We start from the raw sequence: 49,240 nt of genomic DNA on the forward strand, positions 1-49,240 counted from the left end.
TGTGACCGCTTATCCGGGCGATGTACTGGGCTATCTTGACAATGTCGTACGTAATCTGGATGCAGTGGAAAAGATCGCAAGGGTTTATTCTAAAAAAGATATAGCGAATGCTGCCAGGGAAATGAAAAAGCAGGTAGAGGGCTAACCTGCATCAGATGATCTGCAAATGCAGCAGCAGGGCAAGAAGTATCAGTATGACACCTGTGAAAAGCCTGATCTCTACACGCTTGTTTTCCTTGAGCTCTGTAATGGTCTCCGGTTTCATGCCATAGCCAAGTAGTATGCCCAGAACGATGATCGGAAAGATCACGCCGAAATTATAAACCGCAAGGTAAAAAGCTCCGCGAGCAAGGTCGGTTCTGCCTACCAACATATCAAGGATAGAAAAATATATAGCCCCCACACAAGGCGCTTTTACAAGAGAGAAAAGCCCTCCTGAAGCAAAGGATAAGAACAGAATATTGCTCTTAGCTGTTCTTTCAAGCAGCCTGACCATGGCTTTTGGAGTGTGGAAAGTTGATCTGGCATATTTCCTCAGGTGATATGCATCATAAATGTGCCAACAGCCCAGTATGAAGATGAGAACGACCATTGCGCTTGTGATCGTACTTTTAAGGGAAGGCAATATGTGCACTGTTCCCAGGATGCTCAGGCCTACTACCATATACGTAATGAAAATACCGCTGCAAAAACCAACTATCATCTTCAGTATATCTTTTTTGTTTCCGCTGGATGACAGTATCAGCGTGGCCAGAAAGGCCATGACTGCCAGGATGCAGGGGTTGAAACCTGCAAGGAGGCCTGCAACGAACACTAAATAAAATGAAAGTCCTCTGCCAGCTTCGTCCTCTTCTATAATGGATATATTTCTCTTTTCTTCCGACCCGGTAACAATAGCTTGTGTGAGCAGGTCTTTAAGAAGTGTGACATTCGCCTGGTAGTCGTTGTACGTTATCACTATTCTCTTGTCCACCACCACGGCAGGAACTACAGATATGCCATATCCGCGGGCAAGGTCATAGGAGGAAATGATCTCGTGGGACGTGAGATTGCATCCGTAACTATTTGTGACTTCCTCGATCACGGGTAATGCCTGCTGGCATTTCAGGCAGCCTTCCTCGTAAAAATAGTCAACTTCAATAGCAGATGTAGCATTTTGAGCACAGAGGACTACATGCACAGCTGATATTAATAAAAAAAATGTAAAAGCTGCCAGTAATGCCTGCCTAATGACATGCTGTGGACGCGCAGGTAGATGCATCATATGAGGTTTCCAGGACTTTCATGGTCGAAATGTTGAAGACTTCACCGGAATCTGTGGAAACATAACCTTCTATGACATATATAGGCTTTATACCGGCACATGCACAGGTCCTTTCCATGACCTGCACCTTCCATACATCTTCTTCAGGCGTTATGGGCATACCGTACATATCCGGTATACTTCCGTTTACTATGGTCGTTCTGTTGACCCTCCAGTCCTGCACATGGAAATAAGTCCTATAGTATGTGGAAACATTACTGTCGTTCATAACTATCCTGTGGGCTTGTAATGAACTTATATCGTATTCCTTTTCAGTTTGTGGCGGGTACTGCATAACCAGTATGCTGACCCCGACGAGCGTAATGATGAATACCGCCACAGCGATCATGGCAGGTATTTGTGAGCTTTTCATAGTTCTAACCTGGGTGCATTCTTTAATAACTTTTTGTTCTGTAAAGGATGTGTTTATGTTCCCACTACTTATTTAACTGATGTTAGCACAATACGTGCCAGTAACTGGAGAAGTGAAAATGAGCACGGATGTTATGACAGGGAAACACCATAAAAAACTTAGGGTAGAGTTCTATAAACCGGAAGATTGCAGGCAGGTGTATTCCATAGGTGCCGTGGGGGGTCACAGCCCGTACGATTTCAGAATAGGTTTTTATAATGACAATCCCAGGCCCGGAACTGATGAGGATGGGGTACAGGTTATCCAGCGCAAGCTTGAGACCGAGGTGATCCTTTCACCGCTTGCTGCTCTTGAGCTGTCCAGATGGCTGAACCATCATCTGAAGGAATATGAAGCTATGTTCGGCCCTATACCGCAGCCTAACAGAAGTGAGAACAAGTCCGAACCCCCGGCTGACAACAGCAGAGAGAACAGCGAGATTCAGGGGTACATCTAACTTCATAGGGTAATCGCTATAATTAAATAGGATACAATACACTTTTAATAACCTATGTCCTGCCTTTATTATAGGTGGGCCTATAGTATCAATTAATAAGCGAGGATTCCATTTGTTCCCGAATAAAAGAGTTCACAAACTTGTTGGATCGAGGGTCCAGGTTGAAATGAAAGGAGACCTGCATCTCCTGGAAGGTTTGCTCAAAAGTGCGGATGACTATCTTAACCTTCATCTGGTAGATACTGTGGAGATATCTAACGGACAAAAGCTCAGGTCGCTTGGTTCAGTGGTGCTTCGAGGCAATAACATAATTCTGATCACACCTGCAGAAGAGTAATGTTATAAGCCAGTGTTCTAATAGTAAGCGTAGGTTACCATGGGAATAGAAGAAACGGCACTAGAGGTAATCAGCAAGCATGAAGAGGGAGTGTTCCAGAACAAATTATGGAAGGAGCTTGACATAGACAGCCGCAAATGTTCGAGGGTCATCGCAAAACTTCTGAAGGATGGCCTGATCACTCGCGAGTCTGCAGTGGACAATGGTGCAAGGACCTTCCTCCTCAAAGTTGCCCACAAGGAAGAACCCTGTTTTGAGCTCTTGCTCTCAGGAGAGATGTTCTCTCCCTGTGCGGGCTGCAGGGATGCATGTCAGCCTGAGTCTTGTGAAAGGCTGACCGCATGGGTATTGAACCTGTCTAAGGACAAAGCTGAAGATCTGGAAGCCAGCGCAACTGAGTGATGCTGGCCGAAAGGTTTAATAAGGTTATGTACTATTTTGGAGTCGCTCAACCAGCGCTATTCTATGTGCTCCGGTAGTGTAGTTCGGCCAATCATTCCGGCCTTTCGAGCCGAAGACTCGGGTTCGAATCCCGACCGGAGCACCATAAACTTTTTTACACTCTCAAGGTTTTCATTCTCCCAATGAAAAACGATGTTTTCGGTTCATTTCTTGACATATCTGCCAATTGTATGCAGTAATGCTGAAAATATACAAGTTCAGATCACAGCATACAAACCAGCAAATTTAAAATCAAGATATTACTTAGTAGTGCATTCTAGCAAAGAACTACAGGTGAAAAAATGTATAAATCAAATGAAACTCATGTTCACAGATGTTGTTGTGCTGCCGATCAGGCAGAAACTGAAAATTGCTGCGGCGAAGTAGATATCGATACCCAATTATTGGCAGCATTTGAACTGAAAGCTGATATTGAGGCAGTCTTAGATCAGAGCGAATGTGACGATGAACAAAAACTGATCGCCATAGCACAACTTGCAGCTGAGGTCATATCTGTTCGTCCTGATTCCCGCGAATGTGCATTCCAGTTAATGGAACTCATCATCGATCTGATCCGGATGGAAGAAGAAGATGATGCTGAAGAGTACGAGTCGGACTAAATTTTCTTCCTTTTTTCGATGAAATTAACTTCAACCTGTTACATGACCTTAAATAAGGAATAACCGGATCCTCGCATAGGATCACTCCATGACCCGGTTTCCAGGGAAGGATACTTGCTTTTCTATCGTGGGCCGCAGCGGGAGGCTGTATCCTTCGCTACAGTCGCGGACTTAGAGGTGGTGTGCTTACTTTTAGATCTCGGAAGAAGGGAAGGAGTTTTGTAGAGGGGGTCGATGATGAGCTGGTCAAACAGATACATACTCATAAGATGTTTACATACAATTAAATTTACATGAAAGTTGCTGAGTCAATGGATAGATTTGACTTTTCTATCCTTATATATGCATAAAATCCTTCTGAAACAGTGAGATTTTTAGAAATTGGTGTATTTGAGTCAAGTGTAACTCTATACTCTAATATGTTTTTAGGTGCTTGACGAATTTTTATGAAGGTTGATAATTCTCTCTCTATACGCAACTGTTCACGAGCTTTTAAGTTAAGAGTTTCATTATAAAGTGTTTCATTTGATAGAGTAATCACTTCCACTTTTAGAGAGTGGGGTTCGTAATCTTCATTTGTAATGTAATATAATGGAAGTCCTTTATCCAAGACATATGGTAACAGAATAATTGCTATTATTAACAATATAACAAATAATACCGGAATCCATCTAGTTATTTTTCTTGAACTCATTATAATCACCGACTATATATATCCTCAATATTCAGTTTTATGGTTGGTATTAAAAATAGAATATAATGATTAACAGAGTAACCATTATATTCTTGTGTGTTTTTAAGAATTCTTTAGGTAAAATGCTAATCCATTAACATATTTTGATGTCTCTTTAACGAGAACCCGTGTCATATACTCAATATTAGCGTTCTGGTACAGTGTATCTTGATGCATACCTTTAGTAACCTCGTTCCATAGTGTATCATAATATGGATTACTAAATTTAGCCAAGTTTTGAGTGGCAACTCCAGGATCCGTTACAACTATATACTGTGTATTGGAACTTACAACATCATTATAACGATGGCCAGATGACCAACTCACATTAACATGTTGTTCATAGGCATAATGGGCAGCTTGATTCTGATATTGATCTATTACACCATCTGTATGCATTGGATTTCCAACGTCTGCTAGATAATGTGATGCAAGCGCAAAATCTACGTAGGCTTGGTTTTTATTAGTATCATATTCATTCACTGCATTGTTGATATTGAGAAGGCACTTTCCTGGAGCTGCTCCATTGATTGGGGGAAAAGGATGATAATAATGGCCATAATACCTATCATAATATCCAGTATCCGTAATATCTGGATTAAGAGCATAAGTCCACGCAATATCACCCCATAGCTGATTATTCACACTTAACATAACTGCATAATAAGCGAAAAACCCATGAGCTTTTCCACCCCATGTACCTCCCCACTTTGGTGTAATTGTCGTATCATCTTTAGAAGACTCAATATCACTTTCATAAATCTTCATAAAATATGTATTCATTTCTTTCCCTATTTTTTCTAAAGCTGGGTAGTCATTTTCAGTAATTTTGTTAGGTGCTCTACTCCAAATATCAAATAGAGAGTTAATCATATCTTTTTTCTCGGTTTCAGAAACCGAGAAATTTTCAATATGTCGAATAAAAGCTTCTTTTTCGTCAGAATCTGCCAATATTAATGGGCGATATGGAGCATCTTTTATAACCTGTGACATTTTTTTGTTTATTGCAACTTTTGATTCTACATCTAAAATCACTTCAGGAGAAATTCCATATCCTGCATAATAGTCAATATCTTTCTGTGTTATATTGTATTTCAACAATTCCTTTGTTATACTCTGTTCACTCATTTTTGCAGTATCAAGATATACAATATCTGCACTCACAGGAGTCATTAAAGCTAGCAAGATCGTAAAAACCAAAAATGGAGCTATTTTCTTTTGTCTTATCATTATTTCACCTAATTCTCTAATATGGAAGCAAATAGCAACATAAATGAATCAAACAAGTCTATTATTTATTTGCCTTCGCTAATGGACTATAGACAAATTCCTTACTGTGTCTATATTCCGTTTAAATTGCAAAAAGTCACATAGTCTCATGCTATATAAAACTATTTAAAATGTGAATTATAATGTTACTTAGTACAATTTTATTTACGTGTGATTTAGAACATGCTCTATAAAGCACAATTATATTAATATTAGCAAGAGCGAAACTATAGTTAAACACTCATGGTTTATAACTTATGCATGTAAAGAATCGTATTCAATAGATAGCGATGGCAAAATATAAGTTTCAAACAAATGGTTCACAACTATAATTTCAAGACTTACCAAATATTACACAATACGTCTTCAAAAATTTACAAAATAGTGAAATTAGATGGACAGTTTGCAAGTTTGAAGGATTTAACATGGCTAGCAAAAGAGGATGTGACCCCGGTTCTTCGAAATTGACATCTAATACGACTGATTTATCACAAATCTGGATACACTCCACCCTTTATAAAATGCTCATTACCTTTTGGCTTGTACATATTCAGGAAATCCCTAATCATCGGATTACACCCTTTTGCTGGGATCCGTCAGTCACTGACCCATGTGGAGAATATCCCGAAAAAAGCTAAGAGCTGATCTGATCAGCTCTTTAACCCAGGTTTATTTTTCCATTGACGGCTTCATACTTTTTCACGGCGTTCGGAGTATTGAGCAGTATCTTCCTGATCCTGTTGTACACGCTCGGGGTGCGGTCCGGATCGAGCCGGTCCAGGAAGCCAACCATCATCTCCACCAGGGGCATGTGATATTCGTCTTCCATTCTGTCAATGTTGGCAAGGACGTTGAGTATGTTCACCGTACTGTACTCATTGACCTCTGCCAGCTTCAGAACTATGTCTGTGAGCAGCTTCCGTCCTTTTTCGGTCTGCAGGGATCTCTTGCGGTTCGCTGCAAAACTTCCGTAAAGAGCCCTCTGGTCATTCGCCTGTTCTATCCTGAAAGCCCCGGAGCTCTCGACCTGTCTTACCAGATCGAACACATCATCGCGGCTGATGCTTCCTATCACCCTCAGGAAAGCCTCCCAGCTTACCGGATGTTCTTCCGCCTGCTTCTGGAAAGCCTTCATAAGCTGCATCCTGTCAGGTGCAGAACTATCAAGGTAATAACTGAAAGCGCTCAACTTATCCGTGGCGTTCTGGGCTGTCTTGAACTGCTCCCTAACCATGTCGTGCACCCTGGGCGTGTCAAGGGTCGCAAGGACAGCAAGGCATCTGTTCTTTACCTGGCGGTCTTTGATGGCATGGACCTGCCCGCTCACGTAATCATTGTTGTTGTATTCTTTCCTGTCATTGTAGAGCCGATAGATAGATATAAGTGAGTCTTCATGCCTGTTTGCCACCGCTTTGAGGAGCTTTTGCTTTATTTCATATAGCAGCTGATACCTGTGTGCAAGCTTCTCATCCTCCACGGATTCAAAGATCGTCAGGAACTGAGCCCCGGCCTCGCCCATCAGGTCATGGTCCCGGATAAGCTCATGGTAGAGGTCTGTGAACTCTTTGGAGGGGACACTATCGGTATCCCCGATCATTTTCATTTTTTCCATATCTACGATCTTGTAGAATGCAATGAACCTGTTTATCAGGTCCCTGTCCTTTCTGACCTGCAGGACCAGTTCATCAATACCCGCATCATGAACCACTTTTCCAAAAAAGGAATAGCCCCGGTTCAGGGACAGAAAAGCAGGTTTTTCCACATCGGTGAAAACTATCTTCTTCTCCCTGCCCTTCACCAGCTCCATAACTTCGGAAAGCTCATTTCCTTCCTTGTCAGCAAGGGCTGCACGGAATGGGAACTCCCAGAACTTTGCGCCCTCCGGGACTTCCTGTTCCAGGGATAATGTGCACGTCCTGTCTTTTTCATCATAGGCAGACCTCACATGGACCACCGGGAACTGAGTCTGTTTTAACCATGTCCTTGTCATTTCTTTTAGATCCTTCCCGGAAACCTCTTCCATCACTTCTATCCATTGCCAGCTCGAGGCATTTGAGTGTTTATATCGCGAAAAATAGACGTTCAGAGCCCGTGCAAATGTTTCTTTCCCGATCAGGGTCTCTATCATGCTTACAAATTCCGGGGCTTTCACATAGGTCACTGAAGTGATCAGATCGTCAGGATCATTGAACCCGTCAGGAATAATGGGCATGGAAGCTGCTCCCCTGTCAAGGGCAAAGGTTCCTGAACCGGGAGCCAGCAGCTCCAGGACTTCCTCAAGACGACTGTACCCTTCTCCGAAATGATATGCATGATACATCCTCTCTATGTGCACAGTGACAGCCTCGTTAAGCCACAGCTCAAAAGGACTTTTCCCTGTTACCTCGGAGCCGTTCAGGTTGTGATAGAACTCATGTACCTTTACCCTTATCATATACTCAAAAGCACCGTCGGTCATCTGGGGGAAGGGCATTATACGGTTGGTGGTGATGGTCGTATTCCCTACGTTTTCCATACCGCCAAAATTGGAATTCTGCATACCTATTTCCCTGTACACGGTACCAGTGTACCTGTATCCGGTCTGAATAGATCCTGCTGCCTTCTTCAGGTCCGCTCGTATCTTTTTGAGCTGTTCGTGAGCCACATCCGGCTCACCCTTAAGACGGTCCCTTTCCTTTACCATAGCCATGATCTTCCGGCGCTCTTGAGACCGACCGTATATCTCGGGGCTGCCTGTGAAAAGATGGACCCACATAATGGAATCGTAGAGAACATCAAGAGCTCTTTTGGCTATCAGCGGATCAGAGCCCGGAGGCACCAGCAGTTCCAGATCGAAGGTATGTCCATCCGGATATTCGAATTCCCTTTTAAAAGTGTCATAGGTGCCCACGCCCAGGAAAAAAAGATATGGAGCCATGGGGGTGATCGAGTTGTCATAAACGATCCGATCCCTTCCGTTCCCGACCGGCTGCCTTGTTTCTTTAGTGTCGCCGTTGGTTATGAGGTTGGTATATCTCTCATCGGCAATGATGGTAGTAGTGTAAGTGCATTTGGCCGTCATATCATCGATGCACGGCACGATCCTCTGGAATCCCCATTGCTGGCATTGGGTTATCTGCTGCGGGGGCGCACCTGCAGGAGTTTCGTCATAATAGAGCCCTTCCAGTATGTTCCTCGTAGGTCTGCAGATGGTCCGGGTAGTGATCAGGATCTCAGTGTCCTGAGGTACTGTCTGCGCGAACCTGATCAGCAGGATACTATCCTTTTTCCTGTACTCATGATCAATATCATGATTCCGGCAGCTTACCGATAGGACCTCAAGGTTCTTGCAATTCAGCTCGATTTCATCGATGGGTTTGTCCAGGGTCCGCAATTTGAGATCAGATGTCACCTTTGTATGATCATCGAACATATCGAAAAGAAGGTCCATGTGTACAACTTTTACACTTAGCTCCCCAAAATCTTCCGGATAGTATCTGTATATTTTCTGCATCCTATAGCCTCTGATAATAAAATAATCGTATGATCGTGTTTCATATATTCATTTTTAAAAGTTATAAAATATCCTCAAGCTCTATGCAAAAAGCCCTTCTCTTGCCAGATTCTCACTGTTCTCTATCTGCGTGGCAGCTATTCCCACTTTGATATACATTGTTTATTTGGTATCCGTGAACCGGGAGAATAAGAGGTTTGAATATGAAACACTGCAGAGGATATTACAAAGCATAAATGATAGGTGACCACAAAACTTCTGAGAACTTGTGGTCACTCAGTACTCGGCCATGCTATTGGCCCAGACATTCCCTGTACCGGCCGAACAGAAATTGATGCGTGCTTTCCAGTTAGTTTTCATCTGACCAATGCCTGCAGCAGGATAAAATCCAACAGGAACTAGTTGATCACTGAACCGGTTCAAAGGATCTTTGCACCTGCATGCGGGCCAGGCAGGGAGTCGTAGACCTCTTCCACGTGCACCACAACGGCTGCCTTCTTGGGCATGTTGGGCTTGGCTGAGTCCACCCAATGTTTCATCTCGTCATAGATCTTACCATCAGTGATCATTTTCACACTGCCCTTTATCTGGAAACATTTCCTGGTATAGCTGTCATATACCACAAAGGCAATCTTTGGGTTGTGTTTGAGGTTGTCCTCTGTCTTGAGGAAGAAATTATCCGATATCATAATGGTTTCCGGGTCCATCACTTTTAGGAAGCCCACCAGTGCAACGTTCGGGATCCCATTTGCGCTTGAGGTGGCTACTGGCACCGGGTTCTGCTTTGCTATAGTGTCCATGATCTCTTGGGTCATCTTTACCATTGTCTATCACTCCTGTGTGATCCTCAATATCACGTTTTTCTTTGGAACAATTTAGATTTGCATACATATCTTAATTGTGGTAGCAGTTAGCAGAAGTCTTTATACGGGGTATGTTTCTAATCCCTATATCTATTCCTTATTCTTATTGGAGGGTCATTAAATGCGTTTGACCAAGTTGTCTGAGGCCGAAGGGCAGATAAGGATGGAATTTGCAGGATGCAACATGAAATGTCCCTACTGTGTACACATTCATCAGCCCTTCACTGAAATTCCACTGGAAAAAGCCCTGGAGTTCGCGAGGTCTTCCGCTATGAAGACCGTTTATCTGGGAGGCGCGGAGCCGACCTTGCAGAAGGAACTGCTGCCCCTGCTTGAGGGATTGCATGCAGCCGGAAAGCAGGTGCTGCTCAAGTCCAATGGTATGAAACCGGATGTTATTGAGCAGGCTCTGCCTTTCATACATGGTCTTGTGCTGGAGATCAAAGCGCCCCTTGACGATGTGGATGGGATAATGGAGCTTACAGGCATGTCCAGGGAGCGCACTGTGCAATACATAGACCTGCTTGAGAAATCCCTTGATATTGCAAAGCAGAAGTGGCTGCGTGTCTGGGTGAGGGTGATCCCGGAGTTCGTGAATAAAGAGACCATTCACAGGATCCTGCCGGACGTGGAGGGTGCGGATGAGATGATGCTGTACCAGTTCATGAGCAAGACGGATTTTGACAGGCCGTTTTTTGGGCACGAGGAGCCTACGCCTTCCTGGGAAGAACTGGAGGAGCTTGGAAAAATAGCCCTTGAAAAGATCCCGAAGGTGATACTGCTGGGTGAGAAAGGCAGAAGGGTGCTTGAAAAATAGACTCTCCCGGAAAAAAGTGAGGTAAAAGAACAACTGATATAAAAACCTCTATAAAGAGCTTTTATATCTTCTTCAAGGTGAGCATACGTTTCAGAAATACACAAAACTTGCACTTATACCCGGCAATTGCCTGTATCCTTTTCATGAAAGGCTGGGACCGGACAAACATACTCTTTTTTTCATGGCCGAAGACTTTGGTCTGTGCTCCCGGTACAGGTATCATAAACACAAGCTTGTGTTGATACTGTCCTCCATGCGCTCGTACAGGGACAGACTCCTGCAGGAACATGCAGTGAAATATTTTGATATTACTGATGTCAGGTCATACGAAGAGAAACTGCTTGAAATGCTGGAAGAACACGGGATCAGACATGTTGTTACCTATGAGCTCGATGACGATCTTTTTGCTTCGAGGATCATTCAACTCTGCACCCGGCATGAGATAAGGCTGGAATTTGTGGACAGTCCCGGTTTTCTGACAAATGTTCGGGAGTTCGAAGAATACAGGGATGGGAAAACAAAGCTTCTCATGAATAATTTCTACATCTGGCAGCGCAAACGTCTCCATATCCTTGTGGATGCAGAAATGGTCCCTGTGGGCGGGATATGGAACTTGGATGCGGATAACAGAAAAAAATTACCAAAGGAGATACAGATACCTCCAATACGGTTAGTGGACCGGACAGTTCATACACAGGAAGTGGCAGAACTTGTGGAGCAGTTATTCCCCGAGGATCCAGGAGATGTTTCTGATTTTTACCTGCCGACCACGCGGGAGACTTCTCTGGACTGGCTGGAGGATTTCCTGGTGCGCAGGTTCAGGTCTTTCGGACCCTATGAAGATGCCATTGCCGGAAATGAACATTTCCTGTTCCACTCGTTGCTATCACCGTTACTCAATCTGGGACTGCTGACCCCTGATGAAGTGGTGCAGCGGGCTATTGCATATTCGAAGGATAGCGGGGATGTACCACTATCCAGCCTTGAAGGATTCGTGCGACAGATAATTGGCTGGAGGGAATTCATGCGGGGCATGTACCATACCTCGGACCTGAGAGGCAATTTCTTTGAGAACAAGGGGCTGCTGGACGAGCGATGGTATAACGGGACCTTGGGGATCGGACCTGTGGACATCACCATCTGGAAAGTAATGCAGAAGGGTTATTGCCATCATATCGAGCGGCTGATGGTCCTGGGGAATTTCATGCTTCTGTGCGGTATTCATCCAGATGAGGTGTACAGGTGGTTCATGGAGCTGTTCGTGGATGCTGCGGACTGGGTGATGGTTCCTAACGTCTACGGTATGAGCCAGTTCGCTGACGGGGGGAGCCTGGCTACGAAGCCCTATGTCTCCGGTTCGGCCTACATCCTGAAAATGAGCGATCACAGGAAAGGTGGGTGGTGTGAGATATGGGATGGTCTGTACTGGAGGTTCATTGACCGGCACAGGGATGTGCTTAGCAGGAACTTCAGGATGGGGATGATGGTGGCTGCCTATGACAGGATGTCGCAGCAAAGGAAAGATGAGCTGCTGCAGGCTGCGGAAAGCTTTCTTAGCACCATCCCTCAAAAGCAACGGGTATAGGGTCAATGCTGAAAATACCGGAACGTTTATGCTTTTTACCGGCAATTAAGAAGATGATAGCAATGCAGGAATACACTTTGAAACGTGGATATAAGCTTGATCTTGAAAGGATCCATGAATGCCTGGCCGAGAGCTTTCCCGCCGAGATAAAGAAGAACGGTGATAAGCTTGTGATGTCCTATGGCATCTTCAAGACGCTTACAGTATGGATACAGAACAAGAAAATGGCAGTGGATACTGAATCCGATACTACGGTCAAAGATGATGAAACGATTCTGGAAACGAACAAGAGATACAGGGATTTCCTTTACAAGGCTACCGGATACACTGCCAAAGAGCGCCTGAAGAAGGCTAAAGAGGAAGTATCAAAGTAAATTTGGTGGAAATACCAACAATATCATTCCTATGGACAGCGAATTCCTCGAAAAACTGAAGGGTTTCCGCATCCCTACCTGCCTGCGGGTGTGTGCCGGTACTGACGGGTCTGTGACGTTCCTGCTGGAGATAATGACCGGCCATCCAACGGCAGTGGTGACGGAATACCAGCACATAATTCCTGCGGACGAGTGGATGGCACGGATGTTCCAGGTGGAAGTGGGTGCAGATATTAACGATCGTGTGGTCACTCTTACTGCCGGGGATATACCTTACGTGTACGCCCGTTCCCTCTCGGCTATTGAGAATATGCCGTCGGGTGTGAAATGCGATATGATGAAGGCTGATATCCCTATTGGACGAATACTGCGTGACCATAACATCGAGACCCGCCGGGACTTCGAGGATATAGAGCTCCACGACCAGGAATCTCTTTTCGGTGCAGGGTCCGTGCTCTCCCGCTCTTACAAAATAGTACACCATAATGGTGTGCTCATGTGGATCAACGAACGGTTCCCCATCGATGACCGCTGGCTTTTATAACCGCTCTGCGCCGATGCTGTCAGCCAGCCGGAAAAAGCCGCATTCAACCGAAACCTTATTAACAGATTCTGCATATTACAGGGATGCCCCACTGATTCTGTGTGCCTCGGTGGCTTAGGGGTATAGCGCGTCCTTGGTAAGGACGAGGCCGCGGGTTCAAATCCCGTCCGAGGCTTTGTATTTTCAGTTCGATTCCCAAATGCAGATCTCTATGTGGTATTTGGACTGACATCTGATCTCAGATGATGTTCGGCTGGATTTTTGTGCATTGGTTATTTCTGCCTCAAATGCTCGAACCTCAACTTCTAATGACGCCGAACGATACGCTCGGCAGAGCTCATCTTTACCAGAATATAAAGGATCACTGCTTTAGCGTATCGATAAACGCTTCTGAAACAAATGTATATCGTAGCCATCTGAAAAAAATATAGCCGAATAGTCATTTTTTCGATATAAAAATCATACTATTTTATATAACACCGCATCATTCTCTTATATAATGATCCTTATATTGAAAAATAATGGTGCAACTATATTTATAATACTCACTTTATTTATATAAGATATTTGGGCTGGTCGGATAAAGAATGAATTATAATTCGAGAATATCATTCCTCTTTGTATTAGTTCTTGCAATTAGCTCGTTAGGAAGTAATATTGCTGAAGCAGGTTCCGGTGATGAATGTTTAAGAGCGGTGGTAGAGGACATAAGTCCCAGTTCAGTAGGGATCAATAAAGAGTTCACTGTGGGCATAGGTCTTGAGAACTGCGGTACCCAGATCCCTGAAAATATCACTTTTGAAATAATAAGCATCCCCCCGGATATCATAGTTACGGAAAGTCTGGTTGCCCATTTTCCCAGATTCGTTTACAGTAACAGTGAAAGGCAGTTGCGATACCATATGAGAACAACGCCTGATGCCAAACCCGGTCCTCATATCATAAAAATGAGATTGACATATGGAAATAAGGATGTAAGAAGAACAGCATATTACGAAGTTGAAGTGATAGTGATAGGTGAACATGCAGAACCCAGGATATCTTCTGTCACGACCAAACCTGAGTATATATACGAGGGAGATACGGTCGATCTAAGGTTAGGCATAGAGAACTTCGGTAAAGCGATAGCAAAATCTGTAGACGTTAGTCTGGATCACGGGTTCAAAGGAATAAAGAACACTACACTTGGAACTCTTGGCCTGAATAGCAGTCAGACCGCATTGTTCAAATTAAAAGCGAACAGGTCAGGAACCTTTGAGATCCCGGTTATCATAAACTATGAGGACGATTATGGTATCCAGAAGGATAACTATAGCATTATGATAAACGTGCTTGAGAAAAAAGGGAGTCTGAATCTCGCATCTGTAAAGGTCGATCCTGTCCTTCCTAACACAGGCGATACTGTAGAGCTGACCATGAGAATTGAGAACTCCGGTGAGAGGACAATAAATTCAATAAGGGTCTATGCTGACCATCCGTTCAAAGGATTGAAAGAATCTTTCATAGGGACCCTTGATACAAACGAGGACGGGCCGGCAGTGATCACATTTGTGGCCGACAAAGCGGGAGAATACCAGATCCCTGTGACAATAACATATATCGATGATTTTGGCGAAGAACAAACTGAAACGCAGATCAATCTGATCGTCATGAAAAAGGACAGTGGAGCAGGCACAGCCCTGCTTATATTTCTGATCCTGGCGATCATTGGCGGGCTTATCTATTATAATTACAGGACAATAAGATCAAAAGATGCGGTGATTAGACAGTTGATGGAAGGTGGAGGTAATTCCGCTAATAATAAGAAACAATGAGGGTAAAAAATGATCAATGATGTCCGGGTGGGTGCCCTCATTGCATACTGCAGTGTAAAAAGAGGCAACAAGAAAACACTGATGTTCATTGTTTTTGTCCTCTCCCTCATTTTTTTGAACTTAGTATTTCTTCCGTCAATGATAGGAGGACTTTTGGGCATGTTCACCGGGTTCATGCAGGACTATCCGTACGGAGATATTGTCATTGAACCAACTGGCGATAATACCTACATCAACAATGCAGATAACGTGTTGAAGAAGGTCCGGGCTGTAGAAGGTGTGAGAGCCGCAACAAAAAGACTGGACGTGGGAGCATCCATTGACCATAAGCAGAAAGTCGTAGGTGTAACGATAACCGGAATGCTTCCCACAGAAGAGTACGATATTTCCCGCTATCCGTACATTATCACTGAAGGAGATTTTCTAAGTGATCTGTCCCGGAACGAGATCATCATCGGGGCTATGATAGCAGGCACGGGGTTCGGGTCAGAGATATATGACAACCTGGGTGAAGTAAGGCCGGGGTCCTTTGTTGACGTAACATACAGTAATGGAGTAAAGAGGACCTATAAGGTCAAAGGCATCATGGAAGGGACATTCGAGGTTGTCGACCTGAATGCTCTGGTCCATTACAAGGAGATCGAGGATGTGTACGGCCTTGAAGGCAAAGAAGCCACCCGTGTAATTGTAAGGGTCACTGATCAAGGGACGGAAGCGCAGATCCAGGACAAGATCAGGGAGGCTGGAGTGAATGAGCAGATATTTACATGGGCTGATAAGTCGGAGTCTCTCATAAGGCAGGCCATGCAAAGCATGGGCGCTATAGATGTCATGTCCAAGATCGTAAGTCTGATCGTAGGTGCAGCGCTGGTCCTTATTATTATCTATATCAATGTGCTGAACAGGAAAAAAGAGATAGGTGTCCTAAAAGCGGTAGGTATCACCCCAAGATCAATTGTGTTATCCTATGCATTCCTTAGCACTTTCTATGTTGCACTCGGAATTTTTGCAGGATTGATACTCTACTTTACACTTATGTTCTATTTCCAGGCAAATCCAGTGATCTTCTATGAAACCATAGAAATAAGTCCGGTCATTGATCCTGTACTGCTCGTTCAAAGCATAGTTACCATGCTGACGCTGTCAGTGATAGCCGGGGTCCTGCCTGCCTGGAGCGTATCCAGGGAAAGCATACTCAAAGCCATATGGGGACGGTGAACATGATCTTAGTAAAGGATCTGAAAAGATATTATGGGACCGGAGAAACTGCTGTCAAGGCTCTTAATGGTGTTTCTTTTGAAATAAATAAAGGGGAGTTTGTGGCCATTATGGGTGCTTCCGGTAGTGGAAAAACCACTCTGCTGAGGATACTGGCTTTGCTGGACGATGCAACAGACGGGATGTATACTATCCGGGGGCTAGAGGTTTCAAGCCTGCCTGAGGCAGAAAGGAGTTATTACAGGCTGACACAGGTCGGCTATGTCTTTCAGGATTATGCGCTCATCAATGAGATGAGTGCTGCAGAGAATGTATATGTGCTCTCTATGATGGAAGGCAAGTCAAAGAAGGAATCTTATAGCACCGCTCTTGAAGCATTGGATAAGGTTGGCCTGAAAGGGAAACATGACAAAGTTCCTGGTGAATTGTCCGGTGGAGAAAAGCAAAGAGTTGCCATTGCAAGAGCAATTGCAAAAAAACCTGATATCATGTTCGCTGATGAGCCATGCGCGAATCTGGACACGAATAACTCAAAACAGGTGCTGGATGTATTCAAAGAGCTCAATGAAAAATATGGACAGACGATCATTATGGTCACACATGAACCGTGGCATGTTGAGTACGTTAACAGGGTGATCACACTTGAAGATGGTACTATGATCAGCGATGAGAATAAACAAAACAGTACCGTTAGCCCTAAATGAACATTATGGATAAGTACAGCTGAAAAAGCCTGCTTCAGGCTTTTGTTCTTCGAGAATCATTCTTCAAAAGAGAACTCAGATAATTTTAAAAGCTTATTTAGAAGTGTGGATATCAAGTATTCATGTTAACTTATGAGGTAAATTCTTATCGGATCTCCACAAAACCGTATTTGGCATCATCTGATGACCTGCAGAAAAATACATATATTGATTAAAGAGTTTCTTATAGGTTTTATTTCACGCCTGAATGCATCGCAGAGGTAATGAACAGGTGAATAGGATGGATTATGATGTCATAATTGTGGGTGGAGGACCAGGCGGTGCAATGGCCGCACGGACATGTGCTGAAAAGGGGCTGAAGGTGCTCCTTCTGGAAAAGGAGGATGTGCCACGCTACAAGGCCTGTGGTGGCGCAGTTTCCTGGAAAGCATTACAGATCATTGGCCCTATCGACGAAGTCCAGCCCCAATACAGGTGTTACGGAGCAACGGTGTATTCTCCAGCAATGCGCCAGGTTTCACACAAGCTCAAAGAACCGGCATCAATACTTGTTTTTCGCAGCTCTTTTGATCATTTTCTATTAAAACAGGCACAGAACAAAGGTGCCAATATAAATGTCGGTGAGAAAGCTATCTCAGTGAATATAACAGATGAACAGGTCCATGTTATAACTACAAAAGGCGAATATACTGCAAAGCTCATGATCGGAGCGGATGGAGTTAACAGCACTGTTGCCAGAGAAACAGGACTGAGAAAAAAATGGGAAGCCGAAGGATATGGAATATGCATTGAAACCGAAATCGAACTAACCCCGGAAGATGCAGAGAAGTGTGTAGTCGATAAAGAACTGATAGAAGCGTATTTCCTCAAAAGCAGGGGATATGGCTGGATATTCCCAAAAGGGAATATAATGTCCATTGGTCTGGGCCTGTGGAAACCAATAACCATCAAACCGGCACAGGCCTTTGAGGATTTCATCTCCTTCCTTTCAAGGGAAAAGGGGGTTGATCTCGCTGCACATATCACTAAGAAGTTCATACACAGAGTACCTGTGGGAGGTATGAACAGAAAGATCAGCGGAGATAAGGTGCTTCTTGTAGGAGATGCTGCGGGTTTTGTGGACCCTTTTCTGGGAGAGGGCATATACTATGCGGTTGCAAGCGGTTTAGCGGCAGGTGAAGTGGCTGCTGAGGCGATCTATCATGGCACCGACCTTTCAGCTTACCGGGAGAACTGCAATGCAATGTTCAACAACGATCTGCGTATAGCTTTCAAGTTCGGAAATACATTTCATAGACATATAGAGAAGATATTCTATTTGTTTGACAAGGACCCGGAACTCTTCAGAATGTATGTGCTTACGGGAAAGGGAGTTCTGAATTACAGGAAATATATAACAAAATGTATTTTAAGAATGCCTATAACACTTCTTAAAATACCCACTGGTATGGTTAAGAATTTATTTAAAAATTCCTAGTATTCCTTTCTCTGGATTAGGATTGTCCCCATAATTATGGGAAATGCAAGTAATATTTGAAGTTGAGATTATTATATGCCAATTCGTTTGATAACATGACATGGTCAGCTAGCATTGATAGACTCTATTACAGCTACGGGGTAAACTCTGAAAATAAGCCGAGGTGAATCATATTGTTCCAGAAAAGAACTGAAATAATAAATAATTTAAAGAAAATCAGTTACTTGCTGCCCATTGGTATATTTGCGCTTGCATTGGTGACTTTATACAAACAATTGCATCACATGCATTTAGAAGAGATTCATAACGTATTCTCGCACATATCTTCCGCTGATATTTTTTTAGTACTTGTTTTTACGTTTCTGAGCTACATTATACTCAGCTTTTATGACGTTTTAGCAGTGAATTATATCAATCATTGGATACCAATAGATAAAATAGTTATATCGTCTTTTATCAGCACTTCTATAAGTTACAATATTGGGTTTAACTTCCTGACCAGTGGGTCTCTTCGATATAGGCTCTATTCTTTTTATGGTTTGACACTTCTTGAAATAGGGAAGATAGTAACTTTCTGCGGTCTTACCTTTTGGGTAGGGATATCTTTTATTGGGGGAACAGTACTGACCTTTTATCCTCTTAAGTTGCCGGAATCAATATCCATACCTGTAATTTACTTCAAAGTAGTAGGAGTTCTATTGCTTCTGATTTTATTCAGCTATTTTTTTTTCTGTATAACACAGAGATCATTCAAAATCAAAAACCATGAAATAAACTTTCCCAAAATCAATATCGCATTTTTACAACTGATCGTAGCAACACTGGACTATGTCCTTATTGGTTGTGTATTCTTTTTTTTGCTTCCTCACTACGGACATGTTAGTTACTTGTATGTACTTACAGTTTTCCTGATTGCACAGATGATCGGGCTAATAAGCACCGTACCAGGAGGACTGGGTGTATTTGAAACAATTATGCTTTTCATGTTGAGTCCATATTTTCATTCTAACGATATTCTTGGTACCCTTGTTGTATTTAGGTTGGTGTATTATTTTATACCTTTTATTGTAGGAACAGTATTACTTTCACATAATGAGATAATTGTAAGAAAGAAGATGCTGACAAGCTCTCATAGAAGGACTATTTCTAAAATATCTGCATTTATACCCCAGATATTTGCTGTACTGATCTTTTTTGCTGGCATGGTTCTCCTTTTCTTTGAAGCTCTTCCACCTCAAATAGAAAACATAAGATTAATGGCCACGATAATTCCACTTTCTTTGATAGAATCTTCGAGTCTGCTCAGTAGTATGATAGGAGTTTTGCTTTTGATTCTTGCAAAAGGTTTGTGGAAGAGAATAGATGGAGCATATGTGCTATCGCTAATGGTATTGTTTTTAGGTGCTGTTTTGTCAATTTTAAAAAATTTTAACTACATAGAAGCATTAATTTTATTTCTAACCTTTCTAGCTCTGCTTCCTAATAGGAACTATTTCTACAGAAAATCATCTTTAATGAATCAGTTATTCAGTAAAGATAATGTCATTGCAATATGTCTTGTAATCATAAGTTTTATCTGGCTTGGATTTTTCTTTCACAGACATGCCGATTACTCCCATGAAACATTATGGCAATTCGGCATTGATTCTCATATATCCAGATTTTTAAGATCTGTAGTAGGATCTATATTTGTTTTGGTAGTTGTTGGTATATTGAAACTTCTTGGCAGTTCAAGTAAAGATATAAGATTACCAAATGAAGAGGATATGGACCTTGCTGTAAAGCAAATTAGGACAAGTACAGATACAAAAGGGAACCTTGTATTACTTAAAGATAAATATCTAATTTTCGATGAAAAAAGAGAAGCATTCATAATGTATAGCATATCAGGAAAAAGCTGGATCTGTATGGGTGATCCCATAGGGAATGTCGATAATATAAAGGATCTGATCTGGGATTTTCATGAAACTGCTAACTTACATCAGGGTTGGACTGTGTTCTATGAAGTGAGTGAAAAATTTATTCCTTATTACATAGACATAGGCCTGAAATTAATAAAAATAGGAGAGGAAGCAAAAATAAAACTTTCTGAATTTAACCTTGAAGGGAGTGCTGGAAAGGATTTCCGATATTCGGTAAAACGTATGGAAAAAGCTGGATATCATTTCGAAGTAATTCCTTGCGAATATGCTTTGGACCATGAGAAAGAACTAAAATACATTTCAGATGCATGGCTAGAAATAAAACACACAAGTGAAAAAAAATTCTCAATGGGTTTTTTTGATATTGATTATTTGAGCAATTTCCCTCTAGCTGTGGTCAAAAAAGAAGATAAAATCGTTTCTTTTGCAAATGTATGGCTTAGTGCCAAGAATACAGAATTGACCATCGATTTGATGCGCTATGACCCTGCAATAGCAGATAGAACTATGGATTATCTTTTTGTGAAGCTGATGTTATGGGGTAAAGAGAATGGATATGAATATTTCTCTCTTGGAATGTCACCTCTTTCTGGCCTGGAAGACCGAAACCTTGCTCCATTATGGACAAAAATCGGTGCAGCTATTTACAAACACGGTGAATATTTCTATAATTTTAAAGGCTTAAGGGCATACAAAAACAAATTTAACCCAATATGGGAACCAAGATACATAGCCTTACCAAGTAATTTTAAGCAAGTATCTGCTTTAAAAGATGTTGCACTTTTGATATCAGGTGGAACTAAAGAGTTACTTTTCAAGTAAATCTGGCATGTATATTCTTGCATCATTAAGGAATTTCAAAGGAGTGAGGAGAGTAAGCTCCCTTCTGTTACTGCAAAGATCCCTATAGTACATGGCACTAAAGAGATAGCCAGTGGCGTTTGCAGCCGCGGCATTCGGCTAAGCGTCGTTAACTTCGGGCGCGGTCTGAACACCGCTTATCCCTACTTCTGACTTGCACCCACGAGGATTCGCCGTTCCATCCACTATCCATACGACCTCAACCTTCCAGTATCATTGCATTGGTATGGCGTGGTATCGTTTCTGTGCCAGAGCCCTGGCTCTCGCCAGACACTCTTTACAAGTGTTCGTGTGCTCAGATGGTGGGGAGACTTTCCTCAGATCATTGATCCGGAGGCCGCCCTTCCTCTCTCCGGTACATAGAAAACTACATCGCATATAAATGTAATGAAAAGAAACCGAAAAATTTAAGAACTAAAATATGAACCCTTTATAAGGGATGAGATATGAGATACGCTGGGTTCTTGATACTGGGCTGATATCGCTCCTGCTGCTTATGACCGCAATGTCCCTAGGGGATATAGTAGAGATACAACCAGGAGCTATCTACCAGCCACTGATGAGCAAAGACCTCACTCCACGGCTGGACTTTATTCTGGTCATGGCCGGTGTTATTGGTGTAGCAATGTTCATTGCCGTTAAGATAAGAAACAGGTTCATTTACTGAACCCAATAGGATCAGAGTTCTTTGACCCCACAGCCACAACCACGCGTCAGCAGGAAATCCATTTTTGCACGGATCTCTTCCTGATGCATTTCAGACAGGATCTCAAATTCTTCTTTATGCTTATCCAATATATGTTCCATCATTTTCTTCTTTGCAGCTTCACGATCTTGTTCTATAACAATGAAATCATCATTGAAACCGAGATCTCTACATTTCATGATCTGTAGTTTGGCCATAGTACTCCTTCTTCAAGAAAATAGGAGTTAATAGTAATTAAGGTTTAAGAAAAAAGAGTCGCATCTCCAAGCTCAGAAAAAGAAAGAGATGCCTATCAGAATGAATAGAATGCCTGCAGCTGTGGAAATAGTATTCTTGTTAACCCTTGCCATAAGCTGTTTCCCTATATATATAGCTGTTATGGAGAGCAACAGTAACGCAAGGATCACGCCGATGAATACCATCACAGGATCGTACCGGGTGGCAAAAAGGGCTGCAGCTAACTGTGTTTTGTCCCCCATCTCAGAGACAAGTATTAAAGAAAAACCTGATACAAAGGGACTTTTCAGTTCGTAGGAACCATTATCTTCATCCTTGTCCCTTTTATACAGCATCAGAACACCAAAGATAACAAACAAGATACCTGCAAAGACCCTCACATAATCCAGGGGCACAACAGAAGCGATAAGGTCTCCAAGCACAATAGCGATCCCGTCAGTTAATGCAAATGCGAGCATGACCCCTGCGAGCAAGGTGCCGTACTGCTTTGTCTTTGTGGAAAGTACAAGGACAGCGAGCTGTGTTTTATCCCCTAGCTCCGCAAGACCAACGAGCAGGAAAGGTATGAAAATGTCCTGGATCATGCTCTCTCCTTGGAAAAGGGTGTATATAAAACAATTGTCCAACTTGAGTGTACCTGAATGTAACTTGGTTTTGTAACCTCAGAATGATCATGAATTTTGTTTGCTGTCCAATCGAATATGCTTTATACCCCGGATAATAATTGCATCCCATATTACCCCAAATATCAAACATACGGAAAGGTTGGCACATTGATCGAAATAGCTATTCCAAAAGGAAGTCTGGAAGAACAAACTCTTCTGCTCTTTAAGCAGGCAGACCTTGAAATAAAGAAGACCGACAGGCAATACAATCCTACCATTAATGATCCCCGGATAAAGAAGATCAAGATCCTGCGCCCGCAGGAGATCCCCCGGTACGTGCATGACGGATACTTTGACATGGGAATTTCGGGGCTTGACTGGGTAACGGAATCAAATTCCGATGTTGTGGAGGTTGCTGACCTGCCGTACAGCAAACAAGGTTCAGGGAACGTTAAGATCGTCATAGCAGTTCCCCAGGAAAGCGATATCCACAGTGCAAGGGATATTAAACCGGGTAGCAGGGTCTCTACTGAATATCCGGAAATGACAAAGAAGTTCTTTGACGACCTTAACATCCCTGTGGAGATCCATTTTTCCTACGGTGCCACGGAAGCAAAGGTCCCTGACCTCATGGACGTAGTGGTCGATCTCACAGAAACAGGTTCCACCTTACGCAGGAATGGGTTGAAGATCGTTGATCAGATAATGGAATCCTCCACAAAGCTTATAGCCAACAAGAAAAGCTGGCAGGATCCCCTGAAAAGACGAGAGATAGAGGAAATAAAAACTTTACTGCTCTCTGTCATCGAAGCACGGGGCAAGGTACTCCTTGATATGAACGTACCGGGTGATAAACTGGATGCAATTATAGATTTCCTTCCGTCCATGAAGCGGCCTACAGTGTCCCAGCTCTACAAGTCCGATTACTATGCAGTAGAAACCGTTGTCAGTAAGAGCGAGGTCAATCTGCTCATACCAAGGCTCAAGGCACTAGGTGCTGAAGATATCCTTGAGATGGACATTTCAAAGATAGTGCGTTAAAAGGTTCATTTTCCATTCAGCTGATAGACATATCAGCTGTCTTTCTGCATATCACTCTTTTTTTCCATGGCAGGTTTATCTCATCATCATCACAATTAGTATACATATTAGTATAGAAATATTAATATACGTGATTTACAAAGGTATGTAATAAGAACAATGGAAAAATAGCAAATCCACTGTAGGATCATGGGACTTCCAAGATGTTTCAATGATGAAAGGTGTATTTGCTTTCCAAACCTTAAGAAAAAAAGGAGAAAAACGATATGGAATATGTAGCTGTAACCTGTCAAAAGTGTGGCCGTAAGATGTATGTCCTGCGCAAGTGTGCACGCGATAAGATGTACTGTACTATCCAGTGTCTTGAATCTGGCAATTCATCAAAGATCTGAGCGTTTGTTCCGAGCCCTCAGATCTCGTCATTCTGACGACATTTTTTTACTTAAAGACCTGTTAAATAATCATTCTTTCCTGGATATCTGGTTTTGCTGCTCCTTGCCAATTACTTTCTTTCAATGTCTTATTGTGGTCTGCGTGCAATAAAGATCCGATCCAGAGGCCAGCTACCTTATCTTTGTTCATTGGCATTTTACTCCCGGTCGAACGTCATCATAATAATAATTTCAATTTATGTTGTGCAAGATATATTTATATAGTGGAACAACAAAGGATAGCTTGCAGGAAAGCCAGAAATTGGCAACTGCTACAAAAAAAAACAATTGTGGTCATTACAATGGTGGTACGATAAAACTCGTTCACGATGTTAAAGAGGTGTGGTATAAATGATACTGAATACGATCAAACTGGGAATATATGGCTGCATAATACTTGGAGCGGCTGTCTATGCTCAGATCAATAACAAGTAATAAGAAGCAGGCTGGCGTTCTTTATATTTTTTAAGTTTTCAGGCCGAATAGCTAGTGGGGGTCATTCGGCAATTGTGGAAAAGATCTTATCAAAGATCCATATACTAGTTCTGTACACGAAAATTATCAGCATTTGTGTTATGGTCATTTTTATTTATCATCAAATAAGTTATTGTAATATAGCAACAAAGCACTATTAGCACTGCTAAAACATTTTGTTAAGATATTATCGGACTAAACACGACGATCAACATTGTTTGCTGAAGAAGGTGAATGATGGCAAATAGGTTCGTAAAAAGGGCTTCTGAGAAATGCGGCCTGCCTCCCGGAACGATTGTCCACGTAGGAGATAAATGGACAGAATCGGTAAAAATAACAGTGATAGATTACGATAAGGACCATTGCAAGGTACAGAATATCTCAGATATAGAAGAAGTGTTCCCTTTCAGGGACAGTCCCACTGTAACATGGATAAACATAGATGGGATACACGATGTAACTATCATTGAGCGCCTGGGAACATATTTCAATATCCATCCCCTTGTTCTCGAAGATATCCTTCATACCACCCAGCGCCCGAAGATAGAGGAATTTGAAGATTATGTCTATGTAGTGCTGCGAATGTTCTACCACAGCGACACAACATATGAGCAGGATGATGGCAAAAAGATCATATCCGAACAGGTGAGTCTTATCCTGGGCCGTAATTTCGTAATATCTTTCCAGGAAGCAGGAGGAGACACCTTTGATCCCGTACGTATGAGGTTAAAAGGTTCAAAAGGTCGCATTCGAGAGATGGGAGCTGATTATCTTGCGTATTCACTCATCGATTCTATTGTTGATAACTACTTTGTCGTTCTGGAAAAACTGGGAGAACGATTAGAACTATTGGAAGATGAACTGCTCGATCATCCCACACCTGACACTCTTGAAGAGTTGCATGTTCTGAGAAACGAAATGATCCTTTTGCGCAAATCTGCATGGCCCCTGCGTGAAGTATCAAACAACCTTTTAAGGGCCGAATCGGACCTTATAGCAAGGTCCACACAAATCTATATCAAAGACATATACGACCATACCATCCAGGTGATAGATACCATCGAAACATACAGAGATATGCTCTCCGGGATGCTGGATATATATCTGTCCAGCATTAGCAACAGAATGAATGAGGTGATGAAGGTGCTTACTATCATCGCTACCATATTCATTCCATTGACCTTCCTTGCAGGTGTGTATGGCATGAACTTTCAATATATGCCGGAACTTTCATGGAAATGGGGATATCCTGTGCTCTGGTGCATCATGGCAGTAATAGGCATTTCCATGCTCTTCTATTTCCGAAAGAAGAAATGGTTATAAATGATGAGATACTTCTTTTATATTATTTCACGGAAATTATTATGTTCGGCTTATATGGATCTCCTGTAAACATGGAAATAGAAGGCGTTTTCCTATCAATGGAAACACATAACGATTCACTCATATATCGCAGATGGGGCAGCCTGGGAAGCACAGAAAAGCTACTTTTGCAGGAGTCATGCAGCATATTGCTCAACCCGGTGGAGCCGGTCAATATGCCAAAAAGGCTCACCCACTTCCTACTGGTGAACTTTAAAAAGACCTTGATACTTGAGCCCGGTGCCTCAAAGAATGTGTACATCACCTTTCCTCTAGAGATAGGGGTTTTCGTATCTCATGGAAAAGAGGATTTTGAGATAATAGATATTTTTTCTTTTTCACGGTTGAAGTACACGCTATACGGTGCACCAAGTAATGGGATCATCTGCAAGTATTGGGAAAGCGACGTATTTCTTTCACCACCGGATACAGATCCCTGGTACACAGGTTACATAGAACTGAAGATAGTTAATGACACTGAGCACTTGGTAGAGGTCAGCAAGTCTTTGTTCAACGCCTATGGTATGAAGATCTACTATGAAGAAAAAAAAGTTGTAATGAAAGCGGTCATGAAGATCCCAAGCAGAAAATTAGCTGAAACCGAGTTCATACACTGCCCAGGTAAAGCCAGGTTCAAAAAGGCCACCGAACTCTACGTCTCGTCCAAACTAAGGGTGATCGGTAGCAGATGCATCATGGAGTACGGACTATGAACATCACGCTGAACGATGCCTTATTTGTTTCATTGTCCGACTATTCCATTCTTTTTTTCAGGATCATGTTCGTAGCTTCTGTTGTGATCATCTCTATGATCGCAGGAAAAATCTTGTCCATATACCTCATGAGGGCCCTGCAGGACAAGATGGACAGGAAACAACTGAGCATGCTGCTCAAACTTATGCGCTACAGTTTCGTTTTCTTTGTCACGGTCTTTTTCATACTTCCGTTCATGGGCGTAGAGCTTTCAAGCCTGCTTGTAGCCGGAGGTGTATTGGGCATAATCCTGGGTATCGCAGGTCAGAGCATTGTTGCGAATCTGATCTCCGGGATCTTCCTGACCCTTGAAAGGCCTATTAAGATAGGGGATCAGGTGAACATAGATAATAATGCAGGAGTAATTGAAGATATCACTTTTGTTTCCACCATCATCAGGACCTTTGATGGGCTGTATGTGCGCGTGCCAAACGACAAGGTCTTTCTCAATAACATCACTAATTACGCTGCCAACGTAGCAAGGAGATTCGAGTATGTCATAGGAATAACCTATGACAGTGATGCCGACAAAGCGATTGGGATGATCAAAGGTATCATAGATGATGATCCTATAGCTTTTAAAAATCCAGCTCCTACTGTCTTTGTGGATAAGCTGGATGATAATGGTGTCAATATCTTCGTAAGGATCTGGGCTCCTTCCACTGAATGGTATTCTGTCAAGACAAGACTGCTGTGGATAATTAAAAAGACACTTGAGGAGAATGGGATAAAGATAGCCTTACCGCAGCGTACTCTCTGGTTCGCTAATAGTATGCCGGCAAATTTGATAGAAAGTGGAGAAAACGATCTTCCTATTTTCCCATCTCAATGAAATAGTTCCTAGTTATCACTTTTGGACCAATTTCCATATTATCCGGTCATTTTAATGGATAAAACGTATATACTGTTAAAATAATAGTCTTTTTGCAGATAGTAAATGTTGTAGGAGAGATAAATATATGAAAATTAAAATACTGATAGTTGCTTTACTTTGCCTGAGCTTGCTATCCACTACAGCCCTGGCAGCCGACGGTTCGACAGGGAACAGGATATGGGATGCTGCCCAGGAACCATCGCTCGAATATTCATGGTCACCACTTAGTTATTCGGGTTTCTATTATGACCTGGATTCAGGAGAAGGGTCTGAAATGCTGACAGTTAAACTGGACAGCTATTCCGACAGGTCCATCGAAGAGGACGACCTTGTGTATTCCACAAGACCAATAGAAACTGGCTTTGAGCGTGATGAATGGGGTTCGTTCCAGATAATCGGTTTTATGGCAGAAAGATACTTTGCAGGTTATTCTGACAATACAGCTTTTGCAGATGAGGTCAGCCTTATATCCGACAGCCAGCTTGCAAAAGTGCTCATAAACGATGATGATGAAAAATCACTTTTCACGGGTTCTTCACTTGTTCTGCAGGAAGGATATGTGCTGGACATCACCGAAGTCGACCTTAATGGAAATAAAGTGTTCATCACCCTTAAGAAAAATGGTGTGCAGGTAGATAGCACAGTGATCGCCTCTAATCAGGATTATGTTTACAAGACCAGAATTGGTTCCACAGACGATTTCCCTCTTATAGCAGTACATCTGGATACCATATTCAGGGGAACTGAAAGCAATGCTGTGTTCATAAAAGGCATCTTTCAGGTGTCCGACAGCTACATCTCCGTTAATGCTGGCGATAAATACGGAAGAATGACAGTTGACACAGTAGCTCCTGAAAGGATCACAATGTCAAATCCCGATGTCATAAACCTTAATGCAGGCAGGACCATCGACATAATGGGAAAGCTGAAATTCGTTGTTGCTGATGACACAGTGCTGCGTTTTGCTCCTGTGGTCGATATGAAGGAACCAGGAACTTATGAGTTGCGTGGTACAGTTTCCGATGGCCCCTTCAACTGGACCTCTCTGAACTTTGAGGGATTCTACTACAATATAGATGAAGGCATAGGTACCGAATCACTGGAAGTCAAAGCTCTTAACGGCAGGACAATAGGCGCTGAGAACCTTGTATATTCCACTAGAGCCCAGCAGGTAAGCTTTGACCACTCCGCCTGGGGACAGTTCGAGGTGATAGGGTTCCTTGCCCAAAAATACTTTGCAGGCTATCCGGATAATGGGTTCACCAAGGCTGTCAGTATAGTTTCCCAGGGCCAGCTTTCCAAGGTGCTGATAGATAACGATGATAAGAAATCAGTGTATCCAGGATCGGCACTGGTGCTGGAAGAAGGATATGTGCTTGAAGTGGTCGAGGTCGATCTCAATGGTGACAAAGTGCGTGTTTCACTTAAAAAGAATGGAGAAGAAGTAGACACTTCTATTCTTGGGTCCAACAAGGATTATGTGTACAAAACTGAAATGGGTGCTTCTGAAGATGTACCTCAGATAGCCGTCCATTTCAATGAGATCTTCAGGGGACGTGAATTCGATGCTGTCTTTATACAGGGTATTTTCCAGATATCTGAGAACTATCTTACCCTTGAAGGTTCGGACAGGTTTGGCAGAATGGAGGTTGCCAGTATCTCAGAGGACGGCATCGTCCTGGAGAACAGGAATTCCGTTTCGCTCACCAAGGATAATGTGATCGATCTTATGGGAGACATTTCTATCAAGGTGGCAGATTCGGATACACTGAGATACTATCCCTTCGTAATGACGACGACATCCTCATCCGAACAATTGTCCATAGAAATGCCTGATACGATCACAGCAGGAACATCAGTGGATATCAAGGTAGCTTCTCAGGGAGCAGCTGTCGAAGGTGCTGTTGTGAAGTTTGACAACGTGCAGAAAGGAACGACATCTAACGAAGGTATACTCTCTGTGGTCCTGAGCGAGACCGGCACTTTCAAAGTGACTGCAGAAAAGGAAGGCTATGTCACAGGTACTCTGAACGTCGAGGTAATATCTGCAGAAGATGCTACAAAGAAGCTTGACATAGAGATCAGTCCTGAAACTGTTTTCGCAGGAGATGCAATATCCATCTCTGTTAAGAAGGCAATAGGTGGAGAACCTGTGGGAGGGGCTGCACTCTACTATGATGGCAGCGCCATAGGCACCACTTCTGCAGAAGGTATGCTCTCATACACACCAAAAGATGCAGGTATACACAAGGTAAGAGTTGAAGCGAATGGTTTCCTTCCTGCAGAGCTGACCTTTGAGGTTGAGGCTGCAGAAAATATGTTCAGATATTCGGACCTTGTGATCGATCCGGCTATAGCTGAACAGGGTAAGCCTGTGACCGTCAGTGCGAATGTTGCCAATACTGGTACTTCTGCAGGTGAGGTCAAGGTGGAACTGTTAGTTAACGGCAATGTAACGGACACACAGAACATCTCCCTTGCAGCAGGAGAAGAAAAGACCGTAGAGTTCACAGCAACAGCAGACCAGCCTGGTACTGTCGATGTGCAGATAGGCGACCAGAAGGGTTCATTTGACGTAACGGCAAAGACCCCGTTCGTGGGAATGGTCGCAGCAATGGTCATAGTGATGATGGCTGCTGCATTCAGGGGCCGCAGGAACAAAGAATAAGTTAGCAAGTGAGGATAGTACCTCACTTCTCTTTCTTTTTTACTAATTGTTCAATTTGTGATTTCAAAATTCTTTCTCACACCCAATTTCATTAGTTCATCTATTAGCAGCAATGCAATGGCAAAGGGGACTGCCAAGAGTATGTACTTTATAGAAATGGGCGCTGTGTTGAAGGCAGTGTTGGCCAGTGGGTTGAAAATGATCAAACCAAGAATGGTTAGTTCACTAGCTATTCCGAGAAGTATCATCTTGTTTTCGAAAAACCTCTTTGTAAGTACAGACTGCCGCCTTGTGCGGGATGTAAATACATTGGCGACCTGACAGATGATAACAGCAGCAAAGAAAGCTGTGATTGCCTGCATGTATAGAGGGTCTGTGAATGGCAGGTCCTGTCCGAAGTTCCAGCCCCCATCCCGCAGCACAGCAAAGTAACAGAAAAATCCGGCTGCTGCTTCAATGGGGCCTTTGATACCATAGGATGTAAAGAGTACATAGCGTGTTAGCAGTTTCTCATCCTTTGACCTTGGAGGACGATGCATGATGTCCCCTTCGCCCCTTTCTACTGCCAGAGCAAGTGCAGGTAATATGTCCGTACCCAGGTCAATAGCCAGTATCAGCTGCACATTCATGGGCAAGGGTAGTGCCAGCAGCACAAAGGCAATGAAAGGTAATATTTCAGGTATGTTGCTTGTAAGTATGTAAGCAATGAACTTCTTGATGTTATCGAATACTGTCCGGCCTTCTTCAACAGCATTGACCATGGTCGCGAAATTATCATCCAGTAACACCATATCAGCTGCTTCTCTTGCAACATCCGTGCCACTGCCCATAGCCACTCCCATATCGGCATTTTTCATAGCGGGTGCGTCATTGACGCCATCACCTGTCATAGTGACTATTTCACCGGCAGCTTTGAAAGCCTGGACTATCTTGAGCTTTTGTACGGGTGATGTCCTGGCAAAGATTATACTTGGAGCCCGGAGCCTGCCTGCAAGCTCCTGAGGGGACAGTGCAGCAAGCTCAGAACCAGTAATGAGCTCAAGCTCTTTTTCATCATCGTATAGTCCCACCTTGCGGCCGATAGACGTGGCAGTCACTGGATGGTCCCCGGTGATCATGACAACTTTTATTCCTGCCATGTGACATCTGTGGATAGCTTCCTTTGCCTCAGGTCTCGGAGGATCGGCTACACCCACAAGTCCCAGGAAAACAAAACCTTCGTCGTATTCCCTTACATCTTCGGCTTCCCTGTAAGCCAAGGCAAGCACTCTTTCACCTGCTTCTGCCATGGCGATGTGCTCATCCACAATCATCCCGGCACTCTTTTCATCAAGAGGCAGAGCACCATTCAATGTGAACATGTGACTGCACATGCTCATCACCACTTCAGGTGCACCTTTCAGGTAAGATTCCATTGTTCCTGCAGGTGTTGAACAAATGACCTGCATCCTTTCTTTCTTGGAATCGAAAGGATATTCCTGTAGCCGCGGATAGGCGCGTTTCAGTTCTTCCTCATCAGCGAACTGGTTAACATACACTAACAGAGAACCTTCCGTTGGATCCCCTTTATACCCGGGTGATTCGGATGTGATCCTTGAGTTATTGCACAAGGCGGCAGCTCTAATAAGAGGTTCGGAGGGCTTTTGTTCTTCTGTGATATGCAGATAGCCTTCGGCTGTAAAGACCGAGTTCACAGCCATCTTGTTCTGGGTAAGCGTACCGGTCTTATCGGTGCAGATCACAGTGGTGGAACCCAGGGTCTCTACTGATTCGAGCTGCTTTATGAGCGCATTTCTTTTTGCCATTCTTCTGGAAGCAAGGCTCAGGGCGAGGGTGACTGTGGGCAGCAAGCCTTCAGGGACATTTGCCACAATTATACCGATAGCAAAAATAAGGTTCATCAGGAATGTATCCTGCACGAAGGACCCTATTAAAAAGAAAGATATACCCAATAAAATAGCGATCGAAGAGATGATCTTTATGAAATCATTTAGTTCCTTTCTTAAGGGGGTATCTACCGATGAAGTGCGTTTAGTAAGGTTCGCAAGATGACCTATCTGAGTATTTGCTCCTGTGCCTAATATGACAGCTTTACCGTTCCCTGTCAGTACAAGTGTGCCGGAGAACACCATGTTCCTGCATTCAAGCATGTTGGGGTGGGTACACCCCAGAGAACGCAACTGGGGTTCAGCCTCTCCGGTTATGGGTGAATTATCCACCTTCAGGGAATTCACCTCTATGAGCCTGCCATCGGCAGGGACCTTATCCCCTTCTTCAAGTAAGATCACATCCCCGACAGCTATGTCTGAAGCAAGTATTTCTGCTATTTCACCGTTCCTGAGGGCCCTGGCTTTCGGAGGTATCAACTGGCGAAAGCTCTCCATTATCTTCTCTGCCTGGTATTCCTGGATGAACGTGAAAGTACTATTAAGGATCACTACAGCAAGCAGTGCTATGCCAATGTAGAGGTTTCCCTGATCGGGAGAAAACCATTCTGCAATAAAAGCAAGTAATGAACCGACTGTAAGCAAAATTGAAAAGAAATTCCAGAACTGTTTCAGGTACTTGTACAGTAAACTCTCCTTTCCTGTATCTTCGAGCACATTTGCTCCGTATGCTGCCAGCCTTCGGACAGCTTCATCCTGCCTCAGTCCGTTATCACTGCTTTTCAAGCCTGTGAACAGTTCATCAAGAGATACCTGATGCTCGTCACCCTTCATATGCGGGAGAAGGTCTCTGGTCCTTGCATCCATCTTAAGGAACTATTGATCGGCCCTTACTTAAAATATATGCTCAGGTTGCTGAAGACAGAGCAGTATATACGTTCCAGATGCCTGTTGTCACAAAGTCTGCAGCCAAAGCTGCAAGGAAAAGGCCCATTATCCTCGTGAATACAAGCATTCCTGTATAGCCTATGTACTTATAGATACGCCGGGAGAACAGGAATATCACCAGGCACACTGCAAATGTGATCAATATGCTAAGGACCACCAGGGATCTCTGCACCATGGAATCGGTGCTTCCCATGAGCACGATCACGGTCGTGATAGCTCCCGGGCCTGTCAAGAGAGGCAGTGCAATGGGGAATATCCAGATATCGGAACGGTCCTGTGATTCACTGATCTCGTTCTCAGTGATACTTTCTCTGGACACCTTTGCGAACATCATGTCCAGTGCTACGTGGAACAACAAAATGCCACCGGCAATGCGCAGCGAGTCGACATCAATGCCGAAAAGGTCCAGCATCATCTTGCCGGTAATGGCGAAGAACAGAGCTATAATGCAGGCAAGGAACACGGCTCTTTTTGCAAGGATGTTCTTCTCCTCAAAGGTCATACGACTGGTAAGGGATATGAAAGTGACAACCCCGCTGATGGGATTCACTATCACGAAGATGGATATGAGCGAATATGTGAGAAAGGCCAGGTCATCCATTTTAGATCTGCGTTGAAGGGTTGTTGTTCAGGCTGACATGCTCTGTATGAATCATCCTTTAAATTGCACCGAACAGATAAAAGCCTTATTCTCACAACAAGGGCGATCAAAGGCTGAATATAGTTATTTTTCTTTTGAAAGGGCTTTTTTTACTATCTTCAACGCACAGAGGTCTCCGCACATGGAACAGGCATCACTGCCGGTCACACGGCTTCCTCTGATAGTGCGCGCACGTTCACCGTCAATGGCCAGCCTGTACTGTTCTTCCCAGTCAAGCCTGTGACGTGCTTGCGACATCCGGTCGTCCATTGCACGCGCCCTTTCTCTTTGTCCTTCTTTAGCAATATCTGCAGCATGTGCTGCGATCTTGGTCACAATGGTCCCTTCCCGTATGTCGCTTACCGTTGGCAATGCAAGGTGTTCCGAAGGCGTGGTCATACACAGGAAATCCGCACCATACATGCCTGCAAGGGTCCCGCCTATGGCACCTGTTATGTGGTCATATCCGGGAGCTATATCCGTTACCAGAGGGCCAAGGAGGTAGACAGGGGCATCAAGGCACAGGCTCTTCATGGTCTTCACGCATGTCTCGATCTCATTCACTGGTACGTGCCCTGGTCCTTCCACAAAGGATTGCACGTTCGCAGCACGCGCTCTTTTCACAAGTTCGCCCAAAGTGACAATCTCAGTGAACATTGCGCCATCGGATGCATCGTGGATACATCCAGGCCTCATGCCATCCCCGAGGCTCACAGCCATATCGTGCTCATAGGCTATTTCGAGCAAATAGTCGTATTCCGTGTAGAACGGGTTATCTTCCTGATTATGCAGCATCCATGCAAGAGTGAACGCACCACCACGGCTGACAACTTCAGTGATCCTCTCTCCTTTTTTGATCCATTCGAGGGAACTGAGGTTAACACCTGCATGCACCGTAACAAAATCCACGCCATCCTTTGCATGTTTTCTGACAGCATTGAACATATCATCGGATGTCATATCCACAACTGCTTTCCGGGATGATGCTGCCTGGTATATGGGCACGGAACCTATGGTGATATGCACGGCTTTCATGATCATGGACCGAATACTGTCCAGATCCCCGCCTGTGGAAAGGTCCATGAGCGCATCAGCACCGAACTTTTCTGCAGTGCGCGCTTTTTCGATCTCATCCTCTACATTGATGTAGTCTCTGGAAGTCCCGATGTTCGCATTGACCTTGGTGCTCATATACCTGCCAATGCCTATCGGCCTTGAATCCCTTGCAGGGTTATCAGGTATGGCAATGATGCCTTTTGCCACACAGGAACGTACAAGGTCAGGATCGATGCCTTCTTTTTTAGCTACTTCCTGTATCTGGGGAGCTATTATCCCCTTTTTTGCATCTTCCATGAGTGTCATTGCTATTCCCGTATGAGCATGAAGATAAAAGCCTTTTGCTGATCCCGGGTGTCCTTTTATAAACAAAGTCTCATCATAATGAGTAGCATTATACACTCGATCATAGATATCCTTATATAGTGCAGTGCAGACTACTAATTAGCTGCGTGGAAAATGGCGCGGTAAGGTCGCGGTGGTACGATGACCCATAGTGTTGAAAAGAGTTCATTAGTTTACGGTCTGGATATTTACGGATTCCTCAAGGACATAAGGTTCGTCCTGCTGTTCTATGTGATAGGCGATCTCCTGACCACTATATATGCCATAGAGACCGGTCTTGCACAGGAAGGCAATCCGGTGGTATCTGCATTCGCCTCCATGAATGGTCTTTACAGCATCGTGCTGTTCAAGGTCCTCTTTATAGTAGCACTGCTGGGAAGCTATGTTTATATCGTACGTTCCTCTGCAGGGAAAGAACAGGACCAGACCTTTGCATGGAATGCCCTCAGACATACCCTTGCAATAATAGGAATGATGATAATGTTCAATAACCTGCTTGTGATGGGGGGCTTTGTCAGTCCCGTCTATCTGCTGCTCAGCTATGCCACCAGCCTTTTAGTTTAGGTCTGGTGACCTATATTCTTTTCCTAACAACAGCGGATAAAGTTATGTAATGTCAGTTATAATGTATCGCACACTATTCTGATCAGGTGCAGATATATCATGACCGTTGTTGTATTTACCGAAAAGAACAAAGCAGCTTCGCAGATAGCCGATATTCTCAGCGGGGGCAAGCCTGACAGAAAGCTTGTCGAAGGGGTGCCTGTTTATGTATTCCGCAGGGATGGCAAAGAATGGCAGGTAATGGGTCTTTCGGGTCATATAATGGGTTATGATTTCCCACAGGAGCTGAACGACTGGCGTTCAGTGGACCCGGCCAAATTGATCGATACGCAACCCATCAAGACCGTTACAAAAAAACCGTTTGCAGATGCCATCATCTCTCTTGCCAGGGAAGCTGATGGGATAATACTTGCCTGTGATTTTGACAGGGAAGGCGAGAATATAGGTTTTGAAGCAAAGGAACTTGCGGCCAGGGTTTCCCGCGCTCCTGTAAAAAGAGCCAGGTTCTCTTCATTGTCAGCGTCTGAGATAACTAAAGCTTTTGATAATCTATTGGAACCTGACACAGCTATGGCAATGTCTGCTGATGCCCGCCAAATCCTCGACCTTAAGATGGGCGCTGCTTTTACCCGGTATCTGACCCTGGCCGTAAGAGAAAGAGCGCGTACCAAGGACATCCTTTCCATAGGGCCTTGCCAGACACCTACATGCGGTTTCGTATATGAAAGAGAGAAGGCCATTAAAGACTTCAGTCCTGAGGATTTCTGGAAAATCGAAGCACTTTTCCATGCAAAGGACATGGACCTCAAAGGAGTGCATCGAGCAGGCAATATCAGGGATAAGGCAAAAGCAGCCGAAATATTCGATCGTATCCGGGCATGCAAGACCGGTATAGTGGCAAAGAAAAGTGTCACCGAAGTGAAGACGAATGCACCATATCCTCTTAATACCACTGAGTTCCTCAAACGTGCATCCAAGTTCCTTAACATCAGTCCGGAATCTGCTCTTGAGATCGCTGAACAGCTGTACCTGAACGGTTTTACAAGCTATCCAAGGACAGAGACCAATAAATATGCCGATGATTTTGATCTCAGGTCAAAGGTCATAGCCTTCACATCCACAGAATACAGGGACCATGCACTTGCCATTATTTCGGCCGGAGAGATCGCTTCCCGCAATGGTACAAAGGACGGACATGACCACCCTCCCATACATCCGATAAAGGCAGTTGCTGTAAAGGAAGTGGAAAAGGCTGTGAAGGTAGAAGGTGCAGGTAAGGTATATGATCTGATAGCCAGGCATTTTCTTGCTAACCTCATGCCTGCAGCCTTGTTCGAAAAAACGCATCTTGAGATCACAGTGAATAATGAGCTCTTCGACTCTTCCGGATCAGTAATGAAAAACGAAGGCTGGGTGGCCGTGTATCCCTTCGAGACAAAGAATGACAAGTTCCTGCCCGATGTCCAGGTGAACGAAGAGGTCAATGTGAAAAAACTGGAGAACATAGCTTCCAAAACCACTCCTCCAAAACACCTTACAGAAGCCGAACTTCTGACCCTTATGGATAAGCATGGCATCGGCACTAAGGCAACAGCTCCTTCTCATATAGAAACCAATAAGAAGCGTGGTTATTTTGAGACAAAAGGCAAGACCATAGTCATTCAGGAAACCGGGTTCAGCCTTATGGACGCTCTGAGCGCTTCATTACCTCTTGTAGTGAAGCCGGAAATAAGGGCACGCATAGAGTGCCTTGTGCAGGAAGTGGAAGAGGGCAGCAAGAAATTTGAAGTTGCTGTTGCAGAGGGAACCGAGCTTATCAGGATGATGTACGCACAGCTTACTGAGAGCCGGGATTCCATCGTATCCCGGCTGGCAGGCTCTATCAATGATGGTATTGCCACTGAGGACAAGAAGAACTACATTGGCAAATGTCCGGATTGCGGGCATGTGCTACGCATAATAAGCACTGATAAGGGGCGTTTTGTAGGATGTACCGGATATCCGCAATGCAGGAACACCTATCCTTTGCCCAGGGATGGTGCACTTTCCATACTGCGCTCAAAAGAATGCCCTAAGGGTGGAGCTGCTGTAATAAAAGTAGCGAACAAGTATTGTTGGGCAGTGGGTATAGGACCTTGCTTTGCATGTGACAGTGTAAAAGAGTGCTTTCCCCCTGAAGTGGTGGGACCATGTACTATATGTGATGGCGAAATGTGCCTTATCACCACAAAGGATTCGCGTTTTCTGGGTTGCAGCAAAAGATGTGGACGTACTCAGTCCCTGCCTCAGGAGGGCAGGCTTACGATACTTGAGCGCAGGTGTGAGGTGTGCGGATGGAAAATGATCCGCATAAAGGAAAAGGATAAGGAAGCGATCGAGATGTGTGTAAACCGTAGCTGTGGGAAAACTCTGGGCAAAAAAAGGTCTTCAAACTGACTTGATCTTGTTCTAAATCAATTATCCTTGATTAGTCATGTTGCGAACAAATCTTTAAATATAAGGAATACATACTTATGACTTAGAGATGAAGGGCAAAACAGGAAAACCTTCTACTACAAAACTGGTGTCTAAATCCGAAATATACCCTTAAACCTCCTTGATTCCGGTTTGCGCCTTCATCTTTGCCTCCATTGATCGCCGTAATGCTCTTCAAAGGCTATTTCTTGCAGTTCTTTCCTCGAAGGTGTTGTTTTGCTCCCGGTGGGATGCCCTATGGCCAGTGCTGCCATGAGCTCCAGTGATTCTGGCGCTTCTAAAATCAAATTCACTTGTTCTTTATTATTTAGGATCTCGCCGAGCCAGACAGCCCCTAACCCGAGCTCACAGCAGGCGAGCAGCATGTTCTGTATGGCTGCACCTATGGATTGTACATCTTTTGTGCGATCGTACATCGTAGAGTTATCCAGAAAAACAGCTATGATAACGCTTGCTCCTTTTACAATGGATGAATAGCGTGTGCATCCGGCCAGTTTTTCTATTGAGACCCTGTCCTGTACAACTATGAACTTCCAGGGCTGGTTATTAAGGCCCGATGGTGCCCAGCGCCCGGCCTCAAGGATCTTTGTAATATCCGTTCTTGCCACAGGCTCAGATGTATAACTGCGGATGCTTCGTCTTGATAGAATTGTCTGTATAGTTCCCTGCATTTAGATCACTTCAAAAAAAGGGATGTGTCCTTGTATATAGAACACGTCTTTGTATCTTTAAAAAAGTATATTCCAGAAAGTTCACTTCTCATTAAGGCCACTGTTAAGCCAGGGCATCATTGCGCGCAATCTGCGGCCCACCTCTTCCACAGGATGTTCCCTGTCCTGGCGCTCCATGGCTGTGAGCACTGGCCTGTTGGCCTTGCCTTCAAGCACGAACTCCCTTGCGAACTGCCCGTTCTGGATACGTTCCAGGGCTTCGTACATAGCTTCTCTGGACAGTTCATTGATGACCTTGGGCCCAACGGTCATTCCACCGTATTCCGCAGTATTGGATACGGAATACCACATCTTTTCCAGGCCGCCTTCATGGATAAGGTCTACGATGAGCTTCAGTTCGTGAGTGGTCTCAAAATATGCCATCTCTGGCTGATAGCCGGCTTCGACGAGAACCTCAAAGGAGGTCTTGATAAGAGAGGCCACGCCACCGCACAGGTCTACCTGCTCTCCGAAAAGGTCAGTTTCCGTTTCCTCACGGAATGTTGTCTCGAAGACTCCGGCCCGTGTGCAACCCACACCTTTTGCATGTGCCAGAGCTAACTGTTTTGCCATGCCTGTGGCATCCTGGTAGACTGCGATCAGACCAGGCACTCCATGTCCTTCTTTATACGTCCTGCGTACCAGGTGTCCCGGGCTTTTTGGTGCCACCATGTACACGTCGATGTCCTTCCTGGGCACTATCTGGTTGTAATGGATATTGAAACCGTGAGAGAAGACAATAGCATTTCCGGGTTCAAGTCCGGGCTCTATCTCTTCATAGTATACCTGGGACTGCGTTTCATCCGGCAGGAGGATCTGGATGACATCAGCTGCTTTGGCAGCCTCTTTTACGGTCATGACCTTAAGCCCATCCTCTTCTGCCTGCTGCCAGCGTTTGCTGCCCTTACGCAGACCTACGGTCACATCAAGTCCGGAATCGTGCAGGTTCTGGGCCTGGGCATGACCCTGGCTGCCATATCCCATCACTGCTATCTTCTTGCCTTTCAGGATGCTGAGATCTGCATCCTTGTCATAGTACATGTTCACTGCCATTTGAATTACTTCCTGAGTTTAACTTTATATGCTCTTAGGACCTCTGCGCAGGGCAATTTTACCGGTACGCACCATTTCCTTGATACCGAAGGGCTTAAGCAACTGTTCTATTGCCTTGATCTTGTTCTCGTCACCTGTTACCTCTATGATCATGGACTTGCTGGCAACATCGATGATCTTTGCCCTGAAGATGTCTGCTATCTGCATGATCTCAGACCGGTTCTTCACATCTGCGTTGACCTTGATCAGGACAAGTTCCCTTTCCACGGTGTCCTCGGTCCCAAGATCTGTTACCCTGATAACATCGATCAATTTATTTAGCTGCTTGGTGACCTGTTCCAGGACAAGGTCATCTCCACGTACGACAATGGTCATACGGGATATTGTGGGATCCTCAGTGACCCCTACAGCAAGGCTGTCTATGTTATAGCCCCGGCGGGCAAACAAGCCGGCAACCCGTGAAAGCACACCGTACCTGTTCTCCACCAGGACTGCGAGTGTATGTTTCATGCTTTCCTCTCCAGGTCCATTATCTCGTTTATAGCTGCTCCGGCCGGCACCATGGGAGATACGTTCTCTTCACACTCTACCCAGAAATCTATCAGGGTAGGTCTTCCGGAAGCTATTGCCTGCTCTATGGCCGGCCTGACCTCTGAAGGCTGCTTTACACGCAGTCCAAGTGCTCCGTAGGCCTCTGCAAGCTTTACGAAATCAACACTGTTCCTTATACATGTATAAGAGTATCTTTTATCGAAGAAGAGTTCCTGCCACTGCCTGACCATGCCCAGATAACCATTATTGAATATAGCGATTATCACGGGGATATTCTCCTGTACGACGGTTGCCAGCTCCTGCGAGTTCATCTGGAACGAGCCATCACCTGAAATATCAAAGACCACTCTGTCGGGCTTTGCTATTTTGACCCCTATCGATGCCGGGAACCCGAATCCCATGGTCCCGAGACCTCCTGACGATATGAACGTCCGGGGTTCGCTGAACCTGAAGTATTGGGCAGCCCACATCTGATGCTGCCCGACCTCTGTAACGATGATCGCATCCTTGCAGGCATCATGGATCTGTTCGATGATATACTGGGGTTTGATATTATCCATGCCGCCAATATAATGCAGAGGATATGATCGCTTCCAGTGTGCTATCCTTTGAAGCCAGTCGTCAGTAGGAGCCCTGTCGACATATTTGAGCAGGTCTTCAAGCACCTTTGCGGCATTACCAACTATAGGGATGTCTACACGCACGTTCTTGGATATCTCTGCCGGGTCTACGTCTATATGGATGACCTTAGCGTTGGTCGCAAAAGATCTTATTTTGCCTGTGACCCTGTCATCGAACCTCGCACCCACAGCGATGATGAGATCTGATTCCTGTATCGCATAATTGGCATATTTGGTGCCATGCATCCCCAGCATTCCCAAAAACAACGGATGGTCCACAGGGAAAGCGCCCATCCCGGTAAGTGTCGTGGTGACCGGAGCCTGCACTTTTTCGGCAAGTGCCCGCAGATACTCGCTGGCATTCGCACTGATAACTCCGCCCCCTGCGTAGATCACAGGTTTTGAAGACCTGTTTATCTCTTCCGCTGCCTTCTTAATCTGCTGGATGTTGCCTTCATAGGTAGGATTGTAACTGCGCAGCTTCACAGTTTCAGGATAGTGGAAATCTATCAGTTCGGTGGTTAGGTCCTTTGGGATGTCGATAAGTACGGGTCCCGGCCTGCCGGTGGATGCAATGTGGAAAGCCTCCTTCATGATCCTTGGAATATCGTTAGCATCCTGCAGCAGGTAATTGTGTTTCGTTATAGGCAGGGTTATGCCTGTAATATTGGCTTCCTGAAAAGCATCGTTCCCTATCATGGACAGAGGCACCTGGCCGGTCAGGGCTACAATGGGTATGGAGTCCATGTAAGCAGTGGCTATACCTGTCACCAGGTTCGTTGCTCCGGGGCCGGATGTGGCTAAGCATACGCCTACCTTACCCGTTGCCCTTGCATACCCATCTGCGGCGTGAGCAGCCGATTGTTCATGGCGTACTAGCACATGGCGTATCTTTGAGTCATACAGTGCATCATAAATAGGAAGCACCTGACCTCCGGGATATCCGAATATCGTATCTACGCCTTCCCTATACAGACATTCGATGATGGCTCTTGCACCTGTCATCTTTTCTGTTCGTTCTGTCATTCGATCACTCTGCTGGTCATGAATTACTGTTCTATATGTAGGTATATGTTCGTCACATATCTTTTATTTTATCAGATGGTTCCGTCTGTATCAAACGATTGATGCCGTTGAGCATCGCTTCCACCGAAGCCATGATGATGTCGGTACGCGTACCTCTGGATGTGATCATCCTGCCGTCCTTTGAAAGTTTCACCAGGACTTCCACAAGTGCATCAGTGCCTCCTGTTATGGCATCCACATGGTATTCCTCAAGCTGGATATCGCCTACTCCGGCAACTGCTTTCTTTATGCACTGGATGGTAGCGTCCACAGGTCCGTCTCCTATGCCTGCCTGGACGACCTCCTCGCCATCGACCTTCAGTTTCACAGAAGCTGTAGGTGTAACTCTGTTTCCCGATACTACGGTAAAATCTTCGAGTTTGACCCTGGAATTGCACTGGATGTTCAGTACGGTCTCGGCAATGGACTGAAGATCAGCATCCGTAACGTGCTTACCGAAATCACCCAGTTCCTTTACTCTCTTGAGGATCTCGTTAAGATGCGAATCCTGAACATCATATCCCATCTCTTTTATGGCAAGGGAAACGGAACTTTTGCCCGCATGCTTACCCATCACGATCTTACGCTGACGTCCGAGTATTTCCGGCCGTATCGGCTCGTAGGTGGACGTGTCTGCCAAAAGGCCATGTACGTGGATACCTGCCTCATGAGAGAAAGCGTTGCCCCCCACAAGGGATTTGTTGGGAGCCACGGGTATGCCCGTAAGACGGCTTACAAGCCTTGAGGTCTTGAAAAGCTCGGTCGTCTTGATACCTGTATCATATTTGTACAGCCATTCAAGGATCATCACCACTTCCTCAAGGGAGGTATTGCCTGCTCTTTCCCCTATGCCGTTAATGGTCACATGCGCTTCCCCTGCACCTGCTCTGAGAGCAGCTACCGTATTTGCGGTGCCCAGGCCGAAATCGTCGTGGCAGTGTATGCTGACAGGTATCTTCAAAGAGGCTGCCAGCTCCCTGAATATGGCCTCTGTCTTCTCGGGAACAAGCATACCCACGGTGTCGCAGAAACAGAGTCTTTCGGCACCTGCCTCGATACCTGCCTGGTATATGGACTTAAGGAATCCCATATCTGCCCTAGAAGCATCCTCTCCGCTCAGCTCTACGATAAGCCCATGCTCCCTGGCATATTCTGTGGTCTCGATGGCCATCTGCATTACCGCTTCTCTGTCCTTCCTGAGCTTGACGCTGATGTGCAGATCGGATACAGGAGCCACAAGATGAATGGAGTCCACGTCACATGCAAGCGCATAGTCGATGTCAGGCTGCATGATCCTGCAATAGCTGCAGATATCTGCATTTAAGCCTTCAGCTGCGATCGCGCGGATGGATTCCCTTTCCCCTTCGGAAGTGATGGCTGACCCGGCCTCGATAATGTGCACGCCAAGCTCGTCCAGCTTGCGGGCAATGGCAAGTTTGTCCTCTTTAGTAAGTGCCACCCCGGGCGTCTGTTCACCGTCTCGCAGAGTTGTGTCCAAAAAGCGGATGTTTTCCAATAATAAGACCCCTCACAGGTATTTGTCTGCCGGCCATAGCCAACAGCACTACATCGATATCTCTATACTATATATGTATATCGATGTATCTATCACGATTGTTCACTGGAGGAGAAGAGCTGAAAAAAGAAAGGTTTCGCCTGAGATCCCAGGCATCAGAAATACTTGTCAATGGTCTCGATGGAACCTACAAGCAGGTCCACGCATGCCTTCACATCAGCTGTGTCCACCACTTCCACGGGCGAGTGGATGTAGCGGGTGACCACGCTTATGACGCTGGAGGGTATACCTGCCCTTGTAAGGTGTATGGCAGTGGCATCCGTGGTACCGCCATCTCCCACTTCAAGCTGGTAGGGGATGTGCTTTGAATCGGCAGTTTCCTTCAGCCATTTAAGTACATGGGGCGAAGCAATAAGACCACGGCCGGAGGCATCGGCCACGGTGATGACACCGCCTTTACCCTGTTCCACTGCAGCATCCTTCTTATCGATGCCCGGATGATCGCCTGATATGGTCGTGTCCACCGCAAGGGCTATGTCCGGGTCCAGGCTGAAAGCGGATGTCCGGGCACCTTTGAGACCCACTTCTTCCTGCACGGTTCCCACAGCATACACGGTAGCTTTTATATCCTTGTCCGCAAGTTGCCGCATAACTTCCAGGAGTATGGCACAGCCAGCACGGTTGTCAAAAGCCTTGCCTGTTATCTTGCCATTCGCAAGGGCCACTACTTCCCTGTCCATGGACACAGGTGTTCCTATGCCAATCCCCATCTTTTCAGCATCCTCGCGACTTGTGGCACCCACATCGATGAACATGTCCTCGGATTTCACGGGTCTTTTCCTGTCCTCGTCTTTCATCACATGAGGCGGCTTGGACCCTATAACTCCGGGAACAGGGCCATTGCTGGTATGGACCATAACTCTCTGGCTATGCAGGGTGGGGTCGAACCAGCCGCCTATTTTCACGAACTTCAGGAAACCTTTATCGTCAATATACTGCACCATCAGACCGATCTCATCCATGTGAGTGGCGATCATGATCGACGGTCCGTTCCCTTTTTTAATGCCAATGAGATTGCCCATCTTATCCGTGGTCAGCTCGTCCACATAGGGCTTCAGTCCCTCCTCCATAATGGCACGGATGCTGTCCTCATGGCCGGAAATACCATGTGCATTGGATAACTTCTTCAAAGAATCGATCAGTTGTTCCATATAGACCCTCTGTACTCTGTGGAGGATAATAGGAACTGCTGCTATAAATATAGATGTATATTATAAACAAAAATAGAAAAAATATGAGGGTCAAGAGGTACTATCACATTTTACATCAAAATAGATACGCTGTCGATATTTATCTATGGAGGAATAAGGACATACTAGAGGTACAGGAAAATTTACAGCAAAATTGGGACACTACCGACAGTTTACAGTCGATTAACTGAAAAGACAGACGAAAAAGTACATTTACGCCAACTTTGATGCCATAAATACACTGATCTTAAGACAAAACAGGACAATATCGTAGAATTTTACGTGAAATTATTTAAACTACCAAATAGGTTTTCCTGACAAAAAATAAAATATTGAGCTAAAAGAGAAGGCATTCCCTTTATTAAGGAATGATAACTGTCAAGCTTAGGTTACTAAATATAAATATAAGCACAATTTTTTTAAAAGTGTATGCATAGTATTTATATAAAAGTGTGCTATTTTTATGCTCATATAAGATGGCAGTAAATATTTTTCTAAGTGTTACGCTAACTTCTTTAATAAATAATATATGCTTTTTTGCATATTAATTTAATAAATAATTATCAAAGTATAGCGCATTATTTATATAATTGTTCACACAAACCTCTACTCATAGTCTGCAATGATGCTCATAATGATGAGTACATTAGTATCTATCTCGAGGATTCATCACTAGAGAGAGACTTGGTCGGAAAAAATCAAAACTAATTCATGATTAGCATGAAAAATGTATTGAAGATATAAAATGAGATAAAAAGGAGAGATATCATGAAAAAGAGCTTTTTATTACTGACTGTTGCAATTGTTTTGCTTTTCTCATTTCCATCGGCAGCTGCAGCTTCCGTGGATGCAGAAATTACATCTTTCAGTCCAGCATCCGGAACATATTATCCTGGAGATGCTGTAACATCTTCCATGAGTTTTAAAAATACAGGTACACAAACATGGACCTACTGGATAAGATATAGCGTTAGCGATGAAAATGGCAAGGTATATACAGTATCATCGAATTCTGTAAAATTAGCTCCAGGAAAAACAAGTGTTCAAACAAAAAGCTGGACAGTTCCAACAGATACAACATTGAAAACCGGAAAGTACAAGGTAGTAATGTCTGTATGGAAATACAAGTCATCCACTAGGCTAACATACGCTGAAAAGCTAGATGCATTCACAGTTTCTAATATAGATATTACACCACCGGAAATTCCAGAAGACCCACTTCCTGAAACTCCAGCAGATACCCCTTCAGAAACTCCGGGAGAGACCTTCAGTTTTGTTGATAATTTTGATACATTTGATACAAATCAGTGGTCAAAATCATCGTTCAAGTTAGAGAGAACATATTTCGATCCAGCTAATGTTGATGTAAAGGATGGAAACTTAAGGATTAAAATCCCCGCAAATACACTCAACGGTGGGGATGTTGAATCCAAAGGTCTCTATCAGTATGGTACATACCGCGCAAGTATGAAACTTCCAAACGCACCATCATCAATTACAGGTTTCTTCTTATACTTGGGTCCAGACTTCTATAATGAGATAGATATCGAAATCTATAATGACCCTAAAGGAGAAGCGTGGTTCACTACTTATGCAAATGGAAAAATACAACATAGTGTTACCAAGAGCCTTGGTTTTGATCCAACAGCCGATTTCCACGAATATAGATTTGATTTCTATCCTGGAAACTTGAGTTTCTACATTGATGGAAAGCTGATGCAAACGTGGACAGATGGAATGACCACCAATCCTATGCACCTAGTAGTTAATGCTTGGTATCCAAATTGGTTATCGGGTACAAAGACAACATCCGATCAATATCTTCTAGTTGATTGGATTAAACATTAAAAACGTTAGTATTGCGGTTTCCATGTTGATTTAATTTAACATGGATTACCGTAAATTATATTTCTTCAAAAACATATTATATACCGATAAGTTATGATAGTAGCTGGTCATCAACCGACCTATTTACCTTATTTGGGTTTTTTTGACAAAATGTCAAAATCAGACATATTCATGATTCTCGATGATGTACAGTTCAATAAGAAAGACTTCCAACATCGTAATAGAATAAGGATCCCTGAAGGCTGGAAATGGCTAACAGTGCCTATTGTAAAAGAAGGAAAAATACCTATTAATGAAATTTTAATTAACAATCAGAAAATTAATGGTAAGCCTGTTTGGTCTGATACGCATTTAAGAATTATAGATATAAATTACAATAAAACACCCTATTATGAGTCATATATAGAAGATTTATCCAAAATATATAATAGAAAACATACCCATCTCGCAGATTTGAATCTCTCTATTATACAATATCTAATAAAGGCTTTTGAAATTGATATTGAACTGGTCTATTCAAGTAAGCTTGGATTTACTACAACTTCATCTCAAAGAATTGCGGACATCGTTAATTCACTTGGAGGTGACACGTATTTATCTGGAATAGGAGGACTAGACTATTTAGATCAATCTGTATTCAAAGAAATTAAAGTTGAATATCAACAATTTGAGCATCCAATGTATACTCAGCGTTATACAGGATTTGAAAAAAATATGGCGGCTATTGATGCCCTGTTTAATGTTGGCTCAATTCCAAAATGAGATGATGATTCATGAATCGAAAAATATTAGCTATCGGCGCTCATCCGGATGATATTGAATTAGGCTGTGGAGCTACTTTGATAAAGCATGCAAGTGAGAACGATGAACTCTTTTTAATCATTGCTTCTTATGGAGAGAAAGGTGGAAACAAGGATCAAAGATTAAAAGAAGCTACCGAATCAGCCAGATTACTTGGTGCAAAAGATATTATCTTTCTAGGCTTGCCTGACACCCAGATGCACCATGATGGTATAACTGTTGGAAAGATTGATCAATATATGTGCAAAATAAAACCTGATATCGTTTATGTTCATTGTCCAAAAGATTATCATCAAGATCACGTAGCTATTGCTTTGTCAACATTATCAGCTTCTAGACATATGAGAAATGCAGTTCTCTTTTATGAATCACCCTCAACTACAATTGAATTCAGACCAACTGCCTATAATGATGTGACACAACAATTCTGTTATAAACTAAAAAGTATTGACATATTTAAGTCTCAAAAAGAAAGAGATTACATGGAAAAGGTTTCAGTAATAGGTTTAGCAAAAAGCAGAGGAAGTATATTAGGCGTTAAGTATGCTGAGGCATTTGAGGTAGCACTCTTATTTAAATGGTAAGAATGAAGTTTCTTGGCTTTTTAAAGTCCAATACTTTTAGTTTGAGAAAAGAGAAAACATAAATAGAGAGGAGTATCATCCTCTATTCAAAATTTTCTTTGTAATATTCTGATATTGTCTGAGTACGTATGTTATTCGATTCAATGTAATCGAGTATTGAAATGAACTCAGACGTGGATATATCATACTCGCCTGGGTTCTCAGTTACTTGATGGAAACCAAGAATTAAAGTGTAATTCCCGGCCACAGCCTTGTCTATTTCGGCAATTGTTCCGTGATATTCTGTCGGGTAACAGGGCAGTCCATAGGGTTTTTCAAGCAATTCTGTAGGATAGTAACCATTATTTTTCCATGTTACAACACGACCGGTATCACGGTATGATGAAATGACGGATATTACATTGTCATTGCACTCACCGTATGGATAAGCAATATGTTTGGGTGCCGGCATACCATGAGTTACAAATGCTGTGTTAACATTCAGCATTTCCTGAATGATTTCATCTGATGACATTGTTGTGAGGTCCGGATGGGTGTCTGAATGGCACTCCATATCAAAACCATCATCATACATTGCTTTTATATGGTCCCATGTCATGCGTGTTGAGTCTTCGCCTACCATAGAAGCAATTATGTAATGAGTTGAACTGATATTACGTTCTTTCAGCAGCGGATAGACAGTGTCATAGTCTGATTTAAAACCATCATCAAATGTTAAAATCACAGTAGCTCTACTTGGCACCTCCGCAGAAGGTTCAATTTTCAGGGTTGAGGTTGTTTCTGCGGACCATGCACCATCATCGTCCTTGACACTGAATTTTACAGTGTGAGTGCCAACTGCAAGCAAGGAAGTGCTGAAACTTGCTTCTGTGCTTATTTCCTTACCATCTGATGTCCAGAGGTAAGCTACTATTGTACCATCGGTATCGCTT

At 43.9% G+C, this 49,240-nt stretch carries 45 protein-coding genes, 2 tRNA genes and 1 other RNA gene; 28 read left to right on the forward strand and 20 right to left on the reverse strand.

Annotated features, from left to right (window positions below; all coding sequences use genetic code 11):
• Position 1: 1 nt before the first annotated feature.
• Positions 2-145, forward strand: coding sequence for a DUF5814 domain-containing protein (locus A4E24_RS09770; RefSeq protein ID WP_367121179.1), 144 nt, complete (start codon positions 2-4; stop codon positions 143-145).
• Positions 146-151: 6 nt separating this feature from the next.
• On the opposite strand, the gene A4E24_RS09775 is transcribed toward A4E24_RS09770, so the two are convergent.
• Together A4E24_RS09775 and A4E24_RS09780 are read right to left on the reverse strand one after the other, a co-directional pair.
• Positions 152-1,264, reverse strand: a complete 1,113-nt coding sequence (locus A4E24_RS09775) for a cytochrome c biogenesis CcdA family protein (RefSeq protein WP_292353144.1) — start codon at positions 1,262-1,264, stop codon at positions 152-154.
• On the reverse strand, positions 1,227-1,676 hold the full coding sequence (locus A4E24_RS09780) for a hypothetical protein (RefSeq protein ID WP_292353145.1): 450 nt from the start codon (positions 1,674-1,676) through the stop codon (positions 1,227-1,229). Before A4E24_RS09780 ends, A4E24_RS09775 begins: the two co-directional genes overlap by 38 nt.
• Positions 1,677-1,794: 118 nt before the next feature.
• Between A4E24_RS09780 and A4E24_RS09785 the strand changes: the two genes are divergently transcribed.
• The 5 genes from A4E24_RS09785 to A4E24_RS09805 all read left to right on the forward strand — a co-directional run bounded on the left by A4E24_RS09785 (position 1,795) and on the right by A4E24_RS09805 (position 3,570).
• The gene (locus tag A4E24_RS09785; protein WP_292353147.1) at positions 1,795-2,172 is read left to right on the forward strand and encodes a DUF3467 domain-containing protein; all 378 of its coding nucleotides are present in this window, start codon (positions 1,795-1,797) and stop codon (positions 2,170-2,172) included.
• Between the two features lie 112 nt (positions 2,173-2,284).
• Complete coding sequence (locus A4E24_RS09790) at positions 2,285-2,509, forward strand: LSM domain-containing protein (RefSeq protein ID WP_292353149.1); 225 nt, start codon at positions 2,285-2,287, stop codon at positions 2,507-2,509.
• Positions 2,510-2,548: 39 nt separating this feature from the next.
• Positions 2,549-2,911 (forward strand): Lrp/AsnC family transcriptional regulator, encoded by a 363-nt coding sequence (locus A4E24_RS09795; protein WP_292353150.1) that lies wholly within the window; start codon positions 2,549-2,551, stop codon positions 2,909-2,911.
• A gap of 67 nt (positions 2,912-2,978) precedes the next feature.
• A tRNA-Glu gene (locus tag A4E24_RS09800) sits at positions 2,979-3,056 on the forward strand.
• A 196-nt stretch (positions 3,057-3,252) separates the two neighbouring features.
• Complete coding sequence (locus A4E24_RS09805; RefSeq protein ID WP_292353151.1) at positions 3,253-3,570, forward strand: hypothetical protein; 318 nt, start codon at positions 3,253-3,255, stop codon at positions 3,568-3,570.
• A gap of 289 nt (positions 3,571-3,859) precedes the next feature.
• Here A4E24_RS09805 and A4E24_RS09810 read toward each other — a convergent pair whose 3' ends face one another.
• From A4E24_RS09810 to A4E24_RS09830, 5 genes are all read right to left on the reverse strand, one after another.
• Positions 3,860-4,264 (reverse strand): hypothetical protein, encoded by a 405-nt coding sequence (locus A4E24_RS09810; protein ID WP_292353152.1) that lies wholly within the window; start codon positions 4,262-4,264, stop codon positions 3,860-3,862.
• Between the two features lie 102 nt (positions 4,265-4,366).
• Positions 4,367-5,533, reverse strand: coding sequence for a hypothetical protein (locus tag A4E24_RS09815; RefSeq protein WP_292353153.1), 1,167 nt, complete (start codon positions 5,531-5,533; stop codon positions 4,367-4,369).
• Between the two features lie 697 nt (positions 5,534-6,230).
• Positions 6,231-9,065, reverse strand: a complete 2,835-nt coding sequence (locus A4E24_RS09820; RefSeq protein ID WP_292353154.1) for a M1 family metallopeptidase — start codon at positions 9,063-9,065, stop codon at positions 6,231-6,233.
• Between the two features lie 276 nt (positions 9,066-9,341).
• Complete coding sequence (locus A4E24_RS09825; RefSeq protein ID WP_292353155.1) at positions 9,342-9,488, reverse strand: hypothetical protein; 147 nt, start codon at positions 9,486-9,488, stop codon at positions 9,342-9,344.
• Positions 9,485-9,889, reverse strand: a complete 405-nt coding sequence (locus A4E24_RS09830) for a pyridoxamine 5'-phosphate oxidase family protein (RefSeq protein ID WP_292353157.1) — start codon at positions 9,887-9,889, stop codon at positions 9,485-9,487. Before A4E24_RS09830 ends, A4E24_RS09825 begins: the two co-directional genes overlap by 4 nt.
• A gap of 160 nt (positions 9,890-10,049) precedes the next feature.
• Between A4E24_RS09830 and A4E24_RS09835 the strand changes: the two genes are divergently transcribed.
• The 10 genes from A4E24_RS09835 to mprF all read left to right on the forward strand — a co-directional run bounded on the left by A4E24_RS09835 (position 10,050) and on the right by mprF (position 21,205).
• On the forward strand, positions 10,050-10,745 hold the full coding sequence (locus A4E24_RS09835) for a radical SAM protein (protein WP_292353158.1): 696 nt from the start codon (positions 10,050-10,052) through the stop codon (positions 10,743-10,745).
• A gap of 115 nt (positions 10,746-10,860) precedes the next feature.
• Positions 10,861-12,330: a cryptochrome/photolyase family protein gene (locus A4E24_RS09840; RefSeq protein WP_292353198.1), complete on the forward strand. Its 1,470-nt coding sequence runs from the start codon at positions 10,861-10,863 to the stop codon at positions 12,328-12,330.
• Positions 12,331-12,383: 53 nt separating this feature from the next.
• Positions 12,384-12,704 (forward strand): DUF5611 family protein, encoded by a 321-nt coding sequence (locus tag A4E24_RS09845; protein ID WP_342765378.1) that lies wholly within the window; start codon positions 12,384-12,386, stop codon positions 12,702-12,704.
• A gap of 31 nt (positions 12,705-12,735) precedes the next feature.
• Entirely contained in the window at positions 12,736-13,248 is a 513-nt protein-coding gene (locus A4E24_RS09850) for a chorismate pyruvate-lyase family protein (protein ID WP_292353159.1), read from the forward strand.
• A gap of 103 nt (positions 13,249-13,351) precedes the next feature.
• Positions 13,352-13,423 (forward strand) — tRNA-Thr (locus tag A4E24_RS09855).
• 412 nt (positions 13,424-13,835) lie between these two features.
• Positions 13,836-15,062, forward strand: coding sequence for a COG1361 S-layer family protein (locus A4E24_RS09860; protein WP_292353160.1), 1,227 nt, complete (start codon positions 13,836-13,838; stop codon positions 15,060-15,062).
• A gap of 9 nt (positions 15,063-15,071) precedes the next feature.
• Positions 15,072-16,280 (forward strand): ABC transporter permease, encoded by a 1,209-nt coding sequence (locus tag A4E24_RS09865; protein ID WP_292353161.1) that lies wholly within the window; start codon positions 15,072-15,074, stop codon positions 16,278-16,280.
• 2 nt (positions 16,281-16,282) lie between these two features.
• Positions 16,283-16,984, forward strand: coding sequence for an ABC transporter ATP-binding protein (locus A4E24_RS09870; RefSeq protein WP_292353163.1), 702 nt, complete (start codon positions 16,283-16,285; stop codon positions 16,982-16,984).
• Positions 16,985-17,264: 280 nt separating this feature from the next.
• Positions 17,265-18,461 (forward strand): NAD(P)/FAD-dependent oxidoreductase, encoded by a 1,197-nt coding sequence (locus tag A4E24_RS09875; protein ID WP_292353164.1) that lies wholly within the window; start codon positions 17,265-17,267, stop codon positions 18,459-18,461.
• Positions 18,462-18,634: 173 nt separating this feature from the next.
• On the forward strand, positions 18,635-21,205 hold the full coding sequence (gene mprF, locus A4E24_RS09880; protein WP_292353165.1) for a bifunctional lysylphosphatidylglycerol flippase/synthetase MprF: 2,571 nt from the start codon (positions 18,635-18,637) through the stop codon (positions 21,203-21,205).
• Between the two features lie 41 nt (positions 21,206-21,246).
• Here the strand turns inward: mprF and rnpB are convergent.
• Positions 21,247-21,597: RNase P RNA component (gene rnpB / locus A4E24_RS09885), an RNA gene on the reverse strand.
• An 86-nt stretch (positions 21,598-21,683) separates the two neighbouring features.
• Between rnpB and A4E24_RS09890 the strand changes: the two genes are divergently transcribed.
• Positions 21,684-21,911, forward strand: coding sequence for a hypothetical protein (locus A4E24_RS09890; protein ID WP_292353166.1), 228 nt, complete (start codon positions 21,684-21,686; stop codon positions 21,909-21,911).
• An 11-nt stretch (positions 21,912-21,922) separates the two neighbouring features.
• On the opposite strand, the gene A4E24_RS09895 is transcribed toward A4E24_RS09890, so the two are convergent.
• Together A4E24_RS09895 and A4E24_RS09900 are read right to left on the reverse strand one after the other, a co-directional pair.
• Positions 21,923-22,147, reverse strand: coding sequence for a hypothetical protein (locus A4E24_RS09895; RefSeq protein WP_292353167.1), 225 nt, complete (start codon positions 22,145-22,147; stop codon positions 21,923-21,925).
• A 72-nt stretch (positions 22,148-22,219) separates the two neighbouring features.
• Positions 22,220-22,771 carry a TMEM165/GDT1 family protein gene (locus tag A4E24_RS09900; RefSeq protein ID WP_292353168.1) on the reverse strand — a complete coding sequence of 184 codons (552 nt, stop codon included), beginning with the start codon at positions 22,769-22,771 and terminating at the stop codon, positions 22,220-22,222.
• A gap of 189 nt (positions 22,772-22,960) precedes the next feature.
• Between A4E24_RS09900 and hisG the strand changes: the two genes are divergently transcribed.
• The 6 genes from hisG (at position 22,961) to A4E24_RS09930 (ending at position 30,395) form a co-directional block, all read left to right on the forward strand.
• Entirely contained in the window at positions 22,961-23,833 is an 873-nt protein-coding gene (hisG, locus tag A4E24_RS09905) for an ATP phosphoribosyltransferase (protein ID WP_292353169.1), read from the forward strand.
• Between the two features lie 266 nt (positions 23,834-24,099).
• Positions 24,100-24,225 carry a hypothetical protein gene (locus A4E24_RS09910; RefSeq protein ID WP_292353170.1) on the forward strand — a complete coding sequence of 42 codons (126 nt, stop codon included), beginning with the start codon at positions 24,100-24,102 and terminating at the stop codon, positions 24,223-24,225.
• Between the two features lie 750 nt (positions 24,226-24,975).
• On the forward strand, positions 24,976-26,061 hold the full coding sequence (gene corA, locus A4E24_RS09915) for a magnesium/cobalt transporter CorA (protein WP_292353172.1): 1,086 nt from the start codon (positions 24,976-24,978) through the stop codon (positions 26,059-26,061).
• 71 nt (positions 26,062-26,132) lie between these two features.
• Positions 26,133-26,813 carry a DUF432 domain-containing protein gene (locus A4E24_RS09920; protein ID WP_292353173.1) on the forward strand — a complete coding sequence of 227 codons (681 nt, stop codon included), beginning with the start codon at positions 26,133-26,135 and terminating at the stop codon, positions 26,811-26,813.
• Complete coding sequence (locus A4E24_RS09925) at positions 26,810-27,685, forward strand: mechanosensitive ion channel family protein (protein WP_292353175.1); 876 nt, start codon at positions 26,810-26,812, stop codon at positions 27,683-27,685. Before A4E24_RS09920 ends, A4E24_RS09925 begins: the two co-directional genes overlap by 4 nt.
• Positions 27,686-27,812: 127 nt before the next feature.
• The gene (locus tag A4E24_RS09930; RefSeq protein WP_292353177.1) at positions 27,813-30,395 is read left to right on the forward strand and encodes an S-layer protein domain-containing protein; all 2,583 of its coding nucleotides are present in this window, start codon (positions 27,813-27,815) and stop codon (positions 30,393-30,395) included.
• 50 nt (positions 30,396-30,445) lie between these two features.
• On the opposite strand, the gene A4E24_RS09935 is transcribed toward A4E24_RS09930, so the two are convergent.
• The 3 genes from A4E24_RS09935 to thiC form a co-directional block, all read right to left on the reverse strand.
• On the reverse strand, positions 30,446-33,148 hold the full coding sequence (locus tag A4E24_RS09935) for a cation-transporting P-type ATPase (RefSeq protein WP_292353178.1): 2,703 nt from the start codon (positions 33,146-33,148) through the stop codon (positions 30,446-30,448).
• 40 nt (positions 33,149-33,188) lie between these two features.
• Positions 33,189-33,830 (reverse strand): MarC family protein, encoded by a 642-nt coding sequence (locus tag A4E24_RS09940; protein ID WP_292353180.1) that lies wholly within the window; start codon positions 33,828-33,830, stop codon positions 33,189-33,191.
• Positions 33,831-33,953: 123 nt separating this feature from the next.
• On the reverse strand, positions 33,954-35,231 hold the full coding sequence (gene thiC, locus A4E24_RS09945) for a phosphomethylpyrimidine synthase ThiC (protein ID WP_292353181.1): 1,278 nt from the start codon (positions 35,229-35,231) through the stop codon (positions 33,954-33,956).
• Positions 35,232-35,411: 180 nt separating this feature from the next.
• Here thiC and A4E24_RS09950 point away from each other — a divergent pair, with 180 nt between their 5' ends.
• Both A4E24_RS09950 and A4E24_RS09955 read left to right on the forward strand, forming a co-directional pair.
• The gene (locus A4E24_RS09950) at positions 35,412-35,834 is read left to right on the forward strand and encodes a DUF5658 family protein (RefSeq protein WP_292353182.1); all 423 of its coding nucleotides are present in this window, start codon (positions 35,412-35,414) and stop codon (positions 35,832-35,834) included.
• 99 nt (positions 35,835-35,933) lie between these two features.
• The gene (locus tag A4E24_RS09955; RefSeq protein WP_292353184.1) at positions 35,934-38,270 is read left to right on the forward strand and encodes a DNA topoisomerase; all 2,337 of its coding nucleotides are present in this window, start codon (positions 35,934-35,936) and stop codon (positions 38,268-38,270) included.
• A 179-nt stretch (positions 38,271-38,449) separates the two neighbouring features.
• Here A4E24_RS09955 and A4E24_RS09960 read toward each other — a convergent pair whose 3' ends face one another.
• The 6 genes from A4E24_RS09960 to A4E24_RS09985 form a co-directional block, all read right to left on the reverse strand.
• On the reverse strand, positions 38,450-38,980 hold the full coding sequence (locus tag A4E24_RS09960) for a nitroreductase (protein WP_292353185.1): 531 nt from the start codon (positions 38,978-38,980) through the stop codon (positions 38,450-38,452).
• An 81-nt stretch (positions 38,981-39,061) separates the two neighbouring features.
• Positions 39,062-40,060, reverse strand: coding sequence for a ketol-acid reductoisomerase (gene ilvC / locus A4E24_RS09965; protein WP_292353201.1), 999 nt, complete (start codon positions 40,058-40,060; stop codon positions 39,062-39,064).
• 36 nt (positions 40,061-40,096) lie between these two features.
• The gene (gene ilvN, locus A4E24_RS09970) at positions 40,097-40,582 is read right to left on the reverse strand and encodes an acetolactate synthase small subunit (RefSeq protein WP_292353186.1); all 486 of its coding nucleotides are present in this window, start codon (positions 40,580-40,582) and stop codon (positions 40,097-40,099) included.
• Positions 40,579-42,270, reverse strand: a complete 1,692-nt coding sequence (locus A4E24_RS09975) for an acetolactate synthase large subunit (protein ID WP_292353187.1) — start codon at positions 42,268-42,270, stop codon at positions 40,579-40,581. Before A4E24_RS09975 ends, ilvN begins: the two co-directional genes overlap by 4 nt.
• A 52-nt stretch (positions 42,271-42,322) precedes the next feature.
• Positions 42,323-43,825 carry a (R)-citramalate synthase gene (locus tag A4E24_RS09980; RefSeq protein WP_292353189.1) on the reverse strand — a complete coding sequence of 501 codons (1,503 nt, stop codon included), beginning with the start codon at positions 43,823-43,825 and terminating at the stop codon, positions 42,323-42,325.
• Positions 43,826-43,980: 155 nt separating this feature from the next.
• Entirely contained in the window at positions 43,981-45,036 is a 1,056-nt protein-coding gene (locus A4E24_RS09985; RefSeq protein WP_292353190.1) for a M42 family metallopeptidase, read from the reverse strand.
• Between the two features lie 807 nt (positions 45,037-45,843).
• Here A4E24_RS09985 and A4E24_RS09990 point away from each other — a divergent pair.
• The 3 genes from A4E24_RS09990 to A4E24_RS10000 all read left to right on the forward strand — a co-directional run bounded on the left by A4E24_RS09990 (position 45,844) and on the right by A4E24_RS10000 (position 48,308).
• Complete coding sequence (locus A4E24_RS09990) at positions 45,844-46,923, forward strand: glycoside hydrolase family 16 protein (RefSeq protein WP_292353192.1); 1,080 nt, start codon at positions 45,844-45,846, stop codon at positions 46,921-46,923.
• 93 nt (positions 46,924-47,016) lie between these two features.
• Positions 47,017-47,685: a WbqC family protein gene (locus A4E24_RS09995; protein WP_292353194.1), complete on the forward strand. Its 669-nt coding sequence runs from the start codon at positions 47,017-47,019 to the stop codon at positions 47,683-47,685.
• 11 nt (positions 47,686-47,696) lie between these two features.
• Positions 47,697-48,308 carry a PIG-L deacetylase family protein gene (locus A4E24_RS10000; protein ID WP_292353195.1) on the forward strand — a complete coding sequence of 204 codons (612 nt, stop codon included), beginning with the start codon at positions 47,697-47,699 and terminating at the stop codon, positions 48,306-48,308.
• Positions 48,309-48,390: 82 nt separating this feature from the next.
• On the opposite strand, the gene A4E24_RS10005 is transcribed toward A4E24_RS10000, so the two are convergent.
• The coding region (locus A4E24_RS10005; protein WP_292353196.1) for a polysaccharide deacetylase family protein at positions 48,391-49,240 on the reverse strand (850 nt) is incomplete at its 5' end.

Source organism: Methanomethylovorans sp. PtaU1.Bin093 (genome assembly GCF_002067275.1).
Taxonomy (GTDB): domain Archaea; phylum Halobacteriota; class Methanosarcinia; order Methanosarcinales; family Methanosarcinaceae; genus Methanomethylovorans.

What these genes read in the sequence shown, in the direction of transcription:
- A4E24_RS09795 (WP_292353150.1), top strand. Translation starts at nt 2,549, where the DNA reads ATGGGAATAGAAGAAACGGCACTAGAGGTAATCAGCAAGCATGAAGAG.
- A4E24_RS09830 (WP_292353157.1), bottom strand. Translation starts at nt 9,889, where the DNA reads ATGGTAAAGATGACCCAAGAGATCATGGACACTATAGCAAAGCAGAAC.
- A4E24_RS09920 (WP_292353173.1), top strand. Translation starts at nt 26,133, where the DNA reads ATGGAAATAGAAGGCGTTTTCCTATCAATGGAAACACATAACGATTCA.
- A4E24_RS09935 (WP_292353178.1), bottom strand. Translation starts at nt 33,148, where the DNA reads ATGGATGCAAGGACCAGAGACCTTCTCCCGCATATGAAGGGTGACGAG.
- A4E24_RS09950 (WP_292353182.1), top strand. Translation starts at nt 35,412, where the DNA reads ATGACCCATAGTGTTGAAAAGAGTTCATTAGTTTACGGTCTGGATATT.
- A4E24_RS09810 (WP_292353152.1), bottom strand. Translation starts at nt 4,264, where the DNA reads ATGAGTTCAAGAAAAATAACTAGATGGATTCCGGTATTATTTGTTATA.
- A4E24_RS09870 (WP_292353163.1), top strand. Translation starts at nt 16,283, where the DNA reads ATGATCTTAGTAAAGGATCTGAAAAGATATTATGGGACCGGAGAAACT.
- A4E24_RS09845 (WP_342765378.1), top strand. Translation starts at nt 12,384, where the DNA reads ATGATAGCAATGCAGGAATACACTTTGAAACGTGGATATAAGCTTGAT.
- A4E24_RS09955 (WP_292353184.1), top strand. Translation starts at nt 35,934, where the DNA reads ATGACCGTTGTTGTATTTACCGAAAAGAACAAAGCAGCTTCGCAGATA.
- A4E24_RS09930 (WP_292353177.1), top strand. Translation starts at nt 27,813, where the DNA reads ATGAAAATTAAAATACTGATAGTTGCTTTACTTTGCCTGAGCTTGCTA.
- thiC (WP_292353181.1), bottom strand. Translation starts at nt 35,231, where the DNA reads ATGACACTCATGGAAGATGCAAAAAAGGGGATAATAGCTCCCCAGATA.
- A4E24_RS09960 (WP_292353185.1), bottom strand. Translation starts at nt 38,980, where the DNA reads ATGCAGGGAACTATACAGACAATTCTATCAAGACGAAGCATCCGCAGT.
- A4E24_RS09990 (WP_292353192.1), top strand. Translation starts at nt 45,844, where the DNA reads ATGAAAAAGAGCTTTTTATTACTGACTGTTGCAATTGTTTTGCTTTTC.
- A4E24_RS10000 (WP_292353195.1), top strand. Translation starts at nt 47,697, where the DNA reads ATGAATCGAAAAATATTAGCTATCGGCGCTCATCCGGATGATATTGAA.
- A4E24_RS09820 (WP_292353154.1), bottom strand. Translation starts at nt 9,065, where the DNA reads ATGCAGAAAATATACAGATACTATCCGGAAGATTTTGGGGAGCTAAGT.
- ilvC (WP_292353201.1), bottom strand. Translation starts at nt 40,060, where the DNA reads ATGTACTATGACAAGGATGCAGATCTCAGCATCCTGAAAGGCAAGAAG.
- A4E24_RS09995 (WP_292353194.1), top strand. Translation starts at nt 47,017, where the DNA reads ATGATAGTAGCTGGTCATCAACCGACCTATTTACCTTATTTGGGTTTT.
- A4E24_RS09865 (WP_292353161.1), top strand. Translation starts at nt 15,072, where the DNA reads ATGATCAATGATGTCCGGGTGGGTGCCCTCATTGCATACTGCAGTGTA.
- A4E24_RS09890 (WP_292353166.1), top strand. Translation starts at nt 21,684, where the DNA reads ATGAGATATGAGATACGCTGGGTTCTTGATACTGGGCTGATATCGCTC.
- A4E24_RS09940 (WP_292353180.1), bottom strand. Translation starts at nt 33,830, where the DNA reads ATGGATGACCTGGCCTTTCTCACATATTCGCTCATATCCATCTTCGTG.
- ilvN (WP_292353186.1), bottom strand. Translation starts at nt 40,582, where the DNA reads ATGAAACATACACTCGCAGTCCTGGTGGAGAACAGGTACGGTGTGCTT.
- corA (WP_292353172.1), top strand. Translation starts at nt 24,976, where the DNA reads ATGGCAAATAGGTTCGTAAAAAGGGCTTCTGAGAAATGCGGCCTGCCT.
- A4E24_RS09775 (WP_292353144.1), bottom strand. Translation starts at nt 1,264, where the DNA reads ATGATGCATCTACCTGCGCGTCCACAGCATGTCATTAGGCAGGCATTA.
- A4E24_RS09835 (WP_292353158.1), top strand. Translation starts at nt 10,050, where the DNA reads ATGCGTTTGACCAAGTTGTCTGAGGCCGAAGGGCAGATAAGGATGGAA.
- A4E24_RS09985 (WP_292353190.1), bottom strand. Translation starts at nt 45,036, where the DNA reads ATGGAACAACTGATCGATTCTTTGAAGAAGTTATCCAATGCACATGGT.
- A4E24_RS09805 (WP_292353151.1), top strand. Translation starts at nt 3,253, where the DNA reads ATGTATAAATCAAATGAAACTCATGTTCACAGATGTTGTTGTGCTGCC.
- A4E24_RS09860 (WP_292353160.1), top strand. Translation starts at nt 13,836, where the DNA reads ATGAATTATAATTCGAGAATATCATTCCTCTTTGTATTAGTTCTTGCA.
- A4E24_RS09780 (WP_292353145.1), bottom strand. Translation starts at nt 1,676, where the DNA reads ATGAAAAGCTCACAAATACCTGCCATGATCGCTGTGGCGGTATTCATC.
- A4E24_RS09785 (WP_292353147.1), top strand. Translation starts at nt 1,795, where the DNA reads ATGAGCACGGATGTTATGACAGGGAAACACCATAAAAAACTTAGGGTA.
- A4E24_RS09975 (WP_292353187.1), bottom strand. Translation starts at nt 42,270, where the DNA reads ATGACAGAACGAACAGAAAAGATGACAGGTGCAAGAGCCATCATCGAA.
- A4E24_RS09910 (WP_292353170.1), top strand. Translation starts at nt 24,100, where the DNA reads ATGGAATATGTAGCTGTAACCTGTCAAAAGTGTGGCCGTAAGATGTAT.
- A4E24_RS09925 (WP_292353175.1), top strand. Translation starts at nt 26,810, where the DNA reads ATGAACATCACGCTGAACGATGCCTTATTTGTTTCATTGTCCGACTAT.
- A4E24_RS09875 (WP_292353164.1), top strand. Translation starts at nt 17,265, where the DNA reads ATGGATTATGATGTCATAATTGTGGGTGGAGGACCAGGCGGTGCAATG.
- A4E24_RS09850 (WP_292353159.1), top strand. Translation starts at nt 12,736, where the DNA reads ATGGACAGCGAATTCCTCGAAAAACTGAAGGGTTTCCGCATCCCTACC.
- A4E24_RS09895 (WP_292353167.1), bottom strand. Translation starts at nt 22,147, where the DNA reads ATGGCCAAACTACAGATCATGAAATGTAGAGATCTCGGTTTCAATGAT.
- A4E24_RS09815 (WP_292353153.1), bottom strand. Translation starts at nt 5,533, where the DNA reads ATGATAAGACAAAAGAAAATAGCTCCATTTTTGGTTTTTACGATCTTG.
- A4E24_RS09900 (WP_292353168.1), bottom strand. Translation starts at nt 22,771, where the DNA reads ATGATCCAGGACATTTTCATACCTTTCCTGCTCGTTGGTCTTGCGGAG.